Source organism: Winogradskyella costae (assembly GCF_013403865.1).
In the GTDB taxonomy this organism is placed as follows: Bacteria; Bacteroidota; Bacteroidia; order Flavobacteriales; family Flavobacteriaceae; genus Winogradskyella; species Winogradskyella costae.
Genome location: NZ_JABFDK010000003.1, coordinates 230,687 through 288,357, shown reverse-complemented (window position 1 = coordinate 288,357; position 57,671 = coordinate 230,687). Strand labels below are relative to the sequence as shown.

Genomic DNA, 57,671 nt, shown 5'->3' with positions numbered 1-57,671 from the left:
GAGTTAAGGTTACGGGATCTGCCATTTCAATATCGAAGAATTCAGTTGTCTGAATACATCCATTTGTATGTCTAACATCTATAAAATGATCGATTCCTACTGGTACATTTATAAATGTATTACTTGATTGGTAAGGACCACCGTTTAATGAATAATCTAGTTGCGTAAGATCTTCAATAGAGGCATCCACTGTTACTGTTATACGATTACCTTGTATATTGTTTTCACAAATACTTTCGATTATTATTTCTGGTAAAATGGTAACAGATTCTGGGAATGTAATATTCCATTCAGACTCACAACCTGCAGCATCTCTAACAAATACAATATGATCACCACCTTCTAAATTTGTAAAATCAAATTCATTTTGTGCAGCACTTCCTGTTGTATAAACACCATCATAATCATCTAAACTCACGCTATAAGGAAGTGTTCCTCCTGAGATAGCAATACTAAATTCTCCATCTAAATTTCCTGAACATACTTCTGGGAAGAATGAACCTGGAACTATACTCAATACGACTTGCTCAGGCTCTGTGATGGTAACATCAAATCTTAAGTAACACCCGGACTCATCCATTACAATGATATCATAATCCCCAGGTGCTAAATTCTCAAAAGTATTAGTTTCAAAAAATTGGTTTGACTGTGGTGAGATAGCATACTTAATAACTCCTGTACCACCTGATGCAGTTATTTCAACCGAACCATTATTATTACCGGCACAGCTTACATTATTTACAACTAGAGTCGCTTCAATTGGTGTCGCAGGTTCTGTAATACTTATTGGAGTAGACGTCACATCACAATCACCGCTTTCTACAAGAACAACATAATCACCAGCATAAAGTTCAGTAAAGAATCCAGGACTAGGTTGCGTCGCAGTAACAATATTTCCTAAATCATCTTGTAAAGTGTAAGAATAGTTGCCTAAGCCCCCAGTTGCATTAGCAGAAATAGAACCGTTATTATCACCAGAACAATTAATAAATAAGTTAGAAGCTTCTAAAGTTACCTCTAATGGAAGTAAAGGATCAACAGTAATTTCATTAGATACGTTAGTAACACAACCGTTAGCGTCTTGTACAAAATATGAGTACGTACCATCCGGAACAGAAAATGTAGTTGATGTTGTAAACGTTCCTATTATTGGTGCAAACGAAGCATTCTCGCTATATGAATAAGATCCTGTGCCACCAGTTGCACTCAATGTTAATGTAGATTCAGTTAAGCAGGTTTGTGTTGTCGTTCTTACTAAACTAGCTTCAATTGGTAAAGGCTCTGTAATCACAATATTTATTGAAGTAAACTCACAATAAAACCCATCTGTAATTCTTACAAAGTAAGTCCCAGGTCCTAGGTTTTCAAACACATTAGATGTTTGTGGACCAGAAACACTTGGGGTTGGTAACACAGTGTTTAAGGTATATGTATAATTTGTGCCTTGTCCACCAGTTACATTTGTTATTGTTATACTCGCATCTTGATCCCCAAAACAAGATAAAACTGTTGTGCTTGGCGTAAATGTTGCTGCGATTGGATCTGGGGTTTCTAATGTAATCGTTTCTGAAGCAATACAACCGCTTGCATCTCTAACGTTTACCGTATAAGTTCCTGCAGATAAATCAGTAAATGAACCATTATTAGAATAAGCCACCGTTGCAGCACCTGTTAATTCATATTCTAAATCTCCCCAACCACCAGTTGCGATTGCAGTTATTGTACCTTCATTATCATTACACGTTACATTTGATGTTTCTGAGACATCTAGAGAAATCGCATTTGTTGGAGATGCAATAGTTACATTCGCTGTGGCAGAACAGAGTGGAATATCTGTTTCAGTAATCTCTACTGAGAATGTTCCTGCGCTCATTCCTGTAACTATTTCAGGATTAATAGAGGTGTTTGCAGTCATAGTCCCTGTTAATGATGTTCCTAAGCTATCAAATACTTCATAAGTATAAGCTCCTGTATAATTTGCAATATTAATTTCGAATGATCCCGAATTATCTCCGAAACAAGTAATGTTAGTTGGACTTAATGTTACTGTAGGAAGTATAGCTTCGGCAACTGAAATAGATACTTCTTCGGTACATAAAGTTACTGTGTCGGTAATGGTAATAGTATACATTCCTGATGGTACACCTGAAAATACATCTCCAGCAAAACTAATTGAAGCAGGACTAGGTGAAATACCATAAGTATAAGATCCAGATCCACCAATAGTAGTCATTGTAATTTCACCATCATCATCATTACATGTTGGCAAAGCTGTTACTTCTGGTATTATTGTTATTGGAGCAACAATATCTACTGAAACAGTGTTACCACAACCGTTAACGTCATTTATCGCTATAGTATGGGTACCTGAGTATAAATTTGAAAGAGTAAATGGTAATGTTTGTGTTTGAAAAGCACCACCATTTATGCTAATACTATAAGGTGGTGTACCAACAGTATCTAATGTTACATCAACTTCATAAGCACCCTCCGCAACAGTACATTGATTATTTAAAGTTGCAGAAATAGCTGGAGTAGGATCCGTATCTATAACTAAAACAGGACTTGTAACAATACAATTATAGGCATCCTTAACATGAACATAATAACTTCCGGCATCGCTATTAAATGTACTTGAACTATTCCAAGATGCATCAGTAGGAAGTGGGGTAGTAGGAGTTGTTGTGATTTGATATTGATATGGAGGTGTTCCATTTGAAGCCACTGCGCTAATAACGCCAGAGTTAGGGGCACAGTTTGCATTTTGATCAACTGAAGCATCTAACTCTAAAAGAAAAGCAGATTCCGTAATATTAAATGGCACTGTAATTATACCACAACCAGCGTTAGGTCCTGAGGTCTCACGAATTGATACAAAGTAGTTACCAAATGGAAGTGGTCCATAATCTAATATATTTAATGATCCATTTGCAGGTAAAGCAGCAGAATCACTAATTCCTGTAGATGATAAACTTAAAGTATTGAAAATTTCATAAGTGATAGAAACAGGACTTCCGTATGTGCTAGTTACAGTAAATGAAACATTACCATCGGCACTTCCTGTACATGTAATATTGTTAGAACTAACCGCTGTTGCTGTTAATGTAGAATTTGTAGGTATTGGAATTGTTGAAGGTTCATAATAACTACAAAGTGTAGAGGCATCGTATACAATAAATGTATATATCGCACCAGGAATTAAGTCTGTAAATGTAGCAGATTCGCTACCAGGAGCATCTTCACTTAGCCATGTCCCTGCAGGGTATACCGTACCTGGACCTTCGTATATACTAAAGAAAAATGGTCCCGCACTCGTTAAGGTTGAACCGATACTAACTACAGCTTCTCCGCCTGTTGAACAATCAACGTTAGTTTCTATATCAATATCTAAATCAGTTGGAGGCGATGCTACTAATACATCTTGAACTAAAATAGAACAACCATTGGTATCAACAACATTAATTTGATAAAGTCCAAAATCAACCACATCAAAACTAACAGATGTTGAGCCGATATTATTAAATTCAGAATTAGAATACCCATTGGTACCTGTAACAAAATAGTTATAAGGAGGTGTTCCACCTGTTACAGAGTTTATAATCACTGACCCTTGAGATATTCCACCAGAACCACATGTTATATCAATAGTTTCATAATCTACTACTATCGCATCTGGTTCGTCAATGGTTATGATCTCGGTCGCTGTACACATTTTTGAATCTGTAACAGTAACAGTATATATTCCTGCTGGTAAACTAGATGTTTGTGTACCATAATCGGTTCCTGTGCTATCACTTACATTTATTACAAATGGAGGTGTACCTACAGTCGTATCGATAGTAACATCAATAGCACCATTAGTATTCCCATTACATAAGATCTCTTGTGATTGCACAACTAAACTTAAAGCTGGTAAGGATATAGGAGTTACAGTAAATACCGAGGATTCAGCCGAACAACCATTTGCATCTGTAATTTGAAGTTGATATGTTCCGGCAGTAGCGGCACTATAAGTAAATGGCGTTCCGGTTGTACCTAAATCGGTATAAGCACCTCCGTTTATAGAAACTGCATATGTGTAAGGTGCAGCACCTGTAACCGTTCCTGTTATTATCGCATCTGGTGATGCAGCACAATCTAAGTCTTTTGTCAATACAGCAGATAAAGTTGGTGATGGAGTAGGAACAATCGTATATGATTCGCTATAAACACAATCATTTTCATCGGTAACTTGAAATGTATATGTTCCTGGTTCTAAACCTGAAAAATCAGTAGATGTTTGATAAGCAGTTACAGCAGAAGCAGGTGCTGTAATTTGATATTCTAATATGCCTACGCCACCAGTTGATCCTGTAATTGAAATCGTGGCTGTATTAGAAGGACAAGACACTGGTGAATTACTAAACGTTAAATCAGTTGGTGGATTTAATTCTTCAACTGTGATTTCATCTTGTGCAGAAGCACAACCAGTTACATCCATTACAATCACCGTATATGTTCCTGCTGATAGATTACTGAAATTAGCATTATTCTGAAATGTTACACCATCAATACTATAAGTGTAAGGTGCTTGTCCGCCGGTAACATTTGTTACGGCTATTGTTCCTGTTGAAAGACACGTATATGGAGCAGACAATTCTACAGTGCCAATAATCGCTGGTGCGGAATCAATTGAAACAGTTTGTGGACTTGATTCACAAACATCAGCGCCAGAGGTGTATTCTACAACAACTTCATAATTTCCGATAGATAAGCCTGTAAACACGTTTGAACTAACGAATGTAGCTCCACCGTCAATACTATAAGCAATACTACTACCATTAGGATTGGTAACATCAACTGTTAAAATTCCTGTCCCATCAGAACCCGCACACGCAATATCAGTTGTGTTTACAGTAAAATCTGGACCAGTAATAGCATCAACATTTATAGTAACATCTGTACTACAGTTATTAGAATCTGTGACAACAACATTATAAACTCCGGTTGTGCTCACTGTAATTTGCGGTGTAGGCTGAAAATCTGTGGCTCCATTTACAAAGTAATAATAAGGAGGCGTTCCGCCTACAGGATAAACTGTAATCTCACCATCAGAACAATTTAAAGGACTTGTTAAAGCTATTGTTGCTGTTAATATAGGTGGTTCCGTTATTGTAATATCTTCAGTGAAAATACACCCATTTTCAGATTCAATAGTTGCTGTATACGTTCCTGGATTTAAATTTTGAAAGGTGTAATTATTATCTATAATAGGACCAACTGTATTCACTGTGGTCGCACCTTGAGAAAGCGTAAATACGTATTGTGGATCAGCATCATTAGCAGATAAATGTATACTGCCTTTATCTCCATGACACAATGGTTGGGTAATAGTCGTAGTACCTGTAAATTCTCTATCTCTAATTTGAACACTAGGAACAGTAAACACACAAGGGTTTGTTGTTAAATCTAACTGTCTTACATAGATAGTATATGTTCCTGCCGTATCAATTGAGAAGATATTGCTATTTTGGAAATTCGTTCCATCTATACTGTATTCGTAACCAGAAGGCACATTATTAACTGTAATACTTCCGTTAGTTTCACATATAATATCGGTTGAATTAACCGTTGGATTTAACTCATTTTTATATACATTAAAATAAAACTGAACATTACATCCACCAGGGTAATTTATTGTAATTCTGTATTGTCCTGCTGTATCAACTAACAATCCAGATTCACTAGGTATGGCATTCCATGTACATGAAGGACTTTCATTGGCACAATCTGAATTTGAAACCGCGTCGCAACTTGTTTCATCTAGAACTTCCCAAATAATTGAAGTAGAATCGGATACATTTGTTTGAATAAATCTTATATCGTCAGCGCCACATAGAAATATATTAGGTAATAATTTACCATCGTTAGGACATGTAACAACTTCATCCGCGTAAGGAATTGCAGGATTTGTTGTGTTTGAACCAAAAAGTTGCACATTAAATTGCTGCACAATAGATTGACATGGAGCCACAGCAGTATTATAAGAATAATATGTACCTGTTTCAGTAACGGTAATCGATTGAGAATTTCCTATCACAGGAACTCCCGTAGGACTTGTAGACCATGCATAAGAATCATAACCATTAGCTGCTGTTAATTCTACACTATCTCCACAAAGAATTTCATCGTATTCAAAAGTACAGTCAAGATCAGCTAAGAAGTTTGTCGCTTGAGGTGAAATTAAACACCCCGTATTACTGCTCAAACTTGGATCATCCGTAATCGTAAAATCTGGATTTATTGTCCCTTGATATGTAGCAAAAGCTTGGTTATTAACAATATTAGAACAAGCATCTTCTAATTGCCCACAATCATCAACCACTTGTACTTCTATTCTAATTTCATATACAGGGTCATTCTCTTGAACAAGTGAATTATCTATATCTAAAATAAGTTCTCGTGTCGCTGCATCATAACTTTGTACCGTAACACCACTCGGTAGAACCAAATCTGTTGGGTGATTATAGATAATATTTATAGGTAGAATATCTCTAATTGTAAAGTTTGTAGCGTCATCATTACCTGTATTCTGAAACCCAATAACATAGTTTAAAGAGGATCCTAAACCTACAAGCTGACCACCAATATCATTTCCTAAGTCGTCTTCAACTATTTTTGTTAATACTATATTTGGAGCTATAATCTCAATGGCAAAAGCACTAAAATAATAATAATAGATATCTAAATTACTTCCTAAACTAATATTTGCTGAGGTCGCATTATTGGCAATTAATGAATTCCCTGGATTTGGTATATTAATAATACCGGCATCAAACCCTAAAGTGTTCGAACTATTTGGAGTTCTATTGGTAAACAATTCAGAAGTATTTGTTAGAGGGTTAATATCGGAAACAGAACTATTAAAAAAGTTATTACCCGGACGAATAGTAGTACCTGCATTATTAGTCGCACTAATTGTAGTTCCATTAAGTCTTAAATAATCTCCTGTGTAACCTCTATCTCCTTCAATAGTACTAAATGCAAATTTAGCACGTACAGGACCTGTTGGTATAGTTGTAAAACCACTAACAGGGAAAGTTTCATTTATAGAACTAGTAATTTTAGTAAACCCATCAAAAGAAGTGATGTACTTACTAGGTAAAAGTGGATCTTCATAAACCACGAATAAAGACCACCCTGCAGATAACCCTTCTGAATTTGGTTTTGGACCAACTAGAGATGAAATATTAGCGACAGAATAGGTGCCTTCTGGGTCAGGTAAAGCTGTAAGCATGTCCGTAACATCATGGTAATAGGCATAGGTGTTAGATCTGTTATTATTTGAAGCATTTTGATAGTAAATTTCAGTTCCTGTTATATCTTGATAAGAACCTCCTGGGACTTTAAATTTTATATCAGATTTTGGTTCATCACCATCAACAACCGCACTCCAATATAATCCCGCATAAACAATGACATAACAGCTATCATCACTTGGCACATCTAAATCGGCACTACTAGAGTTAAATGTACTCGCATCTCCATCTATATCTACATATACCGCTGCGTTTACTCCGTCATTAGTAGAGTTTCCATTGTAAGGATTAGAAACATGTAATCCCACATTACTGTTTCCTATTAAAAGGATGTCTCCTTTGATGGCTTGGTCGTACCGAGGTGAAAACGGCACAAGATTTTGTGCGGATATTTGCTGTCCCAAAATGAGAAACAAAACAATTACAACTATTCTAGAAAAAGTAGGTTTTTTCATGGTGACTTCTTTAAATTAATCACTTTATTTCTTGGGGCAAAGACGTAAGTGATGGTTGGCTTAACTATTATTAATTTTCTATTTTTACTATTGACATTTTTCCATTATATGGTCTATCTCCTTTAGCCTCTAAGGCTCTATTGGCACTTCCTATATCGTTAACTTTATCATAGTATATATAATATTTACTAGTGTTTACGTCATGAAAGAAATCAACGTTAGTTCTTCCTGAAGCTATTACTTTCGTTAAAAATTCATCTCTACTTTTCGCATCACTATGAACTGCAATTATGAGGTAATATCCGCTTTCAATATGATTGATGTTTTTTAATATTTTGATATTATTACCTTGGGTTTCACCAAAATCATAATCTTCAGCCTTTAAAGGTGTTTCAGCTAATTTTGTTGTTTCTCTTATGGTTTTCAACATAGCTCTATCTTGGCTATACCTATCATCTTCATTGTTAAAGGCTGCACGTTTGATTCGTCTTCTTTTTTCCACTTCAGTGGCTACTTTTATTGCTTCTAATTTTATCTCTAATTGTGCATTTGCCTCTTTCGCTTTTATCTGCTCAGACTGTAATCTTTTAATTTCTTTCTTGTAATAGATGGTAACTTCATCTAATGCAAACGAACCATTAGCAACGCGTTCATCATAAAGCTTATTTAATTCATCAATCTTTTCGCTACGGGTTTTAATTACATTGTCTAAATCTGCCTTAATTGCTCTAAGCGCATTGTTTTCTGCAGTGACACTTTTAAATGGTTTTGGCTGAACAGTTATACCTTGATCACTCAAATCATTTTCTTCTTTCATATCCTTCAAATCCTGATCTTTTATGGCAATAATATCATCGAATTTCTTTAATAATTCATTTTGAATTGTTTTCGAATCTTCAGTCGATTTAGCTAAAGTTTGCATTGATTTAGCAAGTGCATCAGTTGGGTTTGAAATAGCATCGTCTTTAGCTTCTTGTTCTGCCAATAGTTTAGCTTGTGCATCAGCTTCGTCTTTAGCTTCTTGTTCTGCCAATAGTTTAGCTTGTGCATCAGCTTCATCTTTAGCTTTTTGTTCTGCTAATAGTTTAGCTTGTGCATCAGCTTCGTCTTTAGCTTTTTGTTCTGCTAACAGTTTAGCTTGTGCATCAGCATCGTCTTTAGCTTTTTGTTCAGCTAATAGTTTAGCTTGTGCATCAGCTTCATCTTTAGCTTTTTGTTCTGCTAACAGTTTAGCTTTTGCATCAGCTTCGTCTTTAGCTTTTTGTTCTGCTAATAATTTAGCTTGTGCATCAGCTTCGTCTTTGGCTTTTTGTTCTGCTAATAGTTTAGCTTGTGCTTCAGCTTCGTCTTTGGCTTTTTGTTCTGCTATTAGTTTAGCTTGTGCATCAGCTTCATCTTTAGCTTTTTGTTCTGCTAGTAATATTGCTCTAGTTTCAGCACGTTCTGCGGCCTTTTTATCTGCTTCTATTTTATCAGCTGCGGCTTGTGCCTCAGCTAATTCTTTCGCTTTCTGTTCTTCTATTAACTTTGCTTCAGCTTCTGCTTCATTCTGTTCAGCTAAAATTTCAGCTTGTTTGTCTGCTTCAATTTTTGCTGCCGCTTTTTTCTCTGCAACTAATTTTGTTTGCGCGTCAGCTTCGGCTTTTGCTTTAGTATCGATAGTTGTTTTATTACTTGCTACACTTGGTTTAGCCTTTTTAACCACACGACGTTTCCTATTTCCACCTGAAGACAGAATACTACTCACTTCGTCCTCGCGACTGTAATCGTAATAATTATTATTTTTAAATCGGTACGCTAATGTGATTTCATGAGAAGGACCATAATTACTTAAATCACCAAATGCGGTTTCAAAATTATATTCTATCGCTATTTGGGTTGTAACATTAATACCGAGTCCACCAGAAGCTCCATAAAGTGTATTATAACCTGCTTGTGCCCAAATACCTTTAGGAACGGTTACCATTGCAACAGCAGAAACAATAGTTTCTTCTTTTTGAAAATCTGATCGTAATAAACCTGTAAACTTACTTTCATCGAAAAAGCCTCTGCTATCCATATAGCCAGTATACATGATATGTGCTTGAACACTTTGTTGTGGATTATCTTCAATAATCGCTGAAGTTTTTACATTATATAAGGCTAAATTATTGATTGACAAACCAAAATCTAAAAACTCAGTCCCATAATTAATTCCTGGATTAACCGTTAATAGAAAATTCTCTGGTATGTTTTGTAAGGATGGATCATCAAAATTTGTAACGACGTTTGCCGTATTAACCCCACTTTTATAAGCTCCGATATTAAGTCCAAATGTTAGATTGTTATCATACCCTAATTGTGCATTATATGCAAAATTCAAAATACCACCAAAGGTGGTTAGTACTCCATAATTTTGTTGAAACAATCCTAAGCCAGCTCCAATATTTTCTCCAAAACGACCAGAATAACTTGCTAAATAGGTGAGTGGTGCGTTTTCAAATTGAACCCATTCTCTTTTATTGTAGATACTAATGTATTTGGTTTGCTCTCTTACAAAACTGAATGTAGGGTTTATAGTATAGCGATTAAAGGTTAAAGAATTTCGTGTTGGTATAGCAAACGAAACCACACCGTCATCTTCTTGAGCGTAGAATGTCTGTAAAGAACAGAAACAAAATATAAGAAGTAATAAATATGCTTTCATATTATTTCACTACGGTTATTGAACCTTTTTTTGTTTTATCATCAGATGTTGTGATAATGTAATAATACACTTGGTTGATACTCGTTAATTTTAAATCGTTTTCTGGCCAATTATTTAAGTAATCTTTAGTTTGTAATACAACTTTGCCTTGGTTGCTCATAATAATTACTTCTGTATTTGTACCACTTGTATATTGAGTTGGTATAATCCAAGTATCATTAATACTATCTCCATTAGGACTGATAAGATTTGGAATATTTTCTACTTCAGGAAAAAGATCTAAAGCTTCTTCTATTGAGAATAAATACGCTATAGATGTGGTACAGCCTGTGTTTTGAGTAATATTTACTTCATAATCACCAAATTCAGTAGCTTCGAAAGAAGCATCCGTTGCACCTGTTATGATACTTCCATTTAAATACCAAGTAAATTCTGGATTTATAGCTGTAGTTGTTACAGTAACTATTAATGATTCCTCATCTGACATCTCATTAAATTCTGGGACGTTAATAGAACTATCAAACAATTCACTTATTAAATCAATTGAACCAGAAGCAGAACAGTCTCCCAAATTTACTTGTACCGAAAACGTACCAGATTCATTAGTCTGATACATTTGATTTGTTGCGTCTAATATTATATTTCCATCCTTATACCATTGGTACGAGATACCACTTATAGTACTTAAAGAGGTGAAACCTTCTCCAGGACAATATGGATTACCTAAACTTGAAACAATAGTAGCATTAGCTTCACCAGATATCGCTTCACTAATTGTAACTCGATTAGAAAAAGAATCTGACGTACACGTACCGTAGTTAGTCCTTACAAAATAAGTACCCTCTGTAGTAACAGCTAAGGTTGGGCCATCAGCCACAAAAGCAGATGTTGTTGGACCAGTTTCTTTATACCACTTAAATGTAAGGCTTGGATAAAGAAGTGGAGAATCATTAGTTTCATTACCAGGATTATCTATAGATAATAAATAACTACCTCCTGCACAATAAGCGCCAGTAGATACTAAATTATTAATAGTGAATGGAGAATCTTGAATTTTATAATAAGCAGCAAATGGAATAGATCTTGAACTCGTGGCTACAGGTGAACTACTTTTAATACGAATACGGTAGTTTTCGCCAGCCGTTGTTTCAGGAAGAGAAAACGACAAAGTTGCTGGAGAAGTGGTTACAGACCCTGCTGCAGTAGTGTAGATAATTGTTGCGTTTGCAAAATCACCATCAGCATCAGACATTTCAATAGAAAATTGATTAGATGCGTTTAACGCAGATTCTGGAGAAAATATAAATGTAGTATTGTAAGTGTTGAATGACTCACTAGCACATGCTTGCGTAAATCCTAAATTTGGCGTACCAATTATAATCTGCGAATTAGCTCGTTGGGACACAATAACAAGGCATAGGCAAATACCGTATATAAACTGGGTTAGGGAAGTAGGTTTAAGCATTGATTAGGAGTTGTAGTTTTTTAATCTATAAGCTGTTTGGGGTTTATCAATGTCATAACATGTTTTATGTTTAATTTAAACATGTTATGAATTAAAATTTGTTGTTATCTCTGATTAATCTTATTCATCATCTTCTTCTTCGTCATCAAATAAATCATTCGATGCTATGATTTTATTGATTCTTAATCTATAATCTGGATTTCTACTGTTTTCTGAATCGATAAAAGTTTCATGATCTGGACCTTTAGAATAAACATTATCAAAAGCTCTACTACCATACCAACTTTCTAAATCATCGTTATTTGTTGATCCTTTTTTGAAAATATTTCCCTTACAGTTATTGAAGTAAGAACGAGTAAATTTTATTCGGTCTAAATTTTTACTATTAATTTCAATTCTATCATCTAAAATTACAGCAGGCTTAAATCCAGAAATTACACTTTTATGAATATTAAATGAGGCATCTGGACCAATAAAAATAGCCTCTTGAACCAAACCTATTTTAATGTCATATTTTAAATCATTACTGATATTAACTAACGTCAGGTTTTCTGCTTTTACAAAAGTTTCTTTTCTAGAAGAATCGGCTTTCTCTTTTAAGTCATAAGAACTTACATACATGCAACGCGAACCATCTGCACTTGAAACATAAGGAGATCGTACTGCTAAAGCATTTTCAATATTGCATTGGGTACCGTAGTTAAAATTATAATCATTTTTATTTGATCTAAAAGAAACGGTCTTAGTTAAATCGACCTCACCGCCAAAAATATTAAAAGAGTTTCCTTCACAGTAACTCACCATAACATTGCTTATTGCTGTTTTTAATCCAACACCTGCAAGTGTAAGCGCACTGAAATTCCCAAATTCTTTAGTCTTTTTTCCTGCGTATTCAATTCTAATATAACTTAAGCTCCCTGAATTACTCTCAGAATTGTCACCACCATAACTGATACTCTCGGTCGAAGATGGATCGAAGCCATAATTAAGAGATGCTACGTTCCCAAAGGTGTTAATTGGCGCATCTCCCAGAATAAATATTCCTCCCCAGTCTCCTGGTTTTTTATCTGTTTTGTTTGAAGTAAATACAATTGGATCCGTTGGTTTACCCTCAGCTATAATTTTTGAACCGTTTGCGATAACTAAGGTTCCTTTAGTTTTAAAGTCTCCGAGTATAACAGTACCTGGCTCTATAGTTAGCGTTGTGCTATCAATAACAAAAACATCACCCAATAATAAATAGGTGTTTCTTTTTGTTAATGTTGTATTTTCAGAAATGTTCCCAGATAATATCTGAGTAGGCTCTTCGTAGTTGGCTTTATTAGGCTGAAAATCTGTCCATGTGTCTAGCCAATTATTATAGCCAGTAATTCCTTTTTCTTGTTGGGCAAATAAATTACCAAACACTAAAAGAAAGAAAAGTGTAGTAAAAGTAATTTTTTTCATAGTAGGTAAATTTTTGTATTAGAGGGCGTTTAATCAATTAAGTTCAAACATATACATTTTATCTATGAAACACAAATAATATCGATAAAATACACGTCTTTAACTAAAATGTATCATTTAGACTACAATTAAACTCTTTTAAACGGGTATTTTAACAATAATTGAAATAAAAATAAAAACAAAAAACCTTGACGCTTTTCAGGTCAAGGTTTTTATAAATAGATATAATAAAAAAAACTAACTAATCCTTTTTGTAATCTTCGTAAGTATGCAATGCTTTTAAAGTGGATTCATAAAAAAGAATTGCAGCAATTAAATCTGTGGTATCAGAATAGGGTAATATCTTTTTTTGAAATTCAATAGTACTGTCAAAATAAGAAGTAGAAGCATCAATATTATCTTCTAATGCTTTTCTGTTGTCTTTTGTATCTGGGATGCCTAGATTTTCCATAGTCACTCCAGGTTTTGTTGCAAATGCAATATTTGGAAGAATATTTACGATGACTTCTATTCGCTCTATATAAAGAACTAATAATTCACCTTTCTTCATCTTTTTTAGATCTTCTCGACTGTGGTATTTCGATATATTTACTTTGCCACTAATGATGCTTTGAGAGTCGTCTTTTTTTTGAGCAAAACCCATACTGATCATTAGAAAAAATAGAGCACAAAATAAAGTAGATTTGGTTTTCATATTCACGCTTTTTAGTTAATCTTAGTGGCACAAATCTATACAATTTATTAAATATAACAACTATAACCGTGCATTTTTCGTAAAACATTTATGCTTATGAAATACGTATTTCAAGGTTAAACTGCGTCTTTGCTTGATTAAACGCAAATTTTATCGACGAAATACTTCTTGGGTTTTTAAGTCTATTTTCCTCTAATAATCAATAATCTTTACTTAAAAATGGTAGCTTAAACACTAAGTTAAAGGTGTAATTTGATTTAAAAAAGCAGTAGAGTTTTGCTGTAAAACAAGCTTAATTATACCTAACAAATTAAAGCTCTAGATTCTGTTTTATTTTACCTTTTTTCATCTCATTTAAGTGACTAAAATAAACATCGAAAATGGCTTTTTTAAAACTGTTTTTGTGCTCTAATTTTAGTGTTTAAACCGTATTTCATCGGTAAATTTTGCTCATTTCTTCTGTTTATCGTAAAAATGAATCATTGATGTGATTTTTAAGGTATTAGAATGTAAAAGCATCAATTTTGGTGTAACCCAAAAACCAATTCTTATGAAAAATCTAATAACTTTATTATGTATTATATGCTTCAATAGTGCATTTAATGTTGTTGTAGCTCAAGACGTCAATTTTAATAGTCCTATATATGATCGTGCAGAAGATCAGTTGAGTAATACAGATACGATTCCTGATTTTAGATCAAAGAAAAGTAAGTTGAAGTTAACTGGTATTATATATAAAAGTGATGGTGTAACACCAGCAAATGATGTCATCCTATTTATTGAACAACCAGATGAAGATGGTGATTTTGATTTAAGAAATACAGGTGATGCTCGTTATGTTTTCCATAGAAGTTGGGTTAAAACAGATGCAGATGGCAGATATACTTTATATACATTTGTTCCTGGCGGTGATAGAAGGTATAATCAGATGCAACAAATATTTCCGTTAGTAAAAGAGCCATCAAAACAAGAATACCAAGTAGATTCATTCCTATTTGATGAAGATCCTTTACTTACAAAAACATGCAGAAAACGTATGGCTAAAAAAGGAGATACCAACCGCATACTTAAGCTAAAAACTGAAGACGGAATGTTTGTAGCGGAACGTAATATCACTTTAAAAGCTAATGAAACCTTAGCAAAATCATAAATTGAACCCCTAAAATATTATTGAAACGTCCTAACATTGTTTAGGGCGTTTTTTTTATTCATATTTCGAATATGTTTAAATTATACCTAATTTAGGAATAATAATTTCTACTTTTAGTCATAAGAATTATAGATATCAAAATAATGAGTAATCAGACGTTTCATTTAGGTCTTTCTTTAGCTGGCGCTGTATCAGCAGGTGCTTATACAGCTGGGTTTATGGATTATTTGCTTGAAGCACTTTCTGAATGGGAAAAAGCAAAGTTAGAACAGACGCATACTTCTCATCGTAATATTCCAAATCACAACGTTATTATTGATGCAATCGGTGGTGCTTCTGCAGGTGGAATGGTGGGTATGATTTCTACACTTGCACTTTATTCTGGTAATTGGAAACCTGTGAAGAAAGTATCGAATGTAAAAACAGGTAATTTTCTATATGATAGTTGGGTGTTTTTAGATGATGATATTGAAGCAAATTCAAATGCTGAAAAGCGAAGAGGTAAGGGAACATTTGAAAAAATGTTAGATACCTCAGATATTGATACTAAAAATGGAGCACCTTCGCTTTTAAACTCTACACCTATTGATGCAATTGCAGAACGTGTATTTAATGAATTACCAAAAAATGCAGGTCTAGAGAAATTACCTAGTTTTATTTCTGAAGATCTTAGGTTATTAATTACGCTTACAAGTTTAAGACCTTTGGATTATAAGGTGAAATTAAGTAGAATCAAATCGAAATTCTTAGATGAAACGCCGTCTCATCGTGTGAGTAGTCATGATGTTGTGGCGCATTTTAAACTGAATTACGATAATGAAACTGACCGAGGGCAATATTTACCATTTTTGCCGCATAATTTAGATTCTAGAAATTTTTTAATCAAAGTAACAAAAGCAACAGGTGCATTTCCCATTGGTTTAAAACCGCGATATTTTAATGATGAATTTACTGCCCAATATCTAAACAATAGTCTTAAGGTTCGTAAATCGCTATTGGAAGACTTAGATGTCTTAATTGACAAGGAGACGACTCCTAATTTTCAATTTACAGCTATAGATGGTGGTACAATAAATAATGAACCTTTTGATGAAGTATTAAGACATCTTATTAGTACACATGGTGCGCCTAATGAAGAAAATCCAAAGTTTGGAACAGTACTTATTGATCCTTTTCCTAGTTTTTTTGACACTACAAAAACAGATGAAATTAATTATAAAATATCTAGCATTGTGGGCATACTTGGCGCTCTTGTACCCACAATTCTCAACCAAGCGCGCCATAAACAGACCGATACGTATGGCATCGGTTTATTCAAATTGATGTCATTCCCTAGAAAGTTGAAACCCGGAAAAATGGAAGTTAGAGATCATCCACCTTTAGCTACAGGGGCTTTAGAAGGTTTTGGTGGTTTTATTGATATTAAATTTAGGCAACATGATTTTTTTCTCGGTAGAGATAACGCACGGAATTTCTTAAGAGGGATACTCTTTTTAGAATGTGATAAAAACGACCCTAATAATTTATTTTATGGTGTAAGTGACGCTGCTATAGCCGAATTTAGGAGACTTATTAAGCAAGATGATGGAAGTGTAAAAGTATACATGCCAATTATACCAGACATTAGTAAAATTGAAGGAAAAAACAATCCCACAAGTTATGAGGTTGAAGACTTTCCAAAGTTTGATTTTAAGGCTTTTAAAGATCTTAAGAAACCCATTAAAAAAAGAATTAATGCTATTTTAAAAGCAGAACTTAACGGGCGAATCAGCAGTTGGGTACTGCGACCAATTATTAGTGTTTTTAGAGGTGTCTTTGCTAGTAAAATAACAAAATGGGTTATGGTGCAAATTGAAGCTGATTTTAAAAAACGAAAGATGTAGTTAATATATTCATTTAGTATCACTTAAATAAATCAAAAGCTTGCTTTGCTATTTCTAATTCTTCATTGGTTGGAATAACCATTATCTTGGTCTTAGAAGTTTCCGTATTTATTTCTCTTATACTTTTAGATCTAATATTGTTTCGTTTCGGTTCTAAATTAATACCTAAGTAATCCATGTCCTCACAGACTAACCCTCTGATTAAACTAGAGTTTTCACCAATACCTGCAGTAAATACTATGGCATCTAAGCCATTCATAGCTGCAGTATATGCTCCTATGTATTTTTTAATTCTATAAGCATTCATTGCTAAAGCTAATTTACAATCGGCGTTGCCCTTAGCGGCGTGCGCTTCAATATCTCTTAAATCACTGTAGCCTGTTAAACCTAACATACCGCTTTCTTCAGTTAATAGCATATTTACTTTATCCAAATCATAACCGAGACTATTTACTAAATAAAACACAATAGCATGATCAATATCTCCACTTCTAGTTCCCATAATTAAGCCATTAGAAGGTGTAAATCCCAAACTGTGATCTATACTTTTGCCATTAACAGCAGCAGTCATACTACAACCATTCCCTAAGTGAATGGTGATAATTTTAGAGGTTTTTAGTTTTAAATAGTCAAGTGCTTTTTCTGTAACGTACTTATGACTTGTACCATGAAAACCATACACTTGAATTAATTCTTCTGTATAAAGTGCTTTAGGAATGGCATATCGTTTTGCTTTTTCTGGTAAGGTTTGAAAGAAGGCTGTATCAAATACGGCAGCTTGTTTTGAATTAGGAAAAAGTTGCTCAGCTACAAGAATACCTTCGAGATTATTGGGATTATGCAACGGAGCTAATGATCCAAATTTGTTAATGTCTTGTTTTACAGCGTCTGTAATTAAAATGGTATTAGAAAATGAATTACCACCATGAACCACACGATGCCCAATAATTTCAATTTCATTGGTGTTTTTTATGACTCCTTTTTCAGGATCTAATAATAAATCAACCACTTTTTGCAAACCCTGAGAATGATTTCCTATTTGTTCTATTTGCTTAATATCAACGCGTTCTGTTTTGTAATTAAGTATGGCATCTATTTGACCAATACGTTCTACTAATCCGGTGCATAATAATGTTTCGGAAGGCATTTGAATTAATTGAAATTTTATAGATGAGCTTCCTGAGTTTATGACTAATATATTCATTCTATTTCTATTTTAAAGACCTTGTGCCTGAATCACTGTTACGATTACGGTGTTAAAAATGTCGTCTGTAGTACAACCACGACTTAAATCGTTAACAGGCTTGTTCAATCCTTGTATTATTGGTCCGATAGCTAACGCTTTAGTTTCACGTTGCACGGCTTTATAAGTATTATTTCCAGTATTAAGATCTGGAAAAATAAAGACGTTGGCTTGCCCGGCAACTTCAGAATTAGGTAATTTTGATTTTCCGACATTTATATCAACAGCAGCATCATATTGAATAGGACCTTCTATTTTTAAATCGGGTCTCATACGTTTCACAATTTCTGTCGCTTTTCTAACTTTTTCGACATCTTCACCAACACCAGATGCACCCGAAGAGTAGGAGAGCATCGCAATTTTTGGTTCAATACTAAATCCTATACTCGTGGTTGCAGAAGAGATTGCAATTTCAGCTAATTCCTCAGCCGTTGGGTTAGGATTAATAGCACAATCACCATAAACCGAAACACGATCTTCTAAGCACATAAAGAACACAGAAGATACGATAGACGTTTCTGGTTTGGTTTTAATAAATTGAAGTGCAGGTCTAATGGTATGTTGTGTGGTGTGAATGGCTCCAGAAACCATACCATCTGCATCTCCATTATGCACCATCATAGTTCCAAAGTAAGACACGTCTTCCATTAAATCTTTAGCCATAGCTAAGTTTACATTTTTATGCTTTCTAAGTTCATACAGTATTTCGGCATACACTTCGAACTTATCAGATTCAATAGGGTTTACAACGTTTACGAGGGATAGATCTAAACCAATATCATGTGTTATTATTTGTTCCTCAATCTGTTTTCTGTTACCTAATAAGGTAATCTCTACAGCTCCTAATTCTATAAGTTGTTTTGTAGCAATTAGTACACGCTGATCTATACCTTCTGGCAATACGATGTGTTTTTTATGTGTACGCGCTCTCTTTAATAAGTTATATTGAAACATGCGAGGAGTAATACCATTGGTTTGAAACGTGATTAATCGCTCTAAGAGCTCATCGACTTTAACATGGTCTTCAAATTCTTTTATTGAGGTTCTGATCTTCTCTGTGTTTTCAGCATAGATTTGCGATTTAATAGTACCAATTTGGTTAGCTACAGCAAATGTTCCTCCTTTAGCGGATAGAATTGGTACAACATCCGAAAGTCCTTCTATTAATTTAATAATAGACTCTTCAGGTTTTAAACCGCCAGTAAGTACAATTCCGGAAATTGAGGGGTAGTTTTCAGAAATATTTGCCTGCAAAGCACCAAGGATAATATCTGCTCTATCACCGGGTGTAATGACTAAACCGTTTTCTTTAATGTGCGTTAAATAATTGTGTAATTGCATTGCGCCAACACTAAAATTTCCGGCTTGATTGTTTATATGAGCCTCCCCAAATAACACGTCCGCATCAAGGGCATCAACAATTTCTTTTATAGACGGGTTAGCTAATATCGGATTGAGTGGAATAGCATTAACAACCACACCTGCTGGTAATTCTTTCTCTAATTCTGAAATCGTAAAAGCTTGATTATAGGGGTCTACTTTATTCGCGATTACAGCTAAAACTTCAACTCCTTTATCTCTAAAAGAATCGAAAGCCATATGAATATTACCTACAAGTTCATTCATCGTCTTACCAATACCGCTTGTAAGAATAATAGCAGGAACACCTAAATTTTTAGCAATTAAGATATTAATATCAAATTCCATAATTGAGCCTTCCCCAATAAAACTACTACCTTCAACTAATACAAAATCAAAACGCTCTTCAATAGCTTTATATTTATCTATTATAGTACTGATTATTTTATCATCTTTATCGTCATTTTTCATTTTTATAACGGCACTTCTTGTAAACGCATAGGCTTCTTCAAATTTTAAATCGAGATTAAAATATGTAGTTACCGTATTGATATGATTGTCAATTTCACCTTCGATAAAATCATCGATAATAGGTCTAAAATAGCCGACCTTTGCTGCCTTGCCTAATAATAATTGCATTAAGCCTAATGAAATTATAGATTTTCCACTATTAGGCTCTGTAGTCGTTATGTAAATCGCTTTATTGGTTGCTTTCTTATCCATTTTTTACGGGTCTATAAATGTTGAATACAATGTGTTATTATAAAGTGCAAATTTAGGAGTTCTAGGATATTAACTTATGAGATATATCATGTTTTGGAATAGTTTTGATTTAAAATCAACTTAATTTTTCAAGATTTGAAGTACTAATGAAATACAATTGATACGGAAATACAATTGATTAAATCGTTCTGAAACCTATATAATATTTTGATATTGTGGCTGCAAAGAACTCACTTTGAATAATAATTGTAATGTGGCTGATAATTAAATCTTAAAATAAATGCAATAAAGTATTGCAGGTTTAAAAAATGGCATCATCTTTGTTTTTTAATAAATTATATAAATTACATTACAATGAGTAAAGGAACAGTAAAGTTTTTCAATGATGCCAAAGGATTTGGATTTATCACTGAAGAAGGAGTTGACAAAGATCATTTTGTACACATTTCTGGATTAATTGACGAAATTCGTGAAGGCGATGAAGTTGAATTTGATCTTGAAGACGGTAAGAAAGGATTAAACGCAGTAAACGTAAAAGTTATCTAATACATATACTTCAAAGTTTAATAGAAAAGCCCATCAGTTATGATGGGCTTTTTTTATGGTATTATTTAGTTATTAAAAGTAACTAATCTTTAATTCTGATGGGCTTTAATTGTATTAACCCAACCGCATCTAATATTTTTATAATAACATATGTTAGATCTATTTCGTACCATTTAACACCAAAATTAGCTCTGCTAGCATATTTATGATGATTGTTGTGATAACCTTCGCCCATCATTAAAAAATCAAATCGAAATAAATTCTTACTCGTATTCTTCATTTTAAAATTTACATAACCATAAATATGACCAAACCAATTAATAATGACTCCATGAATTGGTGCCATTAAGAAGGTGATTGGTAATAATAACCATTGCCACCAAGCTGTTGCAAAAAGAGCAAAGAATAAAATATAAAGAGAAATCCAAAGTAATCTCGAAAAACGAGAGCTCGCAAAACTATCAAAAGCTTTCCACTGCGGTACATTTTTAGTAAAACGTGCATCTACTTCAATACGTTGCTTATTAATATCTTGATAGATTGTTTTAGTTTTCCACATCATTGCAAATACGTTTGCATCGTACGACGGTGAATGCGGATCCTTTTCTGTATCAGTGTAGGCGTGGTGCATTCTGTGCATTATACCATAGCCATAAGCACTTAAATAACTAGATCCCTGAAAGATCCAAGTTAAAATAAAGGTGATACGTTCCATAGTTTTAGACATTGTAAACACTTGGTGTGCTGCATAACGATGCAAAAAGAAGGATTGAAAAAACAAACCTCCGTACCAAAGTATTAAAACAAAAAGAATTATAGTCATAGTTATTTTTTTACAAAGATAATGACACAATACGTGCCAAACAATGAATCTAAATCAATAAAATAGATTTAATTTTTGGAAGACAGATGCTAACTTAATGGTTTTTAAATAGATAACTAAACACGTTTTCTAATTCTACTTAAAGCCTGTGCAGTAACACCAATGTAAGAACTGATATACTTAAGCGGAATGATTTTTAGTAGCTCTGGTCGTTCCTTAAATAATTTTAAATACCGTTCTTCAGCAGTTAAGTTCAATAGGTTTTGTTCGCGACTCGATTTTAATAAAAATAAGCGTTCTGCTGTTAATCTTCCTACCAAATTTCCGATTTGTGTGTTCTTATAAACTTCTTGTAAATCAGAATACGTCATACGTAACAAAGTCGTTTCTGTAAGTGCTTGTAATTGATAAGCTGAAGGCGTTTGTGTTAAAAATGAATCATAAGCACTAACAAACTGATCTTTAAAACTAAAACCAAAGGTGATTTCTTTATTTGGATTTTCCTTAGGAATAAATAAACGGACGACACCAGACTCAATAAAAGAAATATGATTCTCAATCTCATTTACCTGTAAGAAAATAGCCTTCTTTTTTATGACATGCCGTTGTAATTTGGACGTAAAAAAGTCCCAATCCACTTGAGATATTGCAGCCAGTTGCTCTAAGTATGCTTTTATTTGTTCCAAGTTATGTGAGACTAGTTATTGAGCTGGTAAAGATATAAATTCATATAATGTTTAAAATGAAAATTAAGAAGAAAACAACTATATATTAAGACTTTCTTACAAAATCTATTATTTATACTATTTTTGTAACTAATTAAGGAAAGTGATTATAATAATATGATATTACTTTTGAAACCTATAAATAAAATTTAAGACAGAACGATGATTAGAAATTTCATAAATAAATTATTTAATCTTAACAAAGAAAGCGAGACAAAGGAAGGTGTCGTTAAATTTTTTAATGCTAAAAAAGGATTTGGATTTATAACAATTAACGATTCTAAAGAAGAGATCTTTGTTCATACGACTAATGTTGTTGGTAAAATACGAGAAAAAAACAAAGTTACTTTTAATATAGAGAAAGGTAAGAAAGGTTTAGTAGCTACTAATGTGCGTGTCATAAAATAATTATGACTTAATTATATTCTTCATAACCATCTTAATTGATGGTTTTTTTGTTACACAATTATTAGAATGTTTTTCATTTTAAACTCTTAATAAAAATTATTAAGGGTTTATGGTGCTTGCGCGCTATTTCGGTTGGTTTAATTTTAATTTTGTAACGTCTTTATTTATTCCATTACCAAGAACGGTATTCTTACCTTTGCAAAAATATTTTTTTTATGTCCAAACGTTTTTCCGATTTAGGAATTAATGAACAGCTACAAAAAGGGTTAGCTGATTTACAAATTTCAATTCCAACAGATATTCAATTAAAAACGATTCCTGTGGTATTGCAACAAACTGATGATGTGGTTGCTTTGGCCAAAACAGGAACCGGAAAAACAGTGGCTTTCGGACTTCCATTAATACAACTTATCAATACAGATACTTCAAGTATTCAGGCTGTAATCTTAGCTCCAACAAGAGAGTTAGGTCAGCAGATTAGTACTAACTTAGAGTCATTCGCAAAGTATATTCCCGAAATTTCTATAGCTACCGTCTGTGGGGGAGTGCCGATAAAACCGCAAATAGAGCGTTTGCAAAGTCGTACCCACATCGTGGTGGCAACTCCTGGTCGTTTAGCCGATTTAGTAAAACGAAATGCAGTAGACATCTCAAACATCGCTTATTTCATTTTAGATGAAGCCGATGAAATGGTTAGTGCCTTAAAAGATGGATTAGACGCTATTATTAAAGAAATTCCGAAAAAAAGACGTACATTATTGTATACAGCGACGATGCCTGGAACCATAAAACAATTGGTTCAGAATTACATGTCTAAACATGTTGTGCATATTGAAGCCGATATGGCAACTGTTGGGCATCAAGGTATCGATCATCAGTTTGTAGTAGTAGAACCGATAGAAAAATTAGATGTTTTACTACATTTCTTAAATTCAAAAATAGGACAACGTGGTATTATTTTCTGTAAAACGAAAGCCGCCGTTAATAAATTAGCTAAGAATTTAGCGATTAATAAATTCTCTTCAGGTGCTATTCATGGTAGTTTATCGCAAGGTATACGCGATCGTATTATGGGACAATTTAGAGAAGGTCATATAGATATTTTAGTGGCCACGGATTTAGCGTCTCGTGGATTAGATATTAAGGGTGTGGAATATGTAATTAATTATCATTTACCAGATACTTACGATGCCTATGTCCATAGAAGTGGTAGAACTGCCCGAGCAGGGGCAAAGGGTTTAGCGTTAACTATTTTACAGCAAGAAGAAGTTATTGATATAGCTGATTTTGAAAATGAATTAGGCATTTCCTTTAAGGAGTACAAAAAAGCAGATTCACAAAGCATAGAAGAAAACAAAGCTTTATTATGGGCTAAGAAAATATTTAAGACCAAACCTAATCGTACTATTTCAGAGCAGTTAAGAAAAGACGTTAGAACCGTATTTCATCATTTAACAAAAGAAGAGTTAATTGAAAAAGTATTAGCGAATCAGTTGGCACAAACCACTTTTGGAATTCAGAAATCAGAGGATTCTAAACCTAAGAAAAAGAAAAAATAATTATGGCGAATAATATTAAAGCACAACAAGATATTCTTGAGAAATTAAACATTTACGAGCTTAATGCAATGCAAGAGTCTGCTTTATCTTCAATTGAAGCTAACGAGAAAACAATATTATTATCACCAACAGGCACAGGGAAGACACTAGCTTTTTTATTGCCGCTTTTAGAAACCTTAGATCCTGAATGTGAAGACGTACAAGCTCTAATTATAGTACCTTCTAGAGAATTAGCCATTCAAATTGAAACGGTTGTTCGTAATATGGGATCGGGCTATAAGGCTAATGCTATTTATGGAGGTCGCGCTATTTCAAAAGATAAAATAGAATTGAAACATACACCTGCCATCTTAATTGGAACACCAGGACGTTTAGCCGATCATTTTGAGCAAGCCCGTTTTACCACCAAATTCATTAAAACTTTAGTTATTGATGAGTTCGATATTTCTATTGAAGTAGGAGCAGGTGGAGAAATGAAAAACATAATGAGTTATTTGGCCAACGTCAATAAGCGTATTTTAACCTCTGCCACTGAAGGAGCATCGATTCCTAAATATTTAAAGATGGACGGAGCTAAGACCTTAAATTTTTTATCTGAAAGGCCTAGTTCTAAGCTAGAAGTAAAAACTGTCATTTCACCTTCAGTTAACAAACATAATACTTTAATAGATTTATTGCACCATGTGGGCAATGTTCCAGGAATTGTCTTTTGTAATAAAAAAGAACGTCTAGAAGATTTAAGTCGTTTTTTAGAGAAAAAGAATATTTTGCATACTTGTTTTTACAGTGGTATGGAGCAACATGATCGCGAACGTGCGTTAATAAAATTGCGAAATGGAAGTGTATCGGTACTTGTGGCGAGCGATTTAGCAGCTCGCGGTATTGATATTCCAGAAATGAATTATATTATTCATTATGAAATGCCCGAGGCTGTTCAAGAATATACGCATCGAAATGGTAGAACTGCCAGAGTAAATTCTAAAGGAACAGCGTATTTAATAAAAGGAGAACGTGAAGTGTTTCCTGATTTTGTAGGGAAATCTCAAATCATTCGCGTTAATACTGCTAAAGACATTAAACCTCCATTTTGGACAACTTTATTTATTTCTGGTGGTCGAAAAGATAAAATATCTAAAGGTGATATTGCAGGGCTTTTTTTTAAACAAGGAAACATTTCTAAAGATCAGCTCGGTGTTATAGAATTGAAACAAGATTGTGCTTTTGTTGGCGTACCTGTTAGTATAGCTGGTGATTTAGTTGATAAATTAAATAATTCACGTTTAAAGAAAAAGAAAGTTCGCGTTACTATTATCTAAGATTTAACTAAAGGACCTAAAACCTCCCATACCGTATTAGCGACTATTTTATGACCTTCAACCGTTGGATGAATTCCGTCATTCTGGTTGAGGGCCTTAATACCTCCAACATCCTTCAAAATAAAAGGAACAAACTCTAAGTCATTTTTCTCTGCTAAATCTGAAAAAATTTGTCTGAATCCCGTGGTGTAATCTTGTCCCATATTTGGCGGCAACTGCATACCAGCAAGGACAATAGTTGTTTTAGGGCTTTTCTTCTTTACGATGTCTATAATGTCTTGTAGATTTGCTCTCGTTTCTGATAGGGGTACTCCACGTAAGCCATCATTCGCACCTAATTCTAATAAAAAGATATCAATGTTCTGATTTAAAATCCAATCGATTCGTCCTTTACCTCCTGCTGAAGTTTCTCCACTTAAGCCTGAGTTGATCACGGTATAATTTAAGTCTAACGCGTCTATTTTTTGTTGTAGAATATTAGGAAAGGCATCATCGGTATCGTCTAATCCGTAGCCAGCTGTAATACTGTCTCCAAAGCATAGAATAGTTTTTCTATTGGTTTCAGTTGTTACAGTTTCTTCTGTTGGTGTCTCAGACTGGGTTTCTGTTGTATTCTCTGATTTGTTGTTACCACAGCCCACCAATAAAAAGGCTGCTATAAAATAACAAAACTTTAAGAGTTTAGAAGCCATAGATATTGGCGAAATTAAAAGCAAATGAGTATTTTGAGCCTTCGACATAAATGGTCTTATAAATTAAAATTAGTATGCCAAATATATTAAAGATTAGTGGTCTAGAAAAGACATATTCTAGCGGTAACAAACAATTAACAGTCTTACAAAACATTTCGTTTGCAGTAGAAACAGGACAAACTTTTTCTATTGTTGGACCATCGGGAAGTGGAAAAACGACCTTATTAGGCTTATGTGCAGGTTTAGATGAGCCTAACTCTGGTAGTATTGAACTTTGTGGACAAGACTTAAAGGACCTAAATGAAGACCAACGCGCACAACTACGAAATAAGAATGTAGGTTTTATATTTCAGAATTTTCAGCTATTACCAACCCTTACCGCTCTTGAGAATGTCAGTGTGCCTTTAGAACTTCAAGGTCATAAAGACGCTGTTAAAAAGAGTTTAGAGCTACTGGAGAAAGTCGGTTTAGGAGATCGTGTGCATCATTATCCGTCACAGTTATCTGGTGGAGAGCAACAACGTGTGGCTTTAGCGAGAGCTTTTGCTAACACACCTTCCATTTTATTTGCTGATGAACCAACGGGGAATTTAGATGAAGAAACAGGAGAAAAAGTCATTCAACTCTTATTTGAGCTGAATAAAGAAGCCGGAACGACTTTGGTGATTATTACACACGATTTGGATTTAGCCAACCGAACGCAACAAATATTAAGACTTAAGGGTGGCCGAATTTTAACCAACGAACGTACTGCAGTGCTGTAAATATTCCACAAAATATGAATCAAAATACAACCTGGCTTTTTAAAATGGCTTGGAGAGATGCCAAAGCGAGTAGAGTACGTTTATTGCTATTTATGGCCTCTATAATTTTAGGTATTGCGGCTGTAGTATCTATACAATTATTTAGCTCTAATCTTAAAGACAATATAAAGCTTCAATCTAAAGCCTTAATGGGCGCCGATTATACCATTGATACAAAGCAAGAACCTACAGAACGCGCACAAGCCATTATAGATTCCTTACAACCCGATGCTAAGGAAATTAACTTTGTATCTATGATTGCTTTTCCTAAGAATGGAGGCACCAAATTAGTTAAAGTGCGAGGGTTGGATGGCGACTTTCCTTTTTACGGAACTATAGACACCCAACCTGTTTCTGCATCAAATACTTACCAAAACTTAAATGGAGCATTAGTTGATGCAACTTTAATGCTTCAGTTTGATGTAAAAGAAGGGGATTCTATTAAAGTAGGCGCCTTAACACTTCCTGTTTTAGGAGCTTTAAAAGCGATTCCGGGGAGCACTGCTATTTCTACATCTGTGGCGCCTCCAATTATAATTCCTTATGCATTAATGGAAGACACAGGACTCTTACAATTTGGTAGCCGTAAAGAGTATCAGTTTTTCTATAAGACAGCTGAAAATTTTAACTTAGAAGCGTTTGAAAAAATTATAAATCCACAATTAAAAACGGAAGATGCCGATTTAGATACGCATACTAGCACGAGTGAACGTTTGGGAAGACGTTATGATAATGTAGGTAAATTTCTTAATTTGGCTGCTTTTATTGCCTTACTATTAGGGTGTATTGGGATTGCAAGCTCGGTTCATATTTATATTAAAGAAAAACTAAAAGCCATTGCAGTTTTAAAATGTATGGGAGCTTCTCGCTTGCAAAGTTTTCTCATTTTTCTGATTCAAATTGCAGGTATCGGTATTGTTGGTGGTTTAATTGGATCACTGATTGGTGTTGGAGTTCAGGAATTATTTCCGTATTTATTAAAGGATTTCTTACCCTTTTCTGTTGAAATTTCCATCTCGCTACAACCGATACTTATTGGTGTCTTTCTTGGCTTATTTATGTCTGTTTTATTCGCGTTATTACCATTGCTTAGAACATGGTACGTTTCGCCGCTAGATGTTTTGCGTGTAGATGAAAACGGAGCGCAAGAACCACTTAAAGTTCGAGTAGCAGTGATAGGAGCCGTGTTGTTATTTCTGTTTTTATTTTCGTTTTGGTTGTTGAATGACGCCGTTTATGCCTTAGGTTTTATGTTGGCTACATTAGTCGCTTTTGCTGTTTTAACAGGCGTTGCTTTACTGTTCATTAAAGGCATAAAAACCTATTTTCCGAAGCGATGGGGTTTTACAGCACGACAAAGTTTATTGAACCTATTTAGACCTAACAATCAAACCGTTGTTTTGGTGGTCGCTATTGGTTTAGGCACCTGTTTAATTAGTACGTTATATTTTACGAAAGACATTTTGTTAGCCAAAACAGAAGTAGCTCAGAGTGATGACAATGCCAATATTATCATTTTAGATGTACAAACGGATCAGCAAGACGCCATAGAACAACGTATAAAAGCAAAAGGTTTACCTATTGTAAATAGCATCCCTATTGTTACGATGCGCATTCATAAAATAAAGGGACGATTGGCCAATGAATTGCGCCAAGATACTACCAAACAAATGCGTAATTGGATCCTTAATCACGAATTTAGAAATACATATCGTGATGAAATGATTGAATCCGAAGAACTTTTAGAGGGAGAATGGACCACACATACGACTCCTGATGCCCCTATACTTGTTTCTGTTGCAGACAACCTTGTAGAGGATGGTATTAATATTGGTGATGCCATTACATTTAATGTTCAAGGTGTACTTATGGAAACTAAGGTTGGTAGTATACGGAAAGTAGATTGGCGACAATTGCAACCTAACTTTAATTTTGTGTTTCCAGTAGGCGCTTTAGAGCAAGCACCACAATTTCGTGTGATTTCTACGTATGCTGAAGACGACAATACTTCTGCGGCATTGCAGCGTGATTTGGTAGCAGAATTCCCAAATGTTTCTATAATAGATTTACGACAGGTTTACACCATTATCGAGGACATCTTAGATAAAGTGTCTTGGGTCATTAATTTTATGGCCTTCTTTAGTATTATTACAGGGATAATTGTGTTGATAGGCTCTGTTCGGACTAGTAAATACCAACGTATTAAAGAAAGTGTACTCTTACGAACCCTTGGTGCTAAAAATGCGCAGATTCTAAAAATTTCAGCTTTAGAATATTTGTTTTTAGGCTTATTAGGTAGTTTGGTTGGGATTTTATTAGCCTTAGTGAGTAGTCTTTGTTTGGCACTTTTATTATTTAAAGAACCTTTTACACCGTCATTGATTCCGTTTTTAGTGTTTTTACCAGGTATTACTCTGTTGGTTTTAGGAATTGGTTTGAGTAATATACGATCTGTGTTACAAAGTTCTCCTTTGGCTGTGCTGCGGAAAGAAGCCTAATGCCATTTTAACCATAATCTGTAAGCTCAACGTAGCCCTTTTTATTTGATGTAAGAATTTTCAATAGCAAACCCGCTTATGACCCGCTTATGACCCGCTTAAGATACGCTTATGACCCGAGTGTGCGTATCATATCTTTTTTTTAAGGGTTGGCTCCAATAAAAGATCTCTTATAGGTTCTTAAAAAATAAGTATCTTTAGACCGATCCAACCTATTGATAATTAATGCTTAAGTATTATACGTCATTCTTATGTATTGTCGCGGTAACAATTCTCCCATTGTGGACTCAAAGTACTGCGCTTACTACTGAAACCTATTTTAGGCAGTACGAACAGATTAGTGATTCTATGGCGTCTGTTTTCCCTGAGAATGATATTAAAACGTACCGACGTGTTTCCTTTTCTGATGCTGAAATGCAATGGTATTTGTCATTACATTTTAAGCGTTTAGATGTCTTAAAGCATATTGAAGGACATACAAAATTTGTTTTAGACAGTTATTTGCATTCGGGAAATTGGTTTAGGGAAGTTGGCTTTCCGAAGGAATCTATAAAATCTTATCTCGATTTTTTTGCATATTACGAAGCACATGAACATCTATTAACTTTCGATGAACGCGATAAGTTTAAGGAAATGCGCAGTTATGCTGGAAGTATACTTGCTGAAAACTATGCTAAATTAGGCTTGTTAGATAATGCTACTAGTCGGCATAAAATCAATATGGCATTTTCTAAGAACCTAAATTATATCTATCATCCGTCTTCTATAAATAACTATGGGCTCTTTTTTTATTGGCACAAAAAGGACCTCGATTCTGCCATGTATTATTTTGAGAGTGCTTATGCACTTACACAAGCTAAATTCCCCAAACATACTTTAAATGGAAGTATACGCGATAATATTGCTGATATTTATATGGAACAGCAGGCGTATGACAAAGCTCATCCTTTATATGCGCAGAATTTTAAGTTTTATAAAACGGCTATTAATGAAGAAACGTTAACCAAAGATATACCACGATTAATTAGTGCGGGCACCCAACTCATAACAGCTAACACGCATTTAAATCGGTTAGAAGCTGCCCAACACATTTTTAACGATTTAGAATCTGTTGTAAAATTAGACGAGACAACTCATAATTTATCCACAAGCTCTAAATTAGAGTTTTTAAGTGCAAAAGAGTTGTTATTACGTACTCAGAATAATATTTCGGAAGCCTATATCACTGCAAAACAAATAGCGCATGTATCTGATAGTCTTCAAGCCCTTTCCAATTATGCCGACAAAAAGTGGCAGGAAGAATTGAATGATATTACCATAGATAAAATTGAATTAAATTTTAAAATAGACCGTATTCAAAAAGAGAATATGATTAAAAATCAGCGCGCTAAGCTTTGGTTTATTGGGCTTTTGTCGTCTATTTTTATTATTATTTTAGTGGCACTTATTATCAGTAGAAGACAACATCTTATCAATGCTAAGAACAAGCAATTACTTGCGGAACAGCAGCTTGAAAATTCGGCATTAAAAGTAGAGCAACTTAATTCTGAAATACAATCTAAAGAACGCGATCTGTCTGATTTTGCGATTAAACTGACGCAAGATCAAGATTGGGCCAAAGAACTCGCTGAACAATTAGAGGTAATTAAGCAAGCCAACTCCCAAGAGCGTCCAAAATTGATTAATGACCTCGATGTAGCGATTTCAAATAAAATAAGCGTTGATAGTGATACTCAAGAATTTTTTGAACGTTTAGATAAATTAAGTGATGCGTTTTATAGTCAACTCATGAAGCGTTATCCTAATTTGAGTAAAAACGAGATTAGACTTTGCTCGTTAATTCGTTTAAAAATTGAAAGTCGACGTATCGCTACCCTACAAAATATAACATTGGCCTCTTTAAATACTAGTCGTTATCGCTTAAGAAAAAAATTAAACCTCTCCGAAGACACCGATTTGGATTTCTTTATTCAAAGTATATAAATCGCTGTTTATTAATGTTTTGAGCATCTCTTTATGAGAGTGTCTATTAAATGTCTATCGCTTGTACATCAGTGGTCTATATCGATTTTTCGGTAATAAACGTCTTAGATTATACTTTAGCAGTGTTCTACTTAAACCACGTATTTCTGTAGAAAAAAGCTTAAACCATTTTAATTACATCAGTATAACTCTAAAACCGTATCACTCATGAAAACATGTCTATTTGGTCTACTATTTTTAGGACTCACCACCCTTGGCTCTGCACAAAATGAATTAGCAATGGAAACGTCTCAATTTGGTGATGACAAATTCGCACCGCGCACGATTGCTATTCAGAATGAAAACTACTTAAACTTAGAACTAGAAGCCGCACAACCTTTGGCTCTTAGTATTAGGAAATTACAAAAAACAGCAGCAAATTTTGATGTCACCAAAGATCCTGTGTACAGCAAAAATAAAGCGATTACTTATACGGTTAATTTTCAGTCTAAGGACAATCATATAACTGCAATTTATGATACTAAAGGTATTATTCTGAGTTCGGAAGAATATTATGAGGATGTGAGAATCCCATTAACACTTGGCCGTCAATTAGCAAAAGATTATCCAGGATGGGCGTTTAAGAATAGCAAATGTAATGTTCGTTATGATCATCATAGCGGATCGGAAATCACTTATACTATCAATTTAAAAATGGAGAATAAGCAAAAATCTATTTCCCTAACCATTTAGTATTTTATATTTATTTTTCTAAATAGAAAACAGCACGTATAGTGCTGTTTTCTTCATTTAATAGTTAGTCGTAGTATATTCTTAATACCTCATTTTATATGTTTAGAATGTAGGGGCGTAAGATTTTTTGAATATCAACACTGTTTTTCTGCGGAATGAGAAAGGCATTCAAGTCATCCATATGATTAATCTGTGAATCTTTATCTACAAATCCATAGCCCAGATAATCTCCATCTTTAATCATAACGAAGGCCTCTTCATTCGGATTTCTACCTTTTTCTCTCAATATAAAATCTTCCTTCTGATTAGACATATCATGTATGGCTTCAAGAACTCTATTGTTATAAGCTTCAACAGATTCTTCGTTTCTACACACGCCTTTACAGTTTTTAATGCTGTAATGTGAACATTCGGCAACGGCTTCCTGTAAATGACAATATTTAGGACACAGATTATGTTTAGCGCATATCTTTTCCATATAAGACCGTACATCTCTCACATTAAAAAAGGTAATTATAGGATTTGGGGTTAACCGTCCTTTGTTACTCGCTAAGTGCAAAATGCCGCTTCGATCTTCATAAGAAAAAATTGCAACGGTTTGAATGGTTCGCTTTGCCACTTTATTATACATTGGAAAGTGGTGCTTAATAGCTGCATCTTCCATAAGGAGTGCTATTAATTCGCTACCAGAACTTTCAAAATCAATATCGCGCGTTTCTCTCACCATATCTTGTGCCTTTTTTGTTTTACTATAAAAATGGCTGAGCACTCTTTTTTTGATGTTAATAGCTTTGCCTACATAAATAACAACTCCCTTTTTATCCTTAAAGTAATATATACCTGCGGTATCTGGCAAAGCTTCAAACGTTTCTTTAGGTAGGTTAGGAGGTAAGGTCGCTTCTTTAGAATTCTTGTTTAAAAATTCTTTAAAAACATCTGAAGCTTCGGGTTGTTGTAATAGCAATTCAAATAGAATGGTTGTGGCTTCTGCATCGCCTCTGGCTCTGTGTCTGCCTACCAAATTAATTTCTAAAGCGCTGCATAGCTTCCCGAGACTGTAAGACCGATGTCCTGGTAATAAGCGACGCGATAAACGGACAGTACAAAGTTTCTTTCTAGTGAACTCTAAACCGATTCTGCTAAATTCTCCACTAATGACTTTATAATCGAAATTAACGTTGTGCGCCACAAATATGGCACCTTCTGTAATGTTTAGAATGTCTTGTGCTACTTCTGCAAATCGCGGAGCCTCAGCAACCATATGATCATCGATTCCGGTGAGTGCGGTAATGTGTTGAGGGATGTAAGTTTCCGGATTTATTAATGATGTAAACTCATCTATTACGGTATCTCCGTTAAATTTAAAAATTGAAATCTCAGTCATGCGATTGCTCTGTCCTGTGGTTTCAACATCAATAATGGTGTAAATCATTTATGAGGTGTTCTTTTTTAATTGTTAATACAGTAGGTTTTACATTTGAATACCGAAAGGTAATCACTTTTGTTGTTAATTAGAAATTGAAGACTTGCCACTATTTCTAAAATCCTTATACTTGCATAGTTGTGTTATAAGTCAACCACAAAATTAGCCCCAAAATGATTAAAAGACTTCTTTTTATTCTATTCATTTCGATGACGTTTAATGCCTTTTCTGCAGATATTTATGTAGATCAATCTGCCCCTAGTGGAGGAGATGGAATAAGTTGGGCAACGGCATTCAACACTATTCAAAACGCTGTTGATGCTGCGGCCGCAAATGATGTTATATTTATTGCAGAAGGAACTTATAAACCTCAGAACACCATTAATATTGGAATTCCGTTAGCCATTAAAGGAGGTTATCCTCAAGGAGGAGGTGTCCAGAATATTCCAGCTTATATTGCTCAAATTGAAGCAGATTTTGATTCTTCTAATTTATTATACCGCATTTTTAATATTAATGTTAATGCAGATACGTCAATTGAAGGACTTCGCTTTTATAACGTGCGATCAGCGATAGAGACAAAATCTAGTCTAACTTTAGATCAGGTTCAATTTTATGGCTCTACAACCAGCGATATAAGTAGTAATGGTTCTTTTAATACTATCGCTATTTTTAATAGCCTGTTTTCTAATTGTGCGGGTACTAGTCTCTCCATTAATAGTACTACGATAGATACGGTAACCCTATCTAATACTATTTTTCAGAATGGTACGAATAGAGCGTTTTCTATAAATGATACGGTCAGCAACTTTTTTATGACCGATTGTACCCTGAAAAATTACTCTTCAACTACCACGCTTGGAAGTTCAAGAAGTCCATATACAGCTTTTACAAATATTACTGTTATTAATAACAGCGCTGATATATTTTCCTTTACAGATAATATTACTGACATAACTAATATGGTCGCTGTCAATAATTTTGAATCTCGGATAATTTATCATTCGAAATCAATATTAAATATTTATGACTCAAAATTTACGGATAATTATGGAGCGCAATCCTCATGTATTAGATCATCAAATTCAGATTTACTAAATGTTGAAAATAGTATCTTTACTAACAATTCGTCTACAGGTGGAGGTGTGGCTGTTTTAAATAGTAACAGAACTAATACTAGTCTGAGTAACTCAAAATTTAATAATAACTATAGTGAAGGCAGTTTTAATAACGCTGTAATGGATATTACGGGTAATGAAGACTATGATATCTTAATAAACATAGATAGTTGCGAGTTTAAGGATAATATTTCTGAAGGTAATGCAGCTTTAGAAATAGAGTATTACGTTGATCTTATCTTAAACAATTGTTTGTTTGAAAATAATGGAAATAATGCTAGTGAAGACTTAGATTTATGGTATTTAGACAGTGCTTTAATTACCAATAATACGTTTTTAAATAACACGAGTAATGAAGCTGTTATCAATATTGGCTACATGTATGTTAATGGTGCTGTTATTGAAAATAACCTATTTAGAAACAATAATGGTAAAGATATTAACGCCGATAGAGTACAAGATTATACATCCTCAAATAATCACTTTTATGGGGATCATATATTAGTAGAGATTGATAGATCTGCAGCTGCAACATTACATAATGATTATTTTGAGGGGAATATCACCAATTCAGAATTTATATTGATAGATCGATCAGAGGTCACTATAAGTAATTCCACGTTTATATCTAAATTACCTACTGGTACACATACCGTAATAGATATGAATAGTGATTCTTCACTGAACCTTCTAAACACTACTATTAGTGCCGCAAATTATGAAGATACCAATGTAAGCGTAGATTTTGATAATGATTTACCTTCTTGGGTTCGCAATTCTATTATTTGGTCTGGTGACAATCTTGCGCAAAGTGGATTCTCTGGAAACACATCAAATTTAACTATTGATAACTCCTTAATTAAAGGAGAAAACCCTACAGGTATAGGAAATTTAGACGGTACAGTTATTAATAACAGACCTCGTTTTGTAAATCCAACACAATTAGATTTTAGAGCATTAGTATGTTCTCCTACCGTAAATGCCGGTGATAACAGCTTTAATAGCGAGACTATGGATATTTTAAATAATCCAAGAGTATTTGACACAACTATAGATATGGGGTCTTATGAGCTTCAAGATTTTACAAGCTCAGTTTGTAATACACCAGAGGTGCCATTGTGTACGTCGCTGACATTACCCATTAATGACGCCACTAATGTTGGTATAAATACCGACTTAAGTTGGGCGGAGGTTTCTGATGCTGTTGGTTATACACTTCGTGTTGGTACAGCACCTGGAACTTGGGATATTTTTGACCAAGTATTGGGTAGTGCTACCCATTTTAATTTAGCAAATGACTTACCTGCTGATTCACAAATATATGTTGAGATCGTTCCCTATAACGGCATAGGACCTGCGCAAAGTTGCACGACTTATAGTTTTACAACCGTTTCTGAAACAACACTTTTGCCAACGGCATGTACCAATCTCACTGCACCAATTGACGGCTCTATAACTGTTGCTGTAGATGCTGATATTAGTTGGAATGCAGATCCAAACGCAGAAGGTTACCGATTGAGCATAGGAATAACATCTGGAGGTAATGACATACTTCTAAATTTTGATGTTGGAAACGCTACGACTTACGATTTCCCTGCCGATTATCTTGAAAACACTACATACTTCGTCACCATAACTCCTTATAATTCTTTAGGAAATGCAATGGGTTGTGTTGAAGAAAGTTTTACTACAGAAACGATTCTAGATACTCCAGAATGTACCATTTTATCTTCTCCTTTAAACGGAGCAATTGATGTTTCAACTTCAACAGATATCTCATGGGATTCCGTTTCAAACGCAGATGGTTATTTAATTTCACTTGGAACAACATCTGGTAGTACTGATATTTTAATAGAAACAGACGTTACGGATTCGACTTTTGATTTACCAAGCGATTTACAAGAGGGTACCGAAATTTTCGTTACAATAATACCATATAATTCCGCAGGTAATGCTATTGGTTGTAATGAAGAAAGCTTTATGACAGAATCGCTTATTTCAGTTCTTGAATGTACACAATTAGTATCGCCATTAGAAAACGAAACCAATGTTTCAATCGACACAGCTATCACTTGGAATGCTGTAGTTAATGCTACAGGTTATTTCTTAAATGTTGGTACCGATTCTGGGGTTTGGGATCTACTAGATAGTTTTGATGTCGGAAACACAACAACTTATGATTTGCCTAACGATCTTCCTGCAGGATCAGAAATCTTTGTATTAATCACACCATATGATGGCATAAACACATCATTAAGTTGTAATGAAACTAGTTTTGGTACTGAAAGCATTCCTATCGTTCCAAATTGTACAACGTTAAGCTTACCATTAGATGGTGCTATTGACGTTTCAATAACGACCGATTTCTTTTGGAATGCTGCACCAAACGCGACAGGATATAGAATACATATTGCTGACAATTTTAATTTTTATGGAGAGTTTGACGTAGGCAACAATTTATCATATGATTTATCATTCGACTTACCAGAAAACGAATTAATCTATGTTAGACTAATTCCATACAATGACGCAGGAGATGCTATCGGCGGCTGTACCTCAGAATCATTTACCACCGGAATGATTGAAGATGCTCCCAATTGTACCTCATTAATATCTCCTTTACATTTAGAAACCAATGTTTTGGTAACAACTGATTTTACTTGGAATGCCGTTTCAAATGCCGATGGGTTTTTAATTACAGTTGGTACGACTTCTGGAGGTGATGAGATTTTAATCGAAACGGACATAACCAATACCACTTACAATTTACCTAATGATTTACCAGAGGGTACAGAAATATTTGTTACGATCATTCCTTATAATTCAACAGGAAATGCCATAGGTTGTGTGGAAGAACGCTTTATAACGGAAACCATTTTAACAATTCCTGAATGTACAACGTTAACGATGCCTTTAGAAGGAGAGACCAACGTTTCGGTGTCTACCAATTTTTCTTGGAATGCTGTTGACAATGTGAGTGGTTACTTAATTAACATCGGAGATGATGATAACTTTTATGGTGAATATGATGCCGGTAATGCGCTTACATACGATTTACCATACGATTTACCACTAGAAAACACATTGGTTCATGTTAGAATTATACCTTATGACGCAGATGGTAACGAAAATCATTCGTGTGCGTATGAATCATTTACCACTGGGACCATACCAACAATTCCAGAATGTACGGCATTGACATTTCCACTAGATGGCGCTACAGATATTTCTTTATCAACGGAAATAACATGGGAAGCCGTAGATAATGTAACAGGTTATTTTATTTCAATCGGCACAAGCTTAGGAAATGCCGATTTACTAGATAATTTTGATGTTGGGACGAGTACAACTTACCTTCCGACTATAGATTTTACACAAGGTTCGACCGTTTATGTTCTAATTTCACCTTATAACGCCAACGGTGTCGCTTTCGGATGTGCAGAAGATAGCTTTACATTTAGAAACAGTTATCCTCCGGACTGTGCTTATATGACATTTCCTTCTCCAGGCGCTATTGAGGTCCCTATTGATATTGCTGCAATATCATGGAATCCACCTGAACCTAATACCTACAGTGTTACGGGCTATTATTTAAGCATTGGGTTGAGTCCAAATGGCGGCGAAATTTTAGATGCTGTTAACGTTGGTAACAACACTAGTTATAATTTATTAGATCCTTTACCAGAAAATACTGAAATCTATGTTACTGTAGTTCCATTTAATAATGATGGCATAGCCACAGGATGTGCATCCGAAAGTTTTAATACTGAAACGGTGACTGTGATTCCACAAGAGGATACTACAAAATATGGTTTTTCTCCAGATGGTAATGGTATAAATGATTTTTGGAAAATTGATGGCATTCAAAATTATCCTAATAATGAAGTTATGATTTATAATCGTTGGGGTGATCTCGTTTTCAGCATAAAAGGTTACGATAATAATTCAAAAGTGTTTAGAGGCGATGCCAACAAAAACACCAAAATGGGAGCAGGCAAGTTACCTTCAGGGACCTATTTTTTCAATATTCATATCGATGGTAATCACCATTTAAAAAAGACACAAGGCTTTGTGGTTCTAAAACGTTAACATGATGACATTAAGAAACCCATACAATCACTCAGTGTTAGCTGTTTTAATCGGACTACTAACCTCTGGCACTTTATTTGGACAGCAAACTGCGTCGTTTCCAGAGTATAATTTTAATCCTTTCATCGTAAATGCAGCTTATGCGGGGTTGTCACCTACCACAGAAGCTACAATTGCTAATACAGGATTTAGTTCTTTTGATGGAGCGCCAAAATCCTTTAGCTTAAGTTTTCATTCCCCATTACAAGATGGTAAAATGGGACTGGGTGCTGCTATCATAAGGGATGAGATTGGAGTTACGCGCTCCACAAGCACATTTATAGCATATTCTTATAAACTATTTTTCGATATTAAAAATGATCGTCCTTATTGGCAGAATTATCAACCAAGCTCATTGTCTTTTGGAATAACAGCAGGGTTACAACAGTATCAAGATAATTTATTAGATCTTAATATTATGGATGATATTCAGTTCGATAAAAATATTGATGCTACAATTCCAACAGTTGGTGCCGGATTTCTATTTAATCATTCCCAGTTTTATGTGGGGCTATCTGCACCCAATCTTATAGGGACACGTTTGGCTTCTGATGACGCTGTAGACTTAAATTCTCCTGTTTATGGTTATTTAGGCTATCGTTTTTTTAACAATCGTTTTGAGAATTATATGCTCAAACCGAGCGTTTTTGTAAAGCATGAAAAAGGTGCGCCATTGATAGCCGATTTTAATATGTCTGTTAGCCATAGAAACCAATTTGAACTTGGCGCAGGCTATAGAACGAACTCATCGTTTAATGTTTTAGCAGGTATCTATTTATTTGAAACGTTCCGTGTTATTTACCATTACAATATGGCTACTAACAATTCTCCCTTAGGAAACACGCATGGTTTGGTGTTGAGTTTTAGACTCCAACAAGGCTATAAGACGCGTTGAACTCATTATCTTCATAACGCGCTTTTAATTGAATTAACATCTTAATGCATTGCGTTAATAGGTGCTTTATATTTCCTGTAAATTTACAGTAGTAGATCACAGTGATTTACTTTCATAACTTAAAAATATAGAAATTATGTCTAAACCATGGCAAGATAAAGCAAAAGGCAATTGGAATATTGCAAAAGGAAAATTGAAACAAAAGTGGGGAGAACTTACTGACGATGATTTGGATTACCAAGAAGGTAAAGAAGATGAAATTGTTGGCCGAATTCAGAAACGAACCGGAGAAACAAAAGAGAACGTCAATGGCTTCTTAAATGATTTAAAGTTTTAAGACTTCCTCATTTTAAAATAACAGAAAATCCTGATCAACTCAGGATTTTCTGCGTTTTAAACCACACCCGTTCACGTGTTTCCATGCTTCTCTAAAAAGATGAAGCCATTTATTTTAATCCGACTTGCTATTATGACGACGATAATTGAATATCAATGCATTTGGTATTCTTTAACATAAGCTTAACCTCAAATTAGTGTTTTTCCGTAAGTAAAACACTATATTATGAATAGCGTGTAGTGCTCTACCTAAGTACTGATGCTCTTCACCAAACCCCAAACCTATGATACCCCAATTCAAGTTAAATTACAATAAAAATTCATCACTATTTTAGTATGGCTTTGAATTTAATATCTCCGACTCCATTACGTAAAATTTAATCATTTTAAAACAAATAGGATCATGAGAATTCAATTTAATACAACTCAACTTACATTTAATCAAACGATTCATATTACAGAAAAAGACGTGACTTATTTTACAGGTCTAATTACGTCTAGATTAGAGCATTATATATACAATATCATCCTAATAAAAGTTCATCTATCATATGTATTCAATACTGTAAACAGATTGAAAAGCATTCGTTGTGTATTCATCGCTAATCTTGAAGGCAAAAATCAACAACCGGTTCGATTTGAGGCTTGTAATGATAACATCGTACTTGCTATATTATATGGAATAGATCAACTGAAGCTTTCATTAATTCGATATAAAAAAGCGGGAGAGGATGGGTTACAACACGAAGAACGTATTTTTAATATTCGAAAACGACTGAAGCAAGTCGCCTTACCAACATAAAACAATCTATTGTATGGGGACGACTGAAACTAGCTATTTAAATAGTTATAGAAAGTCATATCGGTTTGTCTTTCCTTTAAAGTAGAAGTTTAGCAATATCCTCCCAAGTGGCCACTCTATTGTATCCGGTATCTTCAACATTATGAGGAGAATTAAATAATAGCGTATCCCCTTGAAAATTTTCCAAGTTATAAGATCTGTCATCAATAAGAACATCGCCATTTAATATAAATTTATCACCGCACATAATACGATGCTGCCATGTAATGAAAGGCATATGCTCATCTAACCACTCGCTTTTCTCAAATAGCGAATTCGGAAATTGAGTTGCTGCTGTTGCAATGTAGACTTCATGTCTATTATAGAGCGCTTCCATAACTAATATACTGTCTTTAATAGGTTTTAAGTCTCTAAAAAAACCAGGTTGCAAGGCGTGTTGTCTAATACTTTCTTGATGTACTTTTGGGACATTATGCCACATTTCACCAGAAGAAATTTGAGAAATACATAATTCTTGTTGATGCTCTTTATTGTATAATTCTATGTGTTTACCGTAAGTGTCTGCGAGGACGTCGTCCATGTCTACGAATATTGTCATCGGGTTGGTTTTTTACGAAGGTCTTAATAATAGTGAGAAGAAACAATAGAGGAGAGGATAATTTAATAGTTATTTAATATTTTGATAGCTATAAATCCTTTATTTAATAACTACGTTCAGACTTATTTCTATAATGAGATTCCACATGTCATAACATTTCAATAAAATCGTTAATGCTATATAAGCAAAAAGCTCGTAAATAAATTATTTACAAGCTTTTCACAACGCTAACCAAAATGAGGGTTTTGGCTCAGCTGTATATTAATTCTCTGAAGTACCAGAAGCTGATATATTCTGTAGTGCTTGAGAAATCGTATTTAATGTATCATCATTATTATTTAAATAATGTCTTTCCGCAACATAAAATGGGTCGTTATAAATGACAGTTACGTCGCCATCACTATTTTCATAAATCAACATTTTTTGAGGCAAGTCTAAAGCTGTAGTTCTTGATTCTGACATTAACGGTGTTCCTAAAGTAGGGTTTCCAAAAATTATTAATTTGGAAGGTACTAAATCCATAGCCACACTTTGTGCATTAGCTTGGTGATCTAACTCTGCGATAATGGTTATTGCTTCTAAATTATTTAACGTATTTACTATTGAATTATAGGTAGTATCGAAATCGTTAGTGCTCGTCACAGAAATAATTCCGTCACTTTCAAGAGGAGTTACTGCGTTTAAAATAACCGCTTGCTCTGTTGTGCTATTTACTATATTTGATAGCGCAGCTGTAATCATATCTGAAGATGACACCGTGCCTATATTATGTCTATTAATTAAATAGTCTACGGAATTATAAGCCACTACAGTATCGCCATCCTCATCAGTATACACAGTAATACGCTGGGGTAAATCTAATCCTGATTTAATATTATTTTGCATAATTGGAGTACCTAATGCTGGATTACCGAAATAAACGGTCCGCGTAAAACCTAAATCTAATCCTACGTTCTGAGCATTTTCAGAATGGTTAATTTCGGCAATAATACCAATGTTCTCGTTGCTATTTAACTGAGATATAATCGCATCGTAAATATCCGAAGGCGACGCATCGGTTTCGATATATCCAATACCTTCTGTCTCTGGATAATTATTGTTATTTGAATTACTTTTTTCGTCATCCTTGCAGCCCGAAAACAATAACAACACGCTGCATACTATTGGGATAAATTTAATGGTTCTCATAATGATATGGTCTATTTTTGTTAAGATTTGAGTTTAGATGTAGCCTTTTTAGGCTATTTTAAGTGAAAGATTCAGCTAGTCTTTTGGATTACCTTACCACAATCCTAAGAATTTATCGCTTTATATTGTATCATTTGCTTAAATGATAACTGCCTTATATTTCACTTTATTATAATTAATCAATCGTTCTATGATTATTAATGATAAAAATGATTCAAATTTAAAGATTACAGCCTATTATTCTTGACTTAAAACAACAAAATTTTAATGCTTTTAAGAAAGGTTAAATGTATCTTAATTGATTTCTATCCGTCAAATTAGTGCGTTAAAATCGTAACTTTATACTTCAAATTAATTCGAATAAAACATTATGCAAACACAATATTTACTAACTCCTTATCATAAAAACATTACTATAAAAAATCGTGTTATTATGGCACCGATGACGCGCAGTCGCGCTGATAACAAAGAAAAAGTGCCTACAGACGACTTGCAAGGTTTGTATTACGAACAGCGTGCTTCGGCTGGTTTAATTATTACAGAAGGTTCTCAGGTTTCTAAGGAAGCTGTAGGGTATATTAATACACCTGGTATCCACTCTAAAGCGCAGGTGGATGGTTGGAAAACGGTTACTAAACGTGTACATGACAAAGGAGGCACCATTTTTCTTCAACTATGGCATGTTGGCCGAATTTCTCATCCCGATTTTCACAATGGTGAATTACCTGTTTCTGCATCTGCGATTAACCCTAATGCGCAGTCATTTACTTCCAACGGATTTAAGGATACGGTAACGCCAAAAGCGATGACAGCTGGTGATATTAAACGCACTGTTAATGATTTTAAAAATGCAGCCGCTAATGCTGTGGAAGCCGGATTTGATGGTATTGAGTTACATTCGTCTAATGGGTATTTATTTCAGCAGTTTTTCAACGGCTGTTCTAATACTAGGACTGACGAATATGGTGGTTCTATCACAAACAGAACGCGTTTCTTTTTTGAGGTGTTAGACGCTATGAAAACAGTAATTCCTCAAGAAAAAATTGGAGTACGATTTAATCCGTCGTTACATGGATTATTTGGGATTACGATAGATGAAGAAACTATTCCGACATTTGAATATATTATTAAAAAATTGAATGATTATAATTTGGCCTACGTGCATTTGTCAGAACCATTTACGGATGTTTCGGACGTGCCTTATGCTGTGACTGATATTGCGAAGCATTTTCGTCCGTTGTATAATGGGACATTAATGATTAATACTAATTTCGATCAAGAGGAAGGAAATAAAGTCATTGCTGATGGTGATGTTGACTTAGTGGCTTATGGAAAGCCTTTTATTTCTAATCCGGATTTAGTAGAGCGTTTTGAGAAACACTTTGAATTAGCGGATTGGGATAAGGATACGTTCTATACTCCTGGTAAAAAAGGGTATACGGATTATTCGTTTGCTTCTGAGTAATTGTTATGGTTCTTATTGAGGTTTAAATTGGCATTGTGAAGCTTATGTTTTGCGATGCCTTTTTGTTTGCTTTTAATTTTTATACGTTCATTTTAGTTCACTAGGTTTCTATTTTATTAAATCGGTGTTCATGAATGCTATCGCATTTGTCTTGACACAAACTGCGCAGCACATCATGAGATCCATAAAATAAGCTAGGCGAATAAACGAACCAAAAAGTCAAAACGATTTGTTAGGAATTTACTCATGGGTTTCTATTGTTTAGGTTTGGAATTCGTGAATGCTATCGCATTTGTCTACGCACCATTCGCTAATACATTAAAAATTTGAGGTTTTTATGAAGATTAAATTTTTAATACTTGATTGTGTAAATGAACTTTATTTCTAACTCATTATTTCTGAAAATCGTTGGTTCCGACGCTGTCGGAATTTGGGTGTTGATTGTTTGCTTGTGGTTTGTTTTCTTTTTCTTTCTTGATATGTTCTTTTGATGAAGTTCGTCAGTTCGAGTGAATTTTACGATTGTAATGAATGAAATTAGTATTGAGAACTTCTATTCTTATTTGTGTTTTAGTTTTGATCGTGGTTCTTGTAATAATTCGATGAGAAGATCGGGATATTTGATCTATTGATTTAATACGTTCATTTTTGAAGGACCAAAAACGAACCAAAAAGTCCTATGCTGTCGAAGGTATTTTTAATAGCACTTTGGTGCTATTAAAACCATAAAAAAAATCCTAAATAGCTTCCAAGGCTTCAGCTATTTTTAACGGATTTTGATTATATATATTGCCGACAGCCTTTCCGACTATGTCGGAATTTGGGTGTTGCTCGTTTGCTTGCAGTTTGTTTTTGTTTGTTTCTTGTTGTCTCTTTTAGCTTTGCTACTTCACCATCACATAGACTAAACAAAAAAATCAAAACCCAAAACAGCGCTTATTATACCTGCTATTATTGCGGTTTTGATTGTATTTATTCTATATAGTGCTTAAACGTATGACGATTTAAGCAAAGCTTTAAACTAATTGTCTTTAGTATTTTCAATATCTAGCTCTAAATTTTCATTATGGTCACTCCCTAAACTGTGATGCCTATTTTCTTCATCTGCATATCTCTCATTAGTTAATGGTCTTGCATTTCTACCTCCTGGTATATCTAGATTTTTTGCTGCGAAATCAGGCTCATTTTCACGTTTTTTTAGTATTTCGTCATCTCCATTGTCTTGTCTTAGGTTTCCAGATTTATCTCCTAAAATCTTTTCATCTTCTTTTGTAATATCTGAATTGTACTTTGCTTTTTTGTCTTCGCTTTTCATAACTTTTAATTTTAAGATTTACTCAAATTTAAAAATTATTAGCCTTGGGTATTGACTGAGACAAACAAAATTTTAATGGTATTACTCAGTACAAACTAAGTACTTGCAAACGAATTAATCTTGTTACAGCCATAGCTGAAGGGTGTGCGAGGCGCTAGACGCCCCTGTCCTCATGCAAATTTTCAAGAAATCTCAATTATAGGAATATTAAATTTCTGTATTAATATTTTTTCTTCTTGTTAATTATCGGAATCGTAAAGTGAATCTAGTTATTAGATTCTAGTTAATATTTGTTGTACTTTGTTGGGGTGCAATGCCTCATAAGGCCTAATCACATCAATTTTAGAATTAATTTCGGATTAAAACTCATTAAGCTTTTCAGCTTTAAATATGCTAATTAAAATTAACAGATACTTAAACCGCTTATGCCAAAACTAGATTTCTCCGCTTATGACACTAAAGGTTTTTATGACGAAATGTTTGATGAAAACAATAACGTTAGACCTAATTACAAACTATTTGCCGAACGCTTGCAAAGTTTAAGTCAGAAGAAGTTAAATACATTACAACATGCTACAGATCGCGCTCAGCTTTCTTTAGGAATGACTTTTAATGTTTACAGTGATAACCAAGGAGTAGAGCGGATTCTTCATTTAGATATTATCCCCAGAATTATTGGCAGTGACGAATGGACACAACTTGAAAAAGGGTTGCAACAACGTATCAAAGCGCTAAACCTGTTTATTCAAGACATCTATAATGATCAAAAGGTTATTAAGGACAAAATTATTCCTAAGGAAATGATTTTATCTAGTGCCTCTTATTTAAAGGAATTGGAAGGTTTTAAGCCACCGAAAGATATTTGGTGTCATATTACGGGATCGGACTTAATAAAAGGAGGAGATGGTCAGTATTATGTTCTTGAAGACAATTTAAGATGTCCATCTGGCGTATCCTATATGCTTGAAAATCGCGAAATCTTAAAACGCACATTTCCTGAGTTATTTGAACAACTCGATGTCAAACCTGTTTATAATTACACGCATACCTTAAGAGATACTTTAGAATCATTAGTCGATATAGACAAACCAACGGTTGTAGTGATGACCCCTGGGATGTATAATTCAGCTTATTTTGAACATTCATATTTGGCCCAACAAATGGGAGCAGAGTTGGTAGAAGGTCGGGATTTGGTCGTGAAAAATGATATCGTTTATATGATTACCACTAATGGTCTTAAACGTGTGGATGTGATTTACCGTCGTGTGGATGATGATTTTATAGATCCAGAAGTCTTTAATAAGAAATCACTACTAGGAACACCTGGACTTTTTAGAGCCTATCTTAAAGGTAATGTTGTTTTGGTTAACGCACCAGGCACAGGAGTGGTAGATGATAAAGCTGTTTACGCTTACATTCCAAGAATCATTAAGTATTACTTAGGTGAGGATATGATCTTACCGAACGTAAAAACTTATATCTGTGATGAAGAATCTGATCGTAAATATGTCATTGAAAATATTGATAAATTGGTCGTGAAGCAAACCGATGCTTCTGGTGGTTATGGTATGCTGATTGGTCCTAAATCGACTAAAAAAGAGCAAGAAGAATTCATCGCAAAAATTAAACAAAAGCCAAGAAATTATATTGCACAACCGATGATTAATTTATCTCGCGTCCCAACGATATCTGACAACACAATTGAAGGTCGCCATGTGGATTTACGGCCATATGCTTTATACGGGGAGGATATAAAAATTATTCCGGGAGCACTTACACGTGTGGCTTTGGAAAAAGGTTCTATTGTGGTGAACTCATCACAAGGAGGAGGTAGTAAAGATACTTGGGTTTTAAACAGTTAAAAAATATTCTATGTTAGGCAGAGTCGCAAATACCATATATTGGATGAACAGATATCTTGAACGTGCAGAAAACTATGCGCGTTTTATGGATGTAAATTATAATTTATCATTAGAGTTACCACCTAATGAAGTAGAGCAGTGGCAACCGCTTGTTTTAATAACAGGAGATTGGGAACTTTATGAATCGTTATATCCTAAAGTTGAAAAATGTAAGGTAATTTATTTTTTAACCTTCGATAAAGAGAACCCGAACTCAATTTTTAATTGTATTTCTAACGCAAGAGAAAATGCCCGAGCAGTCCGCGCTGAAATTACAAAAGAGGTTTGGGAACAAATCAATGCACTTTATTATTTAGTTAAAGGCGCCGCAGCCAAAAAGAATCAGTCAGATAAAGAATTAAGACGGTTTTTTACGGATATAAAAAATGGGTGTCAATTGGTATATGGAATGTATTATGCGACTATATCTCGTAACGATGGTTGGCATTTTGCCAAATTAGGTCAATTAATTGAACGTGCCGATAAAACCTCTCGTGTGTTAGATGCTAAATATCATTTATTATTAAAATCCCCAAAATTAGTGGGATCGTCTTTAGATTTAATTCAATGGGCCGCCCTTTTAAAATCGGTGAGTGCTTATGATATGTACAGAAAAAAGAATGGAAAACTAACTTCTTCGGGCATTGCTGAATTCTTGATTTTAGACACAGAATTTCCAAGATCAATATTAGCATGTTTACTAAGTGCCGAACGTTGTTTAATTACCTTATCAGGTAGTTCTGTTGGGTTTAGTAATATCGCACAAAAGAAACTAGGTGTTTTAAAGTCGCAATTAGAATATGCCGATATTAATGATATAATTGCCGAAGGTATGCATGAGTACTTAGATGATATTCAAGGTAAGTTGAACGACATTTCATCTGCTATTTATAATTCGTTCTTTTCTATAGAACCTTATATTCAGCAGCAGTCGCAGAGTCAGCTATAATAATTAGTTTGGAAGCCTTTAGCTCTTAGCTATTCGCCATTAGTCTTACTCTTTGTTGATATAAGTTAAATTTTAAACGCTGTTTTTTAATGACATTCAAAATCACACATCAAACCCACTATACATTTGATTCAGACGTGTTTTTGGAACCCCATTATTTAAGATTTAGACCAAGAGCTACTGCTTATCTCGATGTAACAAATTTTTCATTAGAAATTTCACCGCAGCCAATAGGTCATAAAGTGATTTTAGATGAAGATCACAATAGCATTAACTTCTGTTGGTATGAAGGTATGACGAATCAACTTCAAATCACAGCCACTAGTGTGTTGGAAACTAAGGACTTTAACCCGTTTGAATTTCTGGTGTATCCTTTAGCGTTTAACCAATTGCCGTTTCAATATGATGCGCTTCAGAAAAAAATATTGTTTTCAGCTTTAGAAGGTCAGCTTATTTCGCAAGCGTTATTGGATTATGGAGCTGCAATTGTGAAAAATTCGCAGTTTAAAACCATTCCCTATTTAAGACATCTTACCCAACAATTACATGATGACTTTAAGGTTGAATATAGAGAAGTTGGATCGCCTTTAGCTCCAGATATCACATTTCAACTCAAAAGAGGGTCGTGTCGTGATTTGTCTTGGATGCAAATTCACTTATTACGACAGCAAGGTTTTGCAGCGCGCTTTGTAAGTGGCTACTATTATTTTGAAATGCTTCAGCCAGAATACGAATTGCACGCTTGGGTAGAAGTCTTTTTACCTGGAACGGGCTGGATAGGCTTAGATCCTAGTCATGGTATGTTAACCGGAAACACGCATTTTCCTATCGCTTCTAGCGCATTTTTTGAGCAAACCATGCCAGTTTCAGGCGGTATACGTGGTAGCGCTAATTCCACATTAAAGACGAATTTATCCATCGCGACATTATAACTAAGGATTACCATTGTAGAAGTGATACAGTTCATAAAATTTTGAAATCGATTCATAAAATAACCGTTCTTTGCAAGATTAAATAACTTTGATTTGTCATGAAAATATTTCAATGTGGAAATTGTAATGCTTCTGTGTTTTTTGAAAACTACAGTTGCGATACCTGTGGTCATTTAACAGGCTATAGAGCAACAGACCGTACAATGCTTGCTTTTTCTCCAGATATAGCTGCACTTATTTCAGAAAGAGAGCATGATGAATATAAGTATTGCAAGAATAATACCTACAAGGTTTGCAATTGGGTGCTAGAGAAGGATGATCCTGAAGATTATTGTAGTGCCTGCCAACTCAATAGAACGATTCCTAATCTTTCTATACCCGATTCCGATAACTTTGAAAACTGGCAGCATCTTGAAATTGCCAAGCATCGCTTAATCTATCAATTACAGAAAATAGGTTTGCCATTAGCGAGCAAACTTAAGCATGAACATGGCTTATGTTTTGATTTCGTAGAAAAACTCAATAACCCAAAATTAATGACGGGTCATGCGGATGGAGTCATAACCATATTAATTAGAGAAGGCAATTCTGTTTTAAGAGAGCAAGCTAGAAAGGAGATGATAGAACCTTACAGAACATTAGTTGGACATTTACGACACGAAGTAGGCCATTATTTTTGGAATGTTTTAGTACGAGATGATGCTAAAGTTTTAGCTGAATACAGAACTATTTTTGGTGATGAAAGCCAGGATTATTCTGAAGCGCTTCAAAGCTATTATAAAGAAGGAGCACCGAAAGATTGGCAAAAATCATTTATTAGTGCCTATGCGACTTCGCATCCTTGGGAAGACTGGGCAGAAACTTGGGCCCATTATTTACATATTATGGATATGGTAGAAACCGCCTATTTCTTTCGCTTGAATGTAAATCCGAAATTTAAATCGAAGGCCTTAAAAACAAAAGTGTCCTTTGATCCTTATACGAAAACGAATTTTGATATTATTTTAAGAAAGTGTGTTCCGTTGTCCTTGGCTGTAAATAGTATCAATAGAGCGATGGGAATTCCGGATGTTTATCCGTTTGTGATTTCACCACCAATAATTGAGAAATTGAAATTCATTCATCGGTTACTCCTGTTTAAGCGTAATTAATGTAAGGCGATATTAAATGATTATTGTTGTTGCGACTGGCTCTGCATTTGATGTAAGTCAGACACTGCAGGTCTTAAATCTACAGCAACTTCCATAGTGTTTTTACCCATACTATAAATCACTCCTTTTAAAGGAGGGACATCATAATAATCTCTACCGTGCGCCACAACGATGTGTTGGTTTTTTGGAATTTGGTTATTCGTCGGGTCAAAATCGACCCAACCATATGTTGGAATGTAGACGGAAAACCAAGCATGAGAAGCATCGGTTCCTACGAGCTTTTCTTTGCCTTTCGGTGGAACCGTTTCAATATAACCACTCACATATTTAGCTGGTAAATCCATAGAACGCACGCAAGCAATTGCGATTTGTGCAAAATCTTGACAAACCCCTTTTTTGGCACTCATAACAGCTTCCAAAGGTGTAGCGATATTGGTGAAACCTGGTACAAAATCAAAATCCGTATAAATGCGTTGCATTAGCTCATAAGTAGCTTCGTAAAGAGAACGTTCAGGCTTAAACGATAGTGCTGCATAGGCTTTGATGTCTTCACTAGATGTTGATATTAATGGAGAAGGCATTACAAATTGTCTGGCGTCAATAAGATCTGAATCTGTACCTTTTAAGTGTACTTTCGTATCTTCTACAGTGACTTTTTTAGCTCGTAAAAAAAGGCTTTCATCAAACTGTTTACTATAATCTCGCTCTACTTTACTACGTGCAATAACAATTAACTCCTTATGATGCTGTTGTATTGAAAATCGTGTTACAGCATTTCCAAAGAAATCTAAGCGTTCAGTAATATCGGTTGGAGTAGGTGTAATTTCTAAATTATAATCCAAAAGCGTTTGTCCTGGAAAACTCTTAGGTTTTAATGTGGTTAAATTATGGCAGAACGAAGCGCCATGTTCATATGTGTATTTCGTTTTATGCCAGAGATCAAAAATCATATTACGTCGTGATATTTCGGTTAACCAACTGTTTTTGTGGTTGCGAATGATTAAAATAAGTATCTGAAATGGATAAGGATGTGACATGTAATAAATCACTTAAATCTGACAATACTGTATCCATGTTTTCGCGCATATTAGATTTAGGATCTACAACTAAAAGTTCTGCAACGTTTAAACTATCAATTTTAGAAATGACTGTATTGATGTTTTCTTGACACACAGTAAGCTGTGCGTTTTCATTTATATTTGGTAACTTATCTATGTCTTTCTTTAAGCGGTGCATTTGACAGGTCAAGGATCTCGAATATTCTTTATCTAAAATAATCAAATTCAATACGTTTTCTAAACTTAAATACGAGTTGTAACTGTATCGGTAAATATTTAAGCTTTCATGACTATTTAACAAGGATTCTAAAATTTCATATTCTAATTCTTCATCGTGATTTACAATTAACAAGGCTCTGAATTTTTCAATATTCATGGCACCAATTTCTAGCTGTAAACCAATAAAATAGAGTAGGAGGCCTTGACGAACGAGAATACTTTCTTCAGTAAGCGTCATAAAAGCGATGAGCCTTGTAATGATCTTATCGAAAAAATTAGTCAGTTTGTAAACGGTGTAATCCTCTTCCTTTTTTAAGTTTTTTATATGTTTCTGAATACCATCAAAAACGCGCCACATATCTCTAGACCATAAATTTCGTAAGGCATAATACGACGAACTAAAACTTTGCATGGATTGGGCAAAACTTCCAATTTTGGTTTCGTCTAAAATGATATCTTTTATCTCAACTAAAGGATTGTTTAACACCTCTTCATCTTCCGCCATAAAACCAGGAAACGTAGACGTGATTTTAGTAATGGATTGAAAGAGTATTTTTAAACTTTCAGATTCTGGTTTTCGGTCGTTGTATTGCGCATGTGTCATTTGACTGAGCACCATTCTTAAATAGCGCGCAGTCACTAAAGCTCTACCGATATATCTACCCGACCAAAATAAATTTTCTGCCGTATTACTCGGTACATCATTGATATCTGTAGAGCGACTAGAATTGGTTTTATTCCACGCATAATTTTGAAGTGTGGGTTGCGGAGCATCATTTACCACCCAAAAATCTTTACTCGTACCACCACGTTGATTAGACACAAATAACTCTTCGCGTTCTGGAGCCACGCGCACTAAGCCACCAGGCATTACACTATAACCGTCACCTTTTGCAATAGCGAACGTACGACAAGAAATTTTACGAGGTTCCAAGTGATGGCTGACAAAATTTGGTGCTGTAGAAAAGGATATTTTTTCTTGAGCTACGAATTTATGCGGATGTTCTAATATTTCTTTTTTAAGCTGTTCAAGGGCTTTTTTATCGAGAAATTCACAGAAATAGATATTTTCTCTATTAGATCTATCGATACGTTTCAATACAAAAGCTGATAAATCTGCAAGGACGTGCTTTCGTTCTTTTTCTTGACCACACCACCAAGACGCAATTTGTGGTAAGATTAAGTCTTCCTTTAAAAAGTACTTAGAAATATTTTCCATAAACGGAATCAAAGCAGGATTCTCTAAGACACCACTTCCAATAGGATTGACAACAGTAACGTTTTGTAAACGCACAGCTTCCAACAATCCAGCAACACCTAAATAAGAATCCTCACGTAATTCTAGAGGATCCATAAAGGTATCATCGATACGTCTTAATATGACATCAACTTGTTTTAAACCTTTTAAAGATTTTAACCATACTTTACCATGGCGCACCACTAAATCGTTTCCTTTTACCAATGGATACCCTAAAAATGACGATAAATACGCATGTTCAAAATAGGTTTCGTTATGCGGTCCTGGTGTTAATATGACCACCATTGGCCGTTCTACTTTGGTTGATGCCGAATTTAATAATAAGGCATTAAAATCATTAAAGAAATTAGACGGTTGTGTGACGTTGATATTTTTGAATAATTCAGGACTAATTTTACTTGTAGAAAATCGGTTTTCTAGTGCATAACCCATACCAGAAGGTGCTTGTGTGCGGTCGTTCACCACCCACATTCGTCCATCTGGCCCTCGCGCTAAATCTGCTGCGTAAACCGAAAGTTGTTTTGCGTTTTTATATTGAATTTGATCGCAAGCTCTTAAAAAACCACTGTGTGCATAAATGACTTCCGGTGGAATAATACCATTTTTAAGCAGGTCTCGTTTTCCATATAAATCCTTTAAAACAAGATTTAACAGTTCGGCACGTTGCTGAATTCCCTTTTCAACCTCACTCCATTCGTTTTGATGAATAACAAACGGTACCACATTGAGATCCCAAGGTCTGTTTAATCCTTTTGGATCGTTATAAACATTATAGGTTACACCGTTTTCTGCTAACAACCAATTGATTTCTGTCTGCTTTGAAGCAAGCTGTTTTGAACCAATATTTAATAAGTTTTTAGACAATACTTTCCAATTGTCTTTAATGCTCATTTTAGACGTGAGCAACTCATCGTAGCCAGGTGATGCTGAAAAATAATTTTCAAATAATGTCTTTGTTAGGGTCTTCATATAATGAATAACAACGCTTTTTATTTTTTACGTAAATCTAGAGTATAAGGAAATTCAAAATTAACTGGTAATTCCTTATAAGAAAAACGTTTTGAGCTACTTTTTTCTTCAACATTTCTTAAGGTTGGTTCGGTATCAAAAGTCATGTTTTCAAATGGACTAATTTCACCTTGTGTATGGCCAAATTCCCAGAAACGGTTGATGCGTCGCGATTCCGCTTCAAAGCTATTTACAGGATGCACATCATAAGAACGTCCACCAGGATGCGCTACAAAATAGGTGCAACCTCCAATTGAGCGTTTGTTCCAAGTATCTACAATATCAAAAACCAATGGAGTATCTGCTTCAATGGTTGGGTGTAGTGCAGAATAGGGGTTCCAAGCTTTGTAGCGAATACCAGCAACATATTCCCCTTTTACTCCTGTATTTTTCAATTGTACTTTAACTCCGTTACAGGTTAATACAAAACGTTCATCCACAAAATTGGATACTTTTACTTGTAAACGTTCTAAAGACGAATCAACATATCTTGCAGTTCCACCACCTGTCATTTCTTCGCCTAAAACATTCCAAGGTTCAATTCCTGCTCGTAATTCGAGATGAATATTGTTAATTTCTAACATGCCATGCAGTGGAAATCTAAATTCGAAAAACGGATTAAACCAATCTTCTTCAAATTGATAACCTGCTTTGTTTAATTGATCCACAATGTCTTTAATATCTTCTCTTACATAATGTTCAATTAAGAACTTATCATGCAACTCTGTTCCCCAACGCACTAAATTGTGCTCATACGGTTTTTTCCAGAACCAAGAGACTAAGGTTCTAACGAGTAGCATTTGCATTAAACTCATTTTAGGATGTGGTGGCATATCAAAACCACGCAATTCTAAAATTCCTAAGCGTCCGGTTGACGAATCTGGCGAGTATAGTTTATCGATACAAAATTCTGCACGGTGTGTGTTTCCTGTTAAATCGGTGAGTAAATGTCTAAATAAACGATCGGTTAACCAAAATGGGACCTCACCATCTTTTGGAATTTGACTAAAGGCAATTTCTAATTCGTATAAATTATCTTGTCGTGCTTCATCAATTCGCGGAGCCTGACTTGTAGGTCCAACAAATGAACCCGAAAATAAGTAACTTAATCCTGGATGATGCTGCCAAAACGTTAACAAACTTCTCAGTAAACTAGGCTTTCGTAATAGCGGACTATCCGCAGGACTTGTGCCTCCTAAAGTGACGTGATTACCACCTCCTGTGCCTGTATGTTTACCATCTAACATAAACTTTTCAGTCCCTAAACGCGATAGTTTGGCTTGCTCGTAAAAAGTGAGTGTATTATTCACTAAATCGGTCCAATTCGTTACGGGATGCACATTAACTTCAATGACACCAGGATCTGGAGTGATTTTTAAAGATTCTAACCTATTATCTTTGGGAGGATCATAACCTTCCATAATGACAGGCACTTTTAGTGCTTTCGCTGTAAATTCGATAGCTGCGATTAAATCTAAAAAGTTTTCAGCTGTATCTAATGGAGGTAAGAATAAATATAATTTGCCATCTCGTATTTCTGAACAAATCGCGGTTCTAACAAAATAATTAGGTTGATTGCTATCGTATCCATTCTCTATAAAATCTTTATGTCGTCTTTTAACGGAGTCTCTAAAGCTTGGTAATCGTTTCTTTTGAGAGAATAAATCGGGTTCATATACTGGAAATACTTCATTATCTGGTTTTTCTAATAAAGAACTTAATGGTAATCTGAGTCCCATTGGAGAATTACCAGGTGTTAGAAATAAGTGTTGTCTTCTAAATTCCCATTGACTTGTAAACCATTTCCCTTCCGTGCAATTTAAAGGCAGCAAATACCCCACTGGAGTGGACGTGCCTTTTTCTAAAATATCTTTGAGTTTATTTTTGACTAACGTATTGTCTCTATCTTTTGTAGGATCTACATCTATAGGGAGATTCCCGTGTTCCCATAAAAAATAGAAGGCATCTTCAAAACCTGGTATTATATGCTGTGTAGAAACCCCTAAATACGCCGTTAAGGTTTCTAAAAATAATTTATCGTAATCTGGTGGTACTGTATAATTGTCAACATACGTACCGAGATATCTTTTATTATACCAAATTGGTCTTTGATCTTTTCGCCAACAAATTTCTATTTGCCATCTTGGTAAAGGTTCGCCTGGATACCATTTACCCTGAGCATGATGCAACACACCACCTTTACCAAATTCGTGATGTAAACGTTTCGATAATTCTTTGGCAAGTTTTTGTTTGTGAGGTCCGTCTGCATCTGTATTCCATTCCGGAGACTCTAAATCATCAATTGAAATAAAGGTCGGTTCGCCTCCCATGGTTAAGCGTACATCATTCTTTTGTAATTGCCGTTCTACTTTATGCCCTAATTTATCAATGGCTTTCCATTGGTCTTCGGTATATGGCTTTGTGACTCGTGGTGATTCAAAAATTCGTGTGACTTTATTTTCAAAGAAGAACTCCGTTTCACATTTGTCGGTCATTCCCGAAACCGGAGCCGCACTTTCAAACGAAGGAGTACAGGCTAAAGGAATATGACCTTCTCCAGCTAATAGGCCAGAGGTAGCATCAAAACCAATCCAACCAGCACCAGGTAAATACACTTCTGCCCAAGCGTGTAAATCGGTAAAATCCTCTTCAGGACCAGAAGGGCCATCTAATGACTTTTCATCTGATCTTAGTTGCACCAAATAACCCGAAACAAATCGTGCTCCAAAACCTAAATGTCTTAAGGCTTGTACAAATAACCAGGCGTAATCTCTACACGATCCTTTTTTTGTTTCTAAGGTATCTTCACAGGTTTGAACACCAGGATCCATTCGGATATTATAGCTTAGATATTCGTATATTTTTTGATTCACATGAATTAAAAAATAGATGGTTTTTCTGGGAGTATAGTCTAGTGTTTCTAAAAATTCATTTAGTAATTCACCATCGTCTGTAATTTCTAAATAGGGCTGTAGCTCTTTTTTAACCGTTTCGGTATATTTAAACGGAAATTCCTCAGCATATTCTTCAATAAAAAAATCGAAAGGATTAATGGTTTGTAAATCTGCAATAATCTCAACGTCCACAGACAACTCATCTGTTTTCTCAGGAAACACCAGACGCGCCACATAATTACCAAATGGATCTTGTTGCCAGTTGAAAAATTGATTTTCTGGAGTAATCTTTATGGAATAGGATTCAATTGGAGTTCTAGAGTGTGGAGCTGGTCGTAATCTAAAAACATGCGGAGACAAGGATACTTTACGATCATATTTGTACGTAGTCTTATGAGATATTACAATTTTTAATGCCATAGCGTTCGTTGGTATATAAATTCAGTAGCACATTAGTTTGAATAACACTAATGTCTATGCAAAATAAGGTATTTTACCTAAACCTAATATGGAAACTAAACGATTGTTAATTTTTTTGGATTAATC

The 57,671-nt window shown here is 34.6% G+C and carries 36 protein-coding genes (1 of these 36 cut by a window edge); 19 read left to right on the top strand and 17 right to left on the bottom strand.

The window, feature by feature from the left end; translation table 11 throughout:
• The 5 genes from HM986_RS10015 to HM986_RS09995 form a co-directional block, all read right to left on the bottom strand.
• Positions 1-7,753, bottom strand: partial view of a T9SS type B sorting domain-containing protein gene (locus HM986_RS10015; protein ID WP_179334949.1) — the 5' portion only. Its footprint begins 458 nt before the window's first position; only the first 7,753 of its 8,211 coding nucleotides appear in the window; it begins with the start codon at positions 7,751-7,753; its stop codon lies beyond the left edge, outside the window.
• A 70-nt stretch (positions 7,754-7,823) separates the two neighbouring features.
• Complete coding sequence (locus tag HM986_RS10010; RefSeq protein ID WP_179334948.1) at positions 7,824-10,439, bottom strand: PorP/SprF family type IX secretion system membrane protein; 2,616 nt, start codon at positions 10,437-10,439, stop codon at positions 7,824-7,826.
• Position 10,440: 1 nt separating this feature from the next.
• Positions 10,441-11,844: a T9SS type B sorting domain-containing protein gene (locus tag HM986_RS10005; RefSeq protein ID WP_317167353.1), complete on the bottom strand. Its 1,404-nt coding sequence runs from the start codon at positions 11,842-11,844 to the stop codon at positions 10,441-10,443.
• A 180-nt stretch (positions 11,845-12,024) separates the two neighbouring features.
• Complete coding sequence (locus HM986_RS10000; protein ID WP_179334946.1) at positions 12,025-13,350, bottom strand: hypothetical protein; 1,326 nt, start codon at positions 13,348-13,350, stop codon at positions 12,025-12,027.
• A 241-nt stretch (positions 13,351-13,591) separates the two neighbouring features.
• Positions 13,592-14,044 carry a hypothetical protein gene (locus HM986_RS09995; protein ID WP_179334945.1) on the bottom strand — a complete coding sequence of 151 codons (453 nt, stop codon included), beginning with the start codon at positions 14,042-14,044 and terminating at the stop codon, positions 13,592-13,594.
• A gap of 550 nt (positions 14,045-14,594) precedes the next feature.
• Here HM986_RS09995 and HM986_RS09990 point away from each other — a divergent pair.
• The gene (locus HM986_RS09990) at positions 14,595-15,194 is read left to right on the top strand and encodes a peptidase associated/transthyretin-like domain-containing protein (RefSeq protein ID WP_179334944.1); all 600 of its coding nucleotides are present in this window, start codon (positions 14,595-14,597) and stop codon (positions 15,192-15,194) included.
• A gap of 143 nt (positions 15,195-15,337) precedes the next feature.
• Positions 15,338-17,077, top strand: a complete 1,740-nt coding sequence (locus HM986_RS09985; RefSeq protein ID WP_179334943.1) for a patatin-like phospholipase family protein — start codon at positions 15,338-15,340, stop codon at positions 17,075-17,077.
• A gap of 19 nt (positions 17,078-17,096) precedes the next feature.
• Here HM986_RS09985 and HM986_RS09980 read toward each other — a convergent pair whose 3' ends face one another.
• Complete coding sequence (locus HM986_RS09980) at positions 17,097-18,281, bottom strand: acetate/propionate family kinase (protein ID WP_179334942.1); 1,185 nt, start codon at positions 18,279-18,281, stop codon at positions 17,097-17,099.
• A 12-nt stretch (positions 18,282-18,293) separates the two neighbouring features.
• On the bottom strand, positions 18,294-20,402 hold the full coding sequence (gene pta / locus HM986_RS09975) for a phosphate acetyltransferase (protein WP_179334941.1): 2,109 nt from the start codon (positions 20,400-20,402) through the stop codon (positions 18,294-18,296).
• A gap of 354 nt (positions 20,403-20,756) precedes the next feature.
• On the opposite strand from pta, the gene HM986_RS09970 reads away from it, so the two are divergent.
• Positions 20,757-20,948 carry a cold-shock protein gene (locus HM986_RS09970; RefSeq protein WP_020897234.1) on the top strand — a complete coding sequence of 64 codons (192 nt, stop codon included), beginning with the start codon at positions 20,757-20,759 and terminating at the stop codon, positions 20,946-20,948.
• 82 nt (positions 20,949-21,030) lie between these two features.
• On the opposite strand, the gene HM986_RS09965 is transcribed toward HM986_RS09970, so the two are convergent.
• The gene (locus tag HM986_RS09965; protein ID WP_179334940.1) at positions 21,031-21,771 is read right to left on the bottom strand and encodes an acyl-CoA desaturase; all 741 of its coding nucleotides are present in this window, start codon (positions 21,769-21,771) and stop codon (positions 21,031-21,033) included.
• Positions 21,772-21,887: 116 nt separating this feature from the next.
• Positions 21,888-22,457: a Crp/Fnr family transcriptional regulator gene (locus tag HM986_RS09960; RefSeq protein ID WP_179334939.1), complete on the bottom strand. Its 570-nt coding sequence runs from the start codon at positions 22,455-22,457 to the stop codon at positions 21,888-21,890.
• 201 nt (positions 22,458-22,658) lie between these two features.
• Between HM986_RS09960 and HM986_RS09955 the strand changes: the two genes are divergently transcribed.
• The 3 genes from HM986_RS09955 (at position 22,659) to HM986_RS09945 (ending at position 25,779) form a co-directional block, all read left to right on the top strand.
• Positions 22,659-22,904, top strand: a complete 246-nt coding sequence (locus HM986_RS09955) for a cold-shock protein (protein ID WP_179334938.1) — start codon at positions 22,659-22,661, stop codon at positions 22,902-22,904.
• A gap of 215 nt (positions 22,905-23,119) precedes the next feature.
• The gene (locus HM986_RS09950; protein WP_179334937.1) at positions 23,120-24,463 is read left to right on the top strand and encodes a DEAD/DEAH box helicase; all 1,344 of its coding nucleotides are present in this window, start codon (positions 23,120-23,122) and stop codon (positions 24,461-24,463) included.
• 2 nt (positions 24,464-24,465) lie between these two features.
• Positions 24,466-25,779: a DEAD/DEAH box helicase gene (locus HM986_RS09945; protein WP_179334936.1), complete on the top strand. Its 1,314-nt coding sequence runs from the start codon at positions 24,466-24,468 to the stop codon at positions 25,777-25,779.
• Here HM986_RS09945 and HM986_RS09940 read toward each other — a convergent pair.
• Positions 25,776-26,519: an arylesterase gene (locus HM986_RS09940; RefSeq protein WP_179334935.1), complete on the bottom strand. Its 744-nt coding sequence runs from the start codon at positions 26,517-26,519 to the stop codon at positions 25,776-25,778. The two genes, HM986_RS09945 and HM986_RS09940, sit on opposite strands and share 4 nt — an antisense overlap.
• Positions 26,520-26,545: 26 nt before the next feature.
• Here HM986_RS09940 and HM986_RS09935 point away from each other — a divergent pair, with 26 nt between their 5' ends.
• The 4 genes from HM986_RS09935 to HM986_RS09920 all read left to right on the top strand — a co-directional run bounded on the left by HM986_RS09935 (position 26,546) and on the right by HM986_RS09920 (position 32,487).
• Positions 26,546-27,235: an ABC transporter ATP-binding protein gene (locus HM986_RS09935; protein WP_179334934.1), complete on the top strand. Its 690-nt coding sequence runs from the start codon at positions 26,546-26,548 to the stop codon at positions 27,233-27,235.
• Between the two features lie 44 nt (positions 27,236-27,279).
• Positions 27,280-29,772 carry an ABC transporter permease gene (locus tag HM986_RS09930; protein ID WP_179334993.1) on the top strand — a complete coding sequence of 831 codons (2,493 nt, stop codon included), beginning with the start codon at positions 27,280-27,282 and terminating at the stop codon, positions 29,770-29,772.
• A gap of 225 nt (positions 29,773-29,997) precedes the next feature.
• A complete protein-coding gene (locus HM986_RS09925; protein WP_179334933.1) occupies positions 29,998-31,755 on the top strand; it encodes a helix-turn-helix transcriptional regulator in 1,758 nt (585 codons plus the stop codon).
• Positions 31,756-31,962: 207 nt separating this feature from the next.
• Positions 31,963-32,487: a hypothetical protein gene (locus HM986_RS09920; RefSeq protein WP_179334932.1), complete on the top strand. Its 525-nt coding sequence runs from the start codon at positions 31,963-31,965 to the stop codon at positions 32,485-32,487.
• A gap of 94 nt (positions 32,488-32,581) precedes the next feature.
• On the opposite strand, the gene HM986_RS09915 is transcribed toward HM986_RS09920, so the two are convergent.
• On the bottom strand, positions 32,582-33,919 hold the full coding sequence (locus HM986_RS09915; RefSeq protein WP_179334931.1) for an exonuclease domain-containing protein: 1,338 nt from the start codon (positions 33,917-33,919) through the stop codon (positions 32,582-32,584).
• A 164-nt stretch (positions 33,920-34,083) separates the two neighbouring features.
• Here HM986_RS09915 and HM986_RS09910 point away from each other — a divergent pair, with 164 nt between their 5' ends.
• The 4 genes from HM986_RS09910 (at position 34,084) to HM986_RS09895 (ending at position 41,189) form a co-directional block, all read left to right on the top strand.
• Positions 34,084-39,117 carry a T9SS type B sorting domain-containing protein gene (locus HM986_RS09910; protein ID WP_179334930.1) on the top strand — a complete coding sequence of 1,678 codons (5,034 nt, stop codon included), beginning with the start codon at positions 34,084-34,086 and terminating at the stop codon, positions 39,115-39,117.
• Between the two features lies 1 nt (position 39,118).
• A complete protein-coding gene (locus tag HM986_RS09905; protein ID WP_246288492.1) occupies positions 39,119-40,051 on the top strand; it encodes a PorP/SprF family type IX secretion system membrane protein in 933 nt (310 codons plus the stop codon).
• A gap of 136 nt (positions 40,052-40,187) precedes the next feature.
• Positions 40,188-40,388 (top strand): CsbD family protein, encoded by a 201-nt coding sequence (locus HM986_RS09900; protein ID WP_179334929.1) that lies wholly within the window; start codon positions 40,188-40,190, stop codon positions 40,386-40,388.
• 402 nt (positions 40,389-40,790) lie between these two features.
• Positions 40,791-41,189: a hypothetical protein gene (locus tag HM986_RS09895; protein ID WP_179334928.1), complete on the top strand. Its 399-nt coding sequence runs from the start codon at positions 40,791-40,793 to the stop codon at positions 41,187-41,189.
• Positions 41,190-41,265: 76 nt separating this feature from the next.
• Here the strand turns inward: HM986_RS09895 and HM986_RS09890 are convergent, their stop codons facing one another.
• Positions 41,266-41,787: a 5' nucleotidase, NT5C type gene (locus HM986_RS09890; RefSeq protein ID WP_179334927.1), complete on the bottom strand. Its 522-nt coding sequence runs from the start codon at positions 41,785-41,787 to the stop codon at positions 41,266-41,268.
• Between the two features lie 261 nt (positions 41,788-42,048).
• Entirely contained in the window at positions 42,049-42,975 is a 927-nt protein-coding gene (locus HM986_RS09885) for a DUF302 domain-containing protein (protein WP_179334926.1), read from the bottom strand.
• A 370-nt stretch (positions 42,976-43,345) separates the two neighbouring features.
• Between HM986_RS09885 and HM986_RS09880 the strand changes: the two genes are divergently transcribed.
• Positions 43,346-44,440: an alkene reductase gene (locus HM986_RS09880; protein ID WP_179334925.1), complete on the top strand. Its 1,095-nt coding sequence runs from the start codon at positions 43,346-43,348 to the stop codon at positions 44,438-44,440.
• Positions 44,441-45,461: 1,021 nt separating this feature from the next.
• Here the strand turns inward: HM986_RS09880 and HM986_RS09875 are convergent.
• Positions 45,462-45,755: a hypothetical protein gene (locus tag HM986_RS09875; protein WP_179334924.1), complete on the bottom strand. Its 294-nt coding sequence runs from the start codon at positions 45,753-45,755 to the stop codon at positions 45,462-45,464.
• Between the two features lie 425 nt (positions 45,756-46,180).
• Here HM986_RS09875 and HM986_RS09870 point away from each other — a divergent pair, with 425 nt between their 5' ends.
• From HM986_RS09870 to HM986_RS09855, 4 genes are all read left to right on the top strand, one after another.
• A complete protein-coding gene (locus HM986_RS09870; protein WP_179334923.1) occupies positions 46,181-47,617 on the top strand; it encodes a circularly permuted type 2 ATP-grasp protein in 1,437 nt (478 codons plus the stop codon).
• 10 nt (positions 47,618-47,627) lie between these two features.
• Entirely contained in the window at positions 47,628-48,605 is a 978-nt protein-coding gene (locus HM986_RS09865; protein ID WP_179334922.1) for an alpha-E domain-containing protein, read from the top strand.
• Between the two features lie 89 nt (positions 48,606-48,694).
• On the top strand, positions 48,695-49,537 hold the full coding sequence (locus tag HM986_RS09860) for a transglutaminase family protein (protein ID WP_179334921.1): 843 nt from the start codon (positions 48,695-48,697) through the stop codon (positions 49,535-49,537).
• A gap of 98 nt (positions 49,538-49,635) precedes the next feature.
• Complete coding sequence (locus HM986_RS09855; protein WP_179334920.1) at positions 49,636-50,688, top strand: zinc-binding metallopeptidase family protein; 1,053 nt, start codon at positions 49,636-49,638, stop codon at positions 50,686-50,688.
• A 20-nt stretch (positions 50,689-50,708) separates the two neighbouring features.
• Here the strand turns inward: HM986_RS09855 and HM986_RS09850 are convergent, their stop codons facing one another.
• The 3 genes from HM986_RS09850 to HM986_RS09840 are packed head-to-tail and all read right to left on the bottom strand — an operon-like array spanning position 50,709 to position 57,545.
• The gene (locus HM986_RS09850) at positions 50,709-51,638 is read right to left on the bottom strand and encodes a transglutaminase family protein (protein ID WP_179334919.1); all 930 of its coding nucleotides are present in this window, start codon (positions 51,636-51,638) and stop codon (positions 50,709-50,711) included.
• 1 nt (position 51,639) lies between these two features.
• Complete coding sequence (locus tag HM986_RS09845; RefSeq protein WP_179334918.1) at positions 51,640-54,192, bottom strand: circularly permuted type 2 ATP-grasp protein; 2,553 nt, start codon at positions 54,190-54,192, stop codon at positions 51,640-51,642.
• A gap of 20 nt (positions 54,193-54,212) precedes the next feature.
• Positions 54,213-57,545: a transglutaminase family protein gene (locus HM986_RS09840; RefSeq protein WP_179334917.1), complete on the bottom strand. Its 3,333-nt coding sequence runs from the start codon at positions 57,543-57,545 to the stop codon at positions 54,213-54,215.
• Positions 57,546-57,671: the final 126 nt, after the last annotated feature.

Excerpts from the sequence above, each read along its gene's own strand:
- HM986_RS09985 (WP_179334943.1), top strand. The coding sequence starts at position 15,338 with ATGAGTAATCAGACGTTTCATTTAGGTCTTTCTTTAGCTGGCGCTGTA.
- HM986_RS09940 (WP_179334935.1), bottom strand. The coding sequence starts at position 26,519 with ATGTCGAAGGCTCAAAATACTCATTTGCTTTTAATTTCGCCAATATCT.
- HM986_RS09860 (WP_179334921.1), top strand. The coding sequence starts at position 48,695 with ATGACATTCAAAATCACACATCAAACCCACTATACATTTGATTCAGAC.
- HM986_RS09900 (WP_179334929.1), top strand. The coding sequence starts at position 40,188 with ATGTCTAAACCATGGCAAGATAAAGCAAAAGGCAATTGGAATATTGCA.
- HM986_RS09905 (WP_246288492.1), top strand. The coding sequence starts at position 39,119 with ATGATGACATTAAGAAACCCATACAATCACTCAGTGTTAGCTGTTTTA.
- HM986_RS09840 (WP_179334917.1), bottom strand. The coding sequence starts at position 57,545 with ATGGCATTAAAAATTGTAATATCTCATAAGACTACGTACAAATATGAT.
- HM986_RS10010 (WP_179334948.1), bottom strand. The coding sequence starts at position 10,439 with ATGAAAGCATATTTATTACTTCTTATATTTTGTTTCTGTTCTTTACAG.
- HM986_RS09925 (WP_179334933.1), top strand. The coding sequence starts at position 29,998 with ATGCTTAAGTATTATACGTCATTCTTATGTATTGTCGCGGTAACAATT.
- pta (WP_179334941.1), bottom strand. The coding sequence starts at position 20,402 with ATGGATAAGAAAGCAACCAATAAAGCGATTTACATAACGACTACAGAG.
- HM986_RS09890 (WP_179334927.1), bottom strand. The coding sequence starts at position 41,787 with ATGACAATATTCGTAGACATGGACGACGTCCTCGCAGACACTTACGGT.
- HM986_RS09920 (WP_179334932.1), top strand. The coding sequence starts at position 31,963 with ATGAAAACATGTCTATTTGGTCTACTATTTTTAGGACTCACCACCCTT.
- HM986_RS09910 (WP_179334930.1), top strand. The coding sequence starts at position 34,084 with ATGATTAAAAGACTTCTTTTTATTCTATTCATTTCGATGACGTTTAAT.
- HM986_RS09945 (WP_179334936.1), top strand. The coding sequence starts at position 24,466 with ATGGCGAATAATATTAAAGCACAACAAGATATTCTTGAGAAATTAAAC.
- HM986_RS09895 (WP_179334928.1), top strand. The coding sequence starts at position 40,791 with ATGAGAATTCAATTTAATACAACTCAACTTACATTTAATCAAACGATT.
- HM986_RS09850 (WP_179334919.1), bottom strand. The coding sequence starts at position 51,638 with ATGATTTTTGATCTCTGGCATAAAACGAAATACACATATGAACATGGC.
- HM986_RS09990 (WP_179334944.1), top strand. The coding sequence starts at position 14,595 with ATGAAAAATCTAATAACTTTATTATGTATTATATGCTTCAATAGTGCA.
- HM986_RS09875 (WP_179334924.1), bottom strand. The coding sequence starts at position 45,755 with ATGAAAAGCGAAGACAAAAAAGCAAAGTACAATTCAGATATTACAAAA.
- HM986_RS09885 (WP_179334926.1), bottom strand. The coding sequence starts at position 42,975 with ATGAGAACCATTAAATTTATCCCAATAGTATGCAGCGTGTTGTTATTG.
- HM986_RS09965 (WP_179334940.1), bottom strand. The coding sequence starts at position 21,771 with ATGACTATAATTCTTTTTGTTTTAATACTTTGGTACGGAGGTTTGTTT.
- HM986_RS09845 (WP_179334918.1), bottom strand. The coding sequence starts at position 54,192 with ATGAAGACCCTAACAAAGACATTATTTGAAAATTATTTTTCAGCATCA.
- HM986_RS09950 (WP_179334937.1), top strand. The coding sequence starts at position 23,120 with ATGTCCAAACGTTTTTCCGATTTAGGAATTAATGAACAGCTACAAAAA.
- HM986_RS09930 (WP_179334993.1), top strand. The coding sequence starts at position 27,280 with ATGGCTTGGAGAGATGCCAAAGCGAGTAGAGTACGTTTATTGCTATTT.
- HM986_RS09855 (WP_179334920.1), top strand. The coding sequence starts at position 49,636 with ATGAAAATATTTCAATGTGGAAATTGTAATGCTTCTGTGTTTTTTGAA.
- HM986_RS09995 (WP_179334945.1), bottom strand. The coding sequence starts at position 14,044 with ATGAAAACCAAATCTACTTTATTTTGTGCTCTATTTTTTCTAATGATC.
- HM986_RS09915 (WP_179334931.1), bottom strand. The coding sequence starts at position 33,919 with ATGATTTACACCATTATTGATGTTGAAACCACAGGACAGAGCAATCGC.
- HM986_RS09880 (WP_179334925.1), top strand. The coding sequence starts at position 43,346 with ATGCAAACACAATATTTACTAACTCCTTATCATAAAAACATTACTATA.
- HM986_RS09970 (WP_020897234.1), top strand. The coding sequence starts at position 20,757 with ATGAGTAAAGGAACAGTAAAGTTTTTCAATGATGCCAAAGGATTTGGA.
- HM986_RS09935 (WP_179334934.1), top strand. The coding sequence starts at position 26,546 with ATGCCAAATATATTAAAGATTAGTGGTCTAGAAAAGACATATTCTAGC.
- HM986_RS09865 (WP_179334922.1), top strand. The coding sequence starts at position 47,628 with ATGTTAGGCAGAGTCGCAAATACCATATATTGGATGAACAGATATCTT.
- HM986_RS09955 (WP_179334938.1), top strand. The coding sequence starts at position 22,659 with ATGATTAGAAATTTCATAAATAAATTATTTAATCTTAACAAAGAAAGC.
- HM986_RS09980 (WP_179334942.1), bottom strand. The coding sequence starts at position 18,281 with ATGAATATATTAGTCATAAACTCAGGAAGCTCATCTATAAAATTTCAA.
- HM986_RS10000 (WP_179334946.1), bottom strand. The coding sequence starts at position 13,350 with ATGAAAAAAATTACTTTTACTACACTTTTCTTTCTTTTAGTGTTTGGT.
- HM986_RS09870 (WP_179334923.1), top strand. The coding sequence starts at position 46,181 with ATGCCAAAACTAGATTTCTCCGCTTATGACACTAAAGGTTTTTATGAC.